At 39.0% G+C, this 57,671-nt stretch carries 61 protein-coding genes, 2 pseudogenes, 2 riboswitches and 1 other annotated feature (1 of these 66 running past the window's edge); of the genes and pseudogenes, 45 read left to right on the forward strand and 18 right to left on the reverse strand.

Annotation, left to right across the window (positions count from 1 at the left end):
* A partial coding sequence (locus tag M028_RS33785) for a hypothetical protein (protein WP_026574275.1) occupies positions 1-204 on the forward strand: 204 nt, incomplete at its 5' end.
* Positions 205-642: 438 nt separating this feature from the next.
* Here the strand turns inward: M028_RS33785 and M028_RS0128440 are convergent.
* Complete coding sequence (locus M028_RS0128440; RefSeq protein WP_026576857.1) at positions 643-1,173, reverse strand: YceI family protein; 531 nt, start codon at positions 1,171-1,173, stop codon at positions 643-645.
* A 379-nt stretch (positions 1,174-1,552) separates the two neighbouring features.
* Here M028_RS0128440 and helD point away from each other — a divergent pair, with 379 nt between their 5' ends.
* Positions 1,553-3,871 carry an RNA polymerase recycling motor HelD gene (helD, locus tag M028_RS0128445; protein ID WP_026576858.1) on the forward strand — a complete coding sequence of 773 codons (2,319 nt, stop codon included), beginning with the start codon at positions 1,553-1,555 and terminating at the stop codon, positions 3,869-3,871.
* 42 nt (positions 3,872-3,913) lie between these two features.
* Here helD and M028_RS0128450 read toward each other — a convergent pair whose 3' ends face one another.
* Positions 3,914-4,057, reverse strand: a complete 144-nt coding sequence (locus M028_RS0128450; protein WP_026576859.1) for a BA3454 family stress response protein — start codon at positions 4,055-4,057, stop codon at positions 3,914-3,916.
* Between the two features lie 142 nt (positions 4,058-4,199).
* Between M028_RS0128450 and M028_RS0128455 the strand changes: the two genes are divergently transcribed.
* Positions 4,200-4,673, forward strand: a complete 474-nt coding sequence (locus M028_RS0128455; protein WP_231510921.1) for a GNAT family N-acetyltransferase — start codon at positions 4,200-4,202, stop codon at positions 4,671-4,673.
* A 6-nt stretch (positions 4,674-4,679) separates the two neighbouring features.
* Here M028_RS0128455 and M028_RS0128460 read toward each other — a convergent pair whose 3' ends face one another.
* Entirely contained in the window at positions 4,680-4,910 is a 231-nt protein-coding gene (locus tag M028_RS0128460) for a hypothetical protein (RefSeq protein ID WP_026576861.1), read from the reverse strand.
* 238 nt (positions 4,911-5,148) lie between these two features.
* Here M028_RS0128460 and asnS point away from each other — a divergent pair, with 238 nt between their 5' ends.
* Entirely contained in the window at positions 5,149-6,540 is a 1,392-nt protein-coding gene (gene asnS, locus M028_RS0128465) for an asparagine--tRNA ligase (protein WP_026576862.1), read from the forward strand.
* A gap of 63 nt (positions 6,541-6,603) precedes the next feature.
* Here asnS and M028_RS33495 read toward each other — a convergent pair whose 3' ends face one another.
* Both M028_RS33495 and M028_RS0128475 read right to left on the reverse strand, forming a co-directional pair.
* Positions 6,604-6,777: a hypothetical protein gene (locus tag M028_RS33495; protein ID WP_165976338.1), complete on the reverse strand. Its 174-nt coding sequence runs from the start codon at positions 6,775-6,777 to the stop codon at positions 6,604-6,606.
* 173 nt (positions 6,778-6,950) lie between these two features.
* Positions 6,951-8,432, reverse strand: a complete 1,482-nt coding sequence (locus M028_RS0128475) for an amino acid permease (RefSeq protein ID WP_026576863.1) — start codon at positions 8,430-8,432, stop codon at positions 6,951-6,953.
* A 142-nt stretch (positions 8,433-8,574) separates the two neighbouring features.
* Positions 8,575-8,765: riboswitch (Lysine riboswitch) on the reverse strand.
* Between the two features lie 324 nt (positions 8,766-9,089).
* Between M028_RS0128475 and M028_RS0128480 the strand changes: the two genes are divergently transcribed.
* The gene (locus M028_RS0128480; protein WP_035425019.1) at positions 9,090-9,905 is read left to right on the forward strand and encodes a YitT family protein; all 816 of its coding nucleotides are present in this window, start codon (positions 9,090-9,092) and stop codon (positions 9,903-9,905) included.
* A 58-nt stretch (positions 9,906-9,963) separates the two neighbouring features.
* Here M028_RS0128480 and M028_RS0128485 read toward each other — a convergent pair whose 3' ends face one another.
* From M028_RS0128485 to M028_RS0128495, 3 genes are all read right to left on the reverse strand, one after another.
* Positions 9,964-10,824: a DUF421 domain-containing protein gene (locus M028_RS0128485; RefSeq protein WP_026576865.1), complete on the reverse strand. Its 861-nt coding sequence runs from the start codon at positions 10,822-10,824 to the stop codon at positions 9,964-9,966.
* 19 nt (positions 10,825-10,843) lie between these two features.
* A complete protein-coding gene (locus tag M028_RS0128490) occupies positions 10,844-11,047 on the reverse strand; it encodes a DUF1657 domain-containing protein (RefSeq protein WP_026576866.1) in 204 nt (67 codons plus the stop codon).
* 93 nt (positions 11,048-11,140) lie between these two features.
* Positions 11,141-11,344 carry a DUF1657 domain-containing protein gene (locus M028_RS0128495; protein ID WP_026576867.1) on the reverse strand — a complete coding sequence of 68 codons (204 nt, stop codon included), beginning with the start codon at positions 11,342-11,344 and terminating at the stop codon, positions 11,141-11,143.
* Between the two features lie 145 nt (positions 11,345-11,489).
* Here M028_RS0128495 and M028_RS0128500 point away from each other — a divergent pair, with 145 nt between their 5' ends.
* Entirely contained in the window at positions 11,490-11,831 is a 342-nt protein-coding gene (locus M028_RS0128500) for a YmaF family protein (protein ID WP_035425021.1), read from the forward strand.
* 238 nt (positions 11,832-12,069) lie between these two features.
* Here M028_RS0128500 and M028_RS0128510 read toward each other — a convergent pair whose 3' ends face one another.
* The gene (locus M028_RS0128510) at positions 12,070-13,326 is read right to left on the reverse strand and encodes an erythromycin esterase family protein (RefSeq protein ID WP_155925882.1); all 1,257 of its coding nucleotides are present in this window, start codon (positions 13,324-13,326) and stop codon (positions 12,070-12,072) included.
* 261 nt (positions 13,327-13,587) lie between these two features.
* On the opposite strand from M028_RS0128510, the gene M028_RS0128515 reads away from it, so the two are divergent.
* The 3 genes from M028_RS0128515 to M028_RS0128525 are packed head-to-tail and all read left to right on the forward strand — an operon-like array spanning position 13,588 to position 16,507.
* Positions 13,588-14,028, forward strand: coding sequence for a MarR family winged helix-turn-helix transcriptional regulator (locus M028_RS0128515; protein WP_026576870.1), 441 nt, complete (start codon positions 13,588-13,590; stop codon positions 14,026-14,028).
* A 5-nt stretch (positions 14,029-14,033) separates the two neighbouring features.
* Positions 14,034-14,699, forward strand: coding sequence for an HlyD family secretion protein (locus M028_RS0128520; protein ID WP_026576871.1), 666 nt, complete (start codon positions 14,034-14,036; stop codon positions 14,697-14,699).
* An 8-nt stretch (positions 14,700-14,707) separates the two neighbouring features.
* Positions 14,708-16,507: a DHA2 family efflux MFS transporter permease subunit gene (locus M028_RS0128525; RefSeq protein ID WP_026576872.1), complete on the forward strand. Its 1,800-nt coding sequence runs from the start codon at positions 14,708-14,710 to the stop codon at positions 16,505-16,507.
* 369 nt (positions 16,508-16,876) lie between these two features.
* Here the strand turns inward: M028_RS0128525 and M028_RS33960 are convergent, their stop codons facing one another.
* The gene (locus M028_RS33960) at positions 16,877-17,002 is read right to left on the reverse strand and encodes a hypothetical protein (protein WP_269320969.1); all 126 of its coding nucleotides are present in this window, start codon (positions 17,000-17,002) and stop codon (positions 16,877-16,879) included.
* Positions 17,003-17,745: 743 nt separating this feature from the next.
* Here M028_RS33960 and M028_RS33500 point away from each other — a divergent pair.
* Positions 17,746-17,901 (forward strand): hypothetical protein, encoded by a 156-nt coding sequence (locus M028_RS33500; RefSeq protein ID WP_197031494.1) that lies wholly within the window; start codon positions 17,746-17,748, stop codon positions 17,899-17,901.
* A 180-nt stretch (positions 17,902-18,081) separates the two neighbouring features.
* Positions 18,082-18,942 carry a YitT family protein gene (locus M028_RS0128540; protein WP_372512773.1) on the forward strand — a complete coding sequence of 287 codons (861 nt, stop codon included), beginning with the start codon at positions 18,082-18,084 and terminating at the stop codon, positions 18,940-18,942.
* A 222-nt stretch (positions 18,943-19,164) separates the two neighbouring features.
* Here the strand turns inward: M028_RS0128540 and M028_RS0128550 are convergent, their stop codons facing one another.
* The 3 genes from M028_RS0128550 to M028_RS0128560 all read right to left on the reverse strand — a co-directional run bounded on the left by M028_RS0128550 (position 19,165) and on the right by M028_RS0128560 (position 20,604).
* Positions 19,165-19,419 (reverse strand): sigma-G-dependent sporulation-specific acid-soluble spore protein CsgA, encoded by a 255-nt coding sequence (locus M028_RS0128550; protein ID WP_026576874.1) that lies wholly within the window; start codon positions 19,417-19,419, stop codon positions 19,165-19,167.
* A gap of 105 nt (positions 19,420-19,524) precedes the next feature.
* On the reverse strand, positions 19,525-19,758 hold the full coding sequence (locus M028_RS0128555) for a hypothetical protein (protein ID WP_026576875.1): 234 nt from the start codon (positions 19,756-19,758) through the stop codon (positions 19,525-19,527).
* Between the two features lie 135 nt (positions 19,759-19,893).
* On the reverse strand, positions 19,894-20,604 hold the full coding sequence (locus M028_RS0128560) for a class I SAM-dependent methyltransferase (protein ID WP_026576876.1): 711 nt from the start codon (positions 20,602-20,604) through the stop codon (positions 19,894-19,896).
* A gap of 154 nt (positions 20,605-20,758) precedes the next feature.
* On the opposite strand from M028_RS0128560, the pseudogene M028_RS31310 reads away from it, so the two are divergent.
* The 3 genes and pseudogenes from M028_RS31310 (at position 20,759) to M028_RS0128575 (ending at position 22,704) form a co-directional block, all read left to right on the forward strand.
* A pseudogene (locus tag M028_RS31310) lies at positions 20,759-21,601 on the forward strand (metallophosphoesterase).
* Positions 21,602-21,725: 124 nt separating this feature from the next.
* The gene (locus tag M028_RS0128570; RefSeq protein WP_051591309.1) at positions 21,726-22,307 is read left to right on the forward strand and encodes a YkoP family protein; all 582 of its coding nucleotides are present in this window, start codon (positions 21,726-21,728) and stop codon (positions 22,305-22,307) included.
* 94 nt (positions 22,308-22,401) lie between these two features.
* Complete coding sequence (locus tag M028_RS0128575) at positions 22,402-22,704, forward strand: hypothetical protein (RefSeq protein ID WP_026576878.1); 303 nt, start codon at positions 22,402-22,404, stop codon at positions 22,702-22,704.
* Positions 22,705-22,737: 33 nt separating this feature from the next.
* Here the strand turns inward: M028_RS0128575 and M028_RS0128580 are convergent, their stop codons facing one another.
* Positions 22,738-23,619 (reverse strand): VanW family protein, encoded by an 882-nt coding sequence (locus M028_RS0128580; protein ID WP_026576879.1) that lies wholly within the window; start codon positions 23,617-23,619, stop codon positions 22,738-22,740.
* Positions 23,620-23,775: 156 nt separating this feature from the next.
* On the opposite strand from M028_RS0128580, the gene M028_RS0128585 reads away from it, so the two are divergent.
* The 19 genes from M028_RS0128585 to M028_RS0128675 all read left to right on the forward strand — a co-directional run bounded on the left by M028_RS0128585 (position 23,776) and on the right by M028_RS0128675 (position 41,362).
* The gene (locus M028_RS0128585) at positions 23,776-24,315 is read left to right on the forward strand and encodes a helix-turn-helix domain-containing protein (RefSeq protein WP_026576880.1); all 540 of its coding nucleotides are present in this window, start codon (positions 23,776-23,778) and stop codon (positions 24,313-24,315) included.
* Positions 24,316-24,336: 21 nt separating this feature from the next.
* Positions 24,337-25,314 (forward strand): alpha/beta hydrolase, encoded by a 978-nt coding sequence (locus M028_RS31315; protein ID WP_051591310.1) that lies wholly within the window; start codon positions 24,337-24,339, stop codon positions 25,312-25,314.
* Between the two features lie 146 nt (positions 25,315-25,460).
* Positions 25,461-25,655, forward strand: coding sequence for a hypothetical protein (locus tag M028_RS0128595; protein WP_026576881.1), 195 nt, complete (start codon positions 25,461-25,463; stop codon positions 25,653-25,655).
* A 98-nt stretch (positions 25,656-25,753) separates the two neighbouring features.
* Positions 25,754-26,527 (forward strand): SDR family oxidoreductase, encoded by a 774-nt coding sequence (locus tag M028_RS0128600; RefSeq protein ID WP_026576882.1) that lies wholly within the window; start codon positions 25,754-25,756, stop codon positions 26,525-26,527.
* An 84-nt stretch (positions 26,528-26,611) separates the two neighbouring features.
* Positions 26,612-27,178, forward strand: coding sequence for a TetR/AcrR family transcriptional regulator (locus tag M028_RS0128605; RefSeq protein WP_026576883.1), 567 nt, complete (start codon positions 26,612-26,614; stop codon positions 27,176-27,178).
* A gap of 216 nt (positions 27,179-27,394) precedes the next feature.
* Positions 27,395-28,369: a quinone oxidoreductase family protein gene (locus tag M028_RS0128610; protein ID WP_026576884.1), complete on the forward strand. Its 975-nt coding sequence runs from the start codon at positions 27,395-27,397 to the stop codon at positions 28,367-28,369.
* Positions 28,370-28,877: 508 nt separating this feature from the next.
* Positions 28,878-29,579, forward strand: coding sequence for a response regulator transcription factor (locus M028_RS0128615; protein WP_026576885.1), 702 nt, complete (start codon positions 28,878-28,880; stop codon positions 29,577-29,579).
* On the forward strand, positions 29,569-30,993 hold the full coding sequence (locus tag M028_RS0128620) for a sensor histidine kinase (RefSeq protein ID WP_026576886.1): 1,425 nt from the start codon (positions 29,569-29,571) through the stop codon (positions 30,991-30,993). Before M028_RS0128615 ends, M028_RS0128620 begins: the two co-directional genes overlap by 11 nt.
* A gap of 161 nt (positions 30,994-31,154) precedes the next feature.
* Complete coding sequence (locus M028_RS0128625; RefSeq protein WP_026576887.1) at positions 31,155-32,558, forward strand: S1C family serine protease; 1,404 nt, start codon at positions 31,155-31,157, stop codon at positions 32,556-32,558.
* Between the two features lie 55 nt (positions 32,559-32,613).
* Entirely contained in the window at positions 32,614-33,027 is a 414-nt protein-coding gene (locus M028_RS0128630; RefSeq protein WP_026576888.1) for a hypothetical protein, read from the forward strand.
* A 142-nt stretch (positions 33,028-33,169) separates the two neighbouring features.
* Positions 33,170-33,278: riboswitch (SAM riboswitch) on the forward strand.
* Between the two features lie 126 nt (positions 33,279-33,404).
* Positions 33,405-34,418 (forward strand): BMP family protein, encoded by a 1,014-nt coding sequence (locus tag M028_RS0128635; protein ID WP_026576889.1) that lies wholly within the window; start codon positions 33,405-33,407, stop codon positions 34,416-34,418.
* A gap of 93 nt (positions 34,419-34,511) precedes the next feature.
* The gene (locus tag M028_RS0128640) at positions 34,512-36,038 is read left to right on the forward strand and encodes an ABC transporter ATP-binding protein (RefSeq protein WP_035425023.1); all 1,527 of its coding nucleotides are present in this window, start codon (positions 34,512-34,514) and stop codon (positions 36,036-36,038) included.
* Positions 36,013-37,083 (forward strand): ABC transporter permease, encoded by a 1,071-nt coding sequence (locus M028_RS0128645; RefSeq protein ID WP_026576891.1) that lies wholly within the window; start codon positions 36,013-36,015, stop codon positions 37,081-37,083. Before M028_RS0128640 ends, M028_RS0128645 begins: the two co-directional genes overlap by 26 nt.
* Positions 37,067-37,987 carry an ABC transporter permease gene (locus M028_RS0128650; RefSeq protein WP_026576892.1) on the forward strand — a complete coding sequence of 307 codons (921 nt, stop codon included), beginning with the start codon at positions 37,067-37,069 and terminating at the stop codon, positions 37,985-37,987. The genes M028_RS0128645 and M028_RS0128650 overlap by 17 nt, the downstream gene beginning before the upstream one ends.
* Before the next feature lie 15 nt (positions 37,988-38,002).
* Entirely contained in the window at positions 38,003-38,668 is a 666-nt protein-coding gene (locus tag M028_RS0128655) for a sulfite oxidase-like oxidoreductase (protein ID WP_026576893.1), read from the forward strand.
* Positions 38,661-39,383: a nucleoside phosphorylase gene (locus M028_RS0128660; protein WP_026576894.1), complete on the forward strand. Its 723-nt coding sequence runs from the start codon at positions 38,661-38,663 to the stop codon at positions 39,381-39,383. Before M028_RS0128655 ends, M028_RS0128660 begins: the two co-directional genes overlap by 8 nt.
* Positions 39,384-39,453: 70 nt before the next feature.
* On the forward strand, positions 39,454-39,882 hold the full coding sequence (locus tag M028_RS0128665; protein WP_026576895.1) for a cell wall hydrolase: 429 nt from the start codon (positions 39,454-39,456) through the stop codon (positions 39,880-39,882).
* A gap of 302 nt (positions 39,883-40,184) precedes the next feature.
* Complete coding sequence (locus M028_RS0128670) at positions 40,185-40,769, forward strand: YitT family protein (protein WP_026576896.1); 585 nt, start codon at positions 40,185-40,187, stop codon at positions 40,767-40,769.
* A gap of 86 nt (positions 40,770-40,855) precedes the next feature.
* The gene (locus M028_RS0128675) at positions 40,856-41,362 is read left to right on the forward strand and encodes a mismatch-specific DNA-glycosylase (RefSeq protein ID WP_026576897.1); all 507 of its coding nucleotides are present in this window, start codon (positions 40,856-40,858) and stop codon (positions 41,360-41,362) included.
* Between the two features lie 38 nt (positions 41,363-41,400).
* On the opposite strand, the gene shc is transcribed toward M028_RS0128675, so the two are convergent.
* The gene (gene shc, locus M028_RS0128680; protein ID WP_035425026.1) at positions 41,401-43,266 is read right to left on the reverse strand and encodes a squalene--hopene cyclase; all 1,866 of its coding nucleotides are present in this window, start codon (positions 43,264-43,266) and stop codon (positions 41,401-41,403) included.
* A gap of 161 nt (positions 43,267-43,427) precedes the next feature.
* On the opposite strand from shc, the gene M028_RS0128685 reads away from it, so the two are divergent.
* Both M028_RS0128685 and M028_RS0128690 read left to right on the forward strand, forming a co-directional pair.
* On the forward strand, positions 43,428-44,489 hold the full coding sequence (locus M028_RS0128685) for a DUF2515 domain-containing protein (RefSeq protein ID WP_081810931.1): 1,062 nt from the start codon (positions 43,428-43,430) through the stop codon (positions 44,487-44,489).
* The gene (locus tag M028_RS0128690; protein WP_026576900.1) at positions 44,416-44,877 is read left to right on the forward strand and encodes a CBO0543 family protein; all 462 of its coding nucleotides are present in this window, start codon (positions 44,416-44,418) and stop codon (positions 44,875-44,877) included. The genes M028_RS0128685 and M028_RS0128690 overlap by 74 nt, the downstream gene beginning before the upstream one ends.
* A gap of 170 nt (positions 44,878-45,047) precedes the next feature.
* Here the strand turns inward: M028_RS0128690 and M028_RS31320 are convergent.
* A pseudogene (locus M028_RS31320) lies at positions 45,048-45,455 on the reverse strand (cation diffusion facilitator family transporter); the annotation flags it as partial.
* A 271-nt stretch (positions 45,456-45,726) separates the two neighbouring features.
* Between M028_RS31320 and M028_RS31325 the strand changes: the two are divergent.
* Entirely contained in the window at positions 45,727-47,229 is a 1,503-nt protein-coding gene (locus M028_RS31325; protein ID WP_051591312.1) for an FTR1 family iron permease, read from the forward strand.
* Positions 47,226-47,600 (forward strand): hypothetical protein, encoded by a 375-nt coding sequence (locus M028_RS31330; RefSeq protein WP_051591313.1) that lies wholly within the window; start codon positions 47,226-47,228, stop codon positions 47,598-47,600. The genes M028_RS31325 and M028_RS31330 overlap by 4 nt, the downstream gene beginning before the upstream one ends.
* A gap of 235 nt (positions 47,601-47,835) precedes the next feature.
* Here M028_RS31330 and M028_RS0128710 read toward each other — a convergent pair whose 3' ends face one another.
* A complete protein-coding gene (locus M028_RS0128710; protein ID WP_026576901.1) occupies positions 47,836-48,435 on the reverse strand; it encodes an NADPH-dependent FMN reductase in 600 nt (199 codons plus the stop codon).
* 170 nt (positions 48,436-48,605) lie between these two features.
* Here M028_RS0128710 and M028_RS0128715 point away from each other — a divergent pair, with 170 nt between their 5' ends.
* From M028_RS0128715 to M028_RS0128735, 5 genes are all read left to right on the forward strand, one after another.
* Positions 48,606-49,046 (forward strand): peptidylprolyl isomerase, encoded by a 441-nt coding sequence (locus M028_RS0128715; protein ID WP_026576902.1) that lies wholly within the window; start codon positions 48,606-48,608, stop codon positions 49,044-49,046.
* Between the two features lie 221 nt (positions 49,047-49,267).
* Positions 49,268-50,056, forward strand: a complete 789-nt coding sequence (locus M028_RS0128720) for a divergent polysaccharide deacetylase family protein (protein WP_035425030.1) — start codon at positions 49,268-49,270, stop codon at positions 50,054-50,056.
* Between the two features lie 164 nt (positions 50,057-50,220).
* Positions 50,221-50,441 (forward strand) — a binding site (T-box leader).
* 63 nt (positions 50,442-50,504) lie between these two features.
* A complete protein-coding gene (locus M028_RS0128725) occupies positions 50,505-52,208 on the forward strand; it encodes a 2-isopropylmalate synthase (protein ID WP_026576904.1) in 1,704 nt (567 codons plus the stop codon).
* A 132-nt stretch (positions 52,209-52,340) separates the two neighbouring features.
* The gene (locus M028_RS0128730) at positions 52,341-53,093 is read left to right on the forward strand and encodes an exodeoxyribonuclease III (RefSeq protein WP_026576905.1); all 753 of its coding nucleotides are present in this window, start codon (positions 52,341-52,343) and stop codon (positions 53,091-53,093) included.
* 106 nt (positions 53,094-53,199) lie between these two features.
* Entirely contained in the window at positions 53,200-53,970 is a 771-nt protein-coding gene (locus tag M028_RS0128735) for a class I SAM-dependent methyltransferase (RefSeq protein WP_026576906.1), read from the forward strand.
* A gap of 71 nt (positions 53,971-54,041) precedes the next feature.
* On the opposite strand, the gene M028_RS33225 is transcribed toward M028_RS0128735, so the two are convergent.
* Entirely contained in the window at positions 54,042-54,203 is a 162-nt protein-coding gene (locus M028_RS33225; RefSeq protein WP_155925879.1) for a hypothetical protein, read from the reverse strand.
* Positions 54,204-54,436: 233 nt separating this feature from the next.
* Between M028_RS33225 and M028_RS0128745 the strand changes: the two genes are divergently transcribed.
* The 3 genes from M028_RS0128745 to M028_RS0128755 form a co-directional block, all read left to right on the forward strand.
* The gene (locus M028_RS0128745) at positions 54,437-55,612 is read left to right on the forward strand and encodes an LL-diaminopimelate aminotransferase (RefSeq protein ID WP_026576907.1); all 1,176 of its coding nucleotides are present in this window, start codon (positions 54,437-54,439) and stop codon (positions 55,610-55,612) included.
* 15 nt (positions 55,613-55,627) lie between these two features.
* Entirely contained in the window at positions 55,628-57,109 is a 1,482-nt protein-coding gene (locus M028_RS0128750) for an aldehyde dehydrogenase family protein (protein ID WP_026576908.1), read from the forward strand.
* An 86-nt stretch (positions 57,110-57,195) separates the two neighbouring features.
* On the forward strand, positions 57,196-57,671 hold the 5' portion of the coding sequence (locus tag M028_RS0128755; protein WP_026576909.1) for a 3-hydroxyacyl-CoA dehydrogenase. The gene runs 373 nt beyond the window's last position; 476 of the gene's 849 nt are visible here — the first part of the coding sequence; the start codon lies at positions 57,196-57,198; its stop codon lies beyond the right edge, outside the window.

Consider the following 57,671-nt stretch of genomic DNA (forward strand, 5'->3'; position numbering starts at 1 on the left):
AGAACGAATCATGAAGCTGCCAACCATCATGGACTCAGGAAACCAAGAACAAGAGGGAGGGAATCATTAAGGATCACGTCCAAATTGACGGCCATGGTTATCAATTTGAAAATTATGGTAAAGGAATTAACCGAACCTATCAAGCCCTTTTATCGTTTCAAAAAATGCGAAAATCGGGTAAAGGCCCCCGTCTGCCCAAATTAGGGAAATCAGGATAAATAGAGGGCCTTAGGAAGGGAAAATACAAAAAAACAATGAAAGTTTGTGAAAAAATCCAATAAAATTCACAAAGTATGTGAAATAAGGTTTAGAAGTGGAATAAACTACAACTTAATCGACAGTCTCGATTTTTCGGTTAAATGCAGAATGGTGCCCATTTCGGGGTAAATAAGGGAAGATTTTCCGATTATGCAAAGCAAAATCTGCCATTTTTGAGTTTTTCGAGTCAATAGGCAAATTTCTCCGTCTATTTTCGTCTTTTTTAATAATAAATACTAAATAAGCGAATTTTTTCCGTCTATTTATCGGCTCGGGTGCATATCCTGATTCCCCAACTGATAAGTGTGGACCTTCTGCGGAAATCAACAACCAAATTGAAAAAAGGGCAGATTCTCAAAGAATCTGCCCCAATTTGCTATATTATTAAGCTTTTGCAGCTTGGATTTGTAAGTTGATTTTTACTTTATCGCCTACAAGCACGCCGCCAGTTTCTAGTGCTGCGTTCCAAACTAAACCGTAGTCAGAACGGTTAATGGTACCTTGTGCACTGAAACCAACTTTTTCATTTCCCCATGGATCTTTTCCTTGACCTTCAAACGTAACAGCGAAAGTTTCTTGTTTAGTTACGCCACGTAATGTTAAATCACCAGTAAGGTTGTATTCACCTTCATCTGTTTTTTCAATTTTTGTAGCACGGAAAGTCATGTTTGGATGATTTTCTGCGTCAAAGAAATCTGCAGAAACCAAGTGACCGTCACGATCTTTATTGCGTGTATCTACACTTGCAGTTTCAATTGAGAATTCGATTGCTGCTGTTGTTAAATCAGTTGGATCAGCGTCGATCGTTGCACTGAAATTATTGAAAGTACCTTTCACGTTTGCAATCATCATATGGCGAACAGAAAAATCTACACTGCTATGTGCAGTATCAAGAGCCCATTTTGTTTTTGTCATGTTATTTCTCCTCCAGTTTTGTTTTGAAATCATTTATCTCGAAATAAAAATAACTTAATTCAAGGTAAATTATATGTTGAATCCATGTATATTGTCAATCAATTTTCGTAAAATTTTTTCGATTTATTTATTAAAAGGAATAACAAGGGGGAAGGAATGAATGAAGGCAGAAAACAAATACTAAAAATGGCATAAAAAAAACGCCAAATTGGCGTTTTGAGTTTGAAATATTGGTTGAATGTTAAAAATAGGCATGTTAAAATTAATATTGGTCTAATCGGTGATTTTGAAATCTATATATAAATATCCTATAATAACATTATCACATTTTTTGATGATTGTCAAAAAAAAGGCCAAATTTTTTCTGGAGAGTGGTTCGATGAGCGATTTACAAAACTTAGACTGGCGAAAAGAACAGGATCGTGTTGATTTCGTTGTAAGGGAAATTGACAAAAAGACAAAAAAATTCAAGCAAGGTGCCGGTAATGTCAGCTCTGATGTTCTCGAGTTACGAAAAACTTTCTGGGAAGATGTAACGGTCAATATGGATGAACCGGATGACGTTATTGAGACTGCCGCAAGTATTAAGCAGCAGGCTGAATTACTTTCAGAACGGGAGCGGACACATAAACAGATTGATAAGCAGCTAAACACTTTAGCAAGATTAAAATATTCGCCCTACTTTGGTCGAATTGATTTTTGGGAGAACGGGGAAAAGTCCGCTGATCAAGTATATCTTGGAATTGCCTCACTCATGGATGAGCAAGATGAGAACTTTTTAATTTATGATTGGCGCGCCCCTATATCAAGTCTTTATTATGATTATCCTCCGGGTCCGGCTGAATATGAAACGCTTGAAGGAACTATTAAAGGGGAAATGAAATTAAAGCGTCAATTTATTATTCGGGCATCCGAAATTAAAGGGATGTTTGATACCGGGGTTACCATTGGTGATGAAATGCTTCAAGAAGTGCTAGGGAATAATGCCAGCACACAAATGAAAAGTATCGTCGCAACCATTCAAAGGGAACAAAATCAGATTATCCGCGATGAGCGAAGCAATCTACTGATTGTTCAGGGAGTGGCTGGAAGTGGAAAAACATCCGCAGCCTTACAAAGAGTTGCTTATTTGCTTTATCGTTACCGTGGAACATTGAAGTCGGAAAATATTATGCTGTTTTCCCCGAATCCCTTATTTAATAGCTATGTAGCCACCGTCCTCCCTGAATTAGGGGAAGAAAATATGCAACAGGTTACTTTTCAGGAGTACCTGAACCACCGCCTTGGAAAAGAATTTGAGGTCGAAGACCCTTTTTCTCAAATGGAATATTTGTTAAATGGGCAAGAAGGGCAGGAATATCTAACACGGGTTGAAGGCATTCGCTACAAGGCTAGTTTAGCTTTTAAAGATGTTATGGATTTATATGCTTTGAACTTGTCTAAACAAGGTTTAATTTTTAGGGATCTAACCTTCAGAGGAGAGGTGCTTTTTTCAAAAGAAACGATTCATGATTACTTTTATTCTTTAGATGCATCTTACTCGATTCCGAACCGAATGCAGTTGGTAAAGGAATGGTTATTAAGAGAATTAAAGAGAAGGGTGAGAAAGGAGCGCACAAAGAGCTGGGTCGAGGAAGAAACGCAATTTCTAGAAAAAGAAGATTATCTGGATGTATATAAAAAATTGCAAGAAAAGAACCGGTTCACGCATAACAGCTTTGATGATTTTGACAGTGAGCAAAAGCTGCTTGCGGAAATGGTTGTAAAAGAAAAGTTTAAACCAATTTTTGCGAAAGTCAAAAGATTGAAGTTTGTGGATATGCCGGCAATATACGAGCAGCTTTTTGAAGAGAATAAGGAGGGGGCTTTTCCTGAAGATTGGCCTCAAATTTGTGCACAAACTCTTCAAAAATTAAAAAAGCTGGAGATTGCATACGAAGATGCCACCCCATTTGTTTATTTGCAGGATCTAATTGAGGGGCGTACTTCCAATACTTCGATTCGGCATATTTTTATAGATGAAGCACAGGACTATTCACCATTTCAATTTGCTTTCCTTCAGATGTTATTTCCATTTAGTAAAATGACCTTATTAGGTGATTTTAATCAAGCAATTTTCTCCGGTGTAACCGGTTCTGATACGGTTTTGACCGACCTTGAAATCAGCAGTGATAAGGTTGAAAGGATTGTTTTGACAAAAACCTATCGTTCGACTAAGGAAATTGTTGAGTTTACTCGTGCTTTGATTGAAGGTGGGGAACAAATTGAACCCTTTAACCGGACAGGGAAGAAACCAGCGGTCAAGAAAGTTGAAAAAGATCAGATTGATGAAGTGATCTTAAATAAAATTAAGGAAATGCAAGGTGAAGGGCATCGGACGATTGCGGTTATTTGCAGAACAGAAAAGGAAAGTAAGGCAGCCTATGAGGTATTGAAGGGCAGAATTCCTCTTCATTTAATTGAAAAAGGGACGATATCGTATGAGAAAGGGATTCTTGTTATCCCATCCTATTTGGCAAAAGGAATTGAATTTGACGCTGTCATTCTCTACGATAGCTCACAGTATAAGGATGAACAGGAACGAAAACTATTTTATACGGTTTGTACTAGGGCGATGCATGAACTGCATCTGCTAACATCGGATGGGATTAGTCCGTTAATGGAAAATGTACCGCAAACTGCCTATGTTTTTGACTAACAAAAAAGCTGTATGATCATTGATCATACAGCTTCTTCTTTATTATAAATTTTTTCTTTCGTATTGTTTTTGCACTTGTTGATATGCTAATCGAAAAATTTCTTCTTCTGACGTATTCCGGTTTGTAATCACATTCGTTAAATAGTTTTTTCCTTGGTAGGTTACCGTGATATTTACTTGCATCATTAAAATCACCTTTCTTTATACGATCAAATTCAAAACGATTCATTTTATGCCAATCATTCAATTTTATGACTTCAGATTTCGAATTGTTTTTGACAGATTTGTTATAATGATTGTTAAAGTATATAGGTTCGGAGGCAGGATTATGTCCATGTATTTTGAAGAAATTACCCAAGATACACTTTATATTGCTCTAGAGATTATCAACTCAAATCCAGAGTATAATCAACTTGAAAACGGCAAACTCACTAGAACGATTGACGATATGGAAAAAGAATTTCTAAATCCACAATCAACTAGTGTGTTTATTAAATTAGATGACACCTATATCGGGATCATTGATTACTTGCTGGAAAATCCAAAAGATCAGACTCCTTGGTTAGGACTATTAATCATTCACAAAGATTATCAAGGATATGGCTTTGGTGTTCAGGCGTATGAAATATACGAAAATGAAATGTTAGATCGAGGATTAATATGTATTCGAATTGGTGTGATAAAAGATAATCACAAGGCACACTCTTTTTGGGAATCATTGGGATTTAAATATTTTAAAAAAGCACTATGGAAAAAAGAAATTGAGATTTCATGTTATGAAAAGCAGTTAGAACAAAACTAGACGACGCTATACCTCGAGAACCATAAATTCCTCTGCAAAACGCTGTACGTGGATTTTGTCTATTTTATTCTTCTTTAATAAAGATTCTGCAATGACAAGATAATGTTGAACCTGAGCATCTTTTTTTAATTCCCGCAGTGATACATCGCCATTCAGTAATTGGATGGCTTTTTCTTTGATGTCTTGACTGTTTGAAGATTCATAAATAAGGAAAGCAATACATGTAACTTTATCCACAAGAACCACTCCTCATATCAAGAATCGAATAATTCTATACTAATTCGACTATCATTTAAAAAACTCCTGCAAATTTCCAGAAAAATCGCAAAAAATGGTCCAAGGTTGTTTTTTAGAGCGGTTTTTTTATATAATGTTAAAGGGATAAAAGAAAAACTTTTTGTCGTGGATTTACCTTTCATCCCGCTTGGGGTGAGAGGTTTTTTACATATTTAAATGCTTTAGGAGGTCTATTGTAATGAAAAATTCCTTAATTAAGGATTTGTACAGAAATACAGAAAATTATATTGATCAAAAAGTTCAATTATCGGGTTGGATTCGTACCATTCGTGATTCCAAAACTTTTGGTTTTATTGAAATAAATGATGGAAGCTTTTTTAAAGGGGTTCAAATTGTTTTTGACGAACAATTGGATAATTTTAAAGAAATCGCTAAGCTCCCAATCAGCTCATCGATTAAGGTTGTCGGTGATTTTATTCATACGCCTCAAGCGAAGCAGCCTTTTGAAATTAAAGCAACTGAAATTTCCATAGAAGGTACTTCGAATGCAGATTACCCATTACAAAAGAAAAAGCACTCATTTGAGTATTTAAGAACGATTGCTCATTTACGGCCAAGAACAAATACATTTTCAGCAGTTTTCCGTATACGCTCGCTAGCATCTTATGCGATCCATCAATTTTTCCAAGAAAAAGGCTTCGTGTATGTTCATTCGCCAATCATCACAGGCAGTGATACGGAAGGTGCTGGTGAAATGTTCAGAGTGACCAACTTGGATATGGACAACCTTCCGAAAAATGAAGAAGGAAAAGTTGATAACACGATGGATTTCTTTGGAAAAGAAACAAATCTTACGGTTAGCGGTCAGTTATCCGGTGAAGCCTTTGCGTTGGCATTCCGAAATGTATATACCTTTGGTCCGACATTTAGGGCAGAGAATTCCAATACGGCAAGGCATGCAGCTGAATTCTGGATGATTGAGCCAGAGGTTGCTTTTGCAGAGCTTCCAGACATTATGGATCTTGCTGAGGAAATGGTCAAATATGTGATTGGTTATGTTCTTGAACAGGCACCTGAAGAGATGAACTTCTTTAACAGCTTTATTGAAAAAGGCTTGTTAGATCGCCTGAATAACGCCCATAAGGCAGATTTTGGCCGTGTAACCTATACAGAGGCAATTGAACTTTTACAAAAATCCGGAGAGCAGTTTGCTTATCCTGTTGAGTGGGGACTAGATTTACAAACCGAGCATGAACGCTACCTATGTGAAAAAGTCTACCAGAAGCCAGTATTTGTTACGGATTATCCGAAAGAAATCAAAGCTTTCTATATGAGATTAAACGAAGACGACAAGACAGTCGCTGCGACCGATTTACTTGTACCTGGTATCGGCGAACTAATCGGAGGCAGTCAGCGTGAGGAGCGCGAAGAGATTCTTGCCTCAAAAATCAAAGAACTTGGAATGAGTGAGGAAGATTATTGGTGGTATTTGGAGCTAAGAAAGTACGGCGGTACAAAGCACTCCGGATATGGTCTAGGTTTCGAACGGTTAATCATGTACTTAACAGGCATGTCGAATATTAGAGACGTTATTCCATTCCCAAGAACAACAGGAAACGCAGATTTTTAATTAAAAACAAAAATAAAAAGAAGGCCGGAATGGTCTTCTTTTTTTGACTTGAGTAGCGAGGAATTATGGACGGTGTAACTCCTCTTCGAAGAAAAAAGTGGACGGATGCTCTTTAACAACATAAGAATATCTTTTCATGTTTTTTACATATTGCCATTTCAAAATCGTAACCATCTCTTCCGTTCCCTTAATATATACAATCTCTCCACTATTATAGCGGTTATTTGAACTACCCAAATTAACACCCCATTTAATATTCTATCTCCATTATACTATAGTATGAAAAAATACTCCTTGTTATAGGAGAGGAACTTTTTTATTTTTTGGAAAAGTATTCCTATCCTACCGAATCCCTTCCTATTATTCGCTGATAGAATAAAAAAATAGCACGCCGAGGCGTGCTATTCTAATTAGTTATTTAAATCACATTTATCTAAAGGAATTAATTTCGTCTTCTTTGTAAATTTATATCCTAACCATAAGATGATAAACAATGGCAATCCGATATAGGAGACGAATACACCATTCCAATCGATATGGTCTCCGGTAAATGCGGAGTAGTTTTGACCTAAAACGACGAATCCGCACACAACAAAGGCAAAGATTGGACCAAATGGGAAAAGCTTAGATTTATATGGAAGTTTGCTTAAGTCCTTGCCTTGTGCAACATAGGCTCTGCGGAATCGGTAATGGCAAATCGCAATTCCCAACCAAGCGATGAAACCTGACATACCTGAAGCATTCAATAACCAAATATATACAGTTCCGTCACCGAAGAGGGAAGCAAGAAATGCAACAGTACCGACTAAAGTAGTAACGATTAACGCATTAACAGGTACACCATTTTTATTTAATTTGCCAAGGAATTTTGGGGCTTTACCCTGACGAGCTAAATCCCAAAGCATACGAGTTGAGGCATACATCCCTGAATTTCCTGCTGACAATACCGCAGTTAAAATAACAGCATTCATGACAGATGCAGCAAAGGCAATCCCTGCTTTTTGGAATACAAGTGTAAACGGACTGACTGTTACATCACTGTTTGCTAAATTACCGTTCGTGTATGGAATCAATAAACCAATTACTAAAATAGCTAAAACATAGAATAATAGAATGCGCCAGAAAACTTGACGAACAGCACGAGGAATTGCTTTTTCTGGATTGTCTGTTTCACCGGCTGCCACACCAAGAAGCTCAGTTCCTTGGAAGGAGAATCCTGCTGCCATAAAGATTCCAAGCATGGTCATGAAACCACCATGGAACGGGGCATCCCCAACAGTGAAATTCTTGAAACCGATAACATGTCCGCCCATAATACCAGATATCATTAATATTCCAGTAATAATAAAGATGATAACAGTGACAACTTTAATTAAGGAGAACCAATATTCCGCTTCACCAAAGCCTTTAACTGAAATAAAGTTTAGTAGAAACATAATGGCTAAAAAGATGGCACTCCACAAAATAGATGGGGTGTGCGGAAACCAAAATTTCATGATCATTGTAACAGCGGCTAATTCTGCAGCAATGGTGATGGCCCAGTTATACCAATAATTCCACCCAAGAGCGAATCCCAAGGAAGGGTCAACAAATTTGCTTGCATACGTACTAAAGCTTCCAGCAACCGGCATATAGGAGCCCATTTCGGCTAAGCTTGTCATTAAAAAGTAAACCATAATCCCAATGATTAGATAGGAAAGAATCGCACCACCAGGTCCGGCAGTAGCGATTGCGCCGCCGCTTGCAAGGAATAAACCTGTCCCGATTGTCCCCCCGAGTGAGATCATTGTAAGGTGACGGGCTTTTAAGCTGCGCTTTAATCCTGTTTTTTCTTTGTTCGAAATTAGAACATCAGCACTTGAATTTTCTTTTGATACACGTGCAGTTTGCATATTATCTTTACTCCTTTTCTTTGCTGTCTAGTTACAGCACCTAAAAAAAGGTGCTACAGCTTTTCTAATAGGAAGGAGTTTGGAATAAAAAATGCCACCGAAGTAGATTCAGGTGGCATATCAATACCCCGCATCATACCTTCCGAAAGATAGCTCAACACGATTAGCTGGTAGGGCTAATCATGACAGTTCTGTTCCTATTTGGAGACAGCCCCAGCATACTTTTATAAGAGAAAAAATATGCTTCGGCAGCTTTTCCTTTCAAACGAAGTTAACGATGTCTCTTTCATCTCGTCCGCTTTACTAATAAAAACCGCGACCTCTACCTCATCGGTTTGATGAGGATTTAAATATTCAAGTTAATATATTAATAAAGTATAAATAATATTAAAAAATTGTCAATTGTTTTTCTTAAAGAATAATTTTCATCAAAATAAGGGAAAATATAACACTGAATAAATAGTATATATCCTACATAAAAATTCAATTTTATAAGGTTTTTTTCAATAATATTGGTAAAATATCCGAAAAGATTAATAAAAGAAAATTTAAATTTATCTGATAATTGTATATTATTGTAAAAAACTATTAAATTTACTTGGGGACCGAGAATCGGTATGATATTTGAAAAGAATAGATAGTAGGAGGGGCACTTTCTTGCAATATCTTGGAATAGTTTTCGGTTCTCTCATTGTTGCTTTTGGATTTAATCTTTTCTTAATTCCTCATCAAGTCTTAAGTGGAGGAATGAGCGGAATTTCCATGATTCTAGGGATGATTACCCCATTAAATACGGGATTTGCAAACTTTCTTTTGAATCTTCCGTTATTAATTATTGGATATAAAATGCTCGGACGAAGATTAATTATTAATTCAATCCTATCCGTAATCATTATTTCGATTGGTCTTTATATCATTCCTGTTCATGCCATCGCGCAAGATAAAATACTTTCTTCTATATTTGGAGGAGCGATTACGGGACTTGGGGTCGGGATGGTATTTCGCAGCTCTGGATCAACAGGCGGTTTTGATATCATTAGCATGATTCTAGCAAGAAAAATGGATTTTCCAATTGGTGCCCTTCTATCCGGGATGAACGGTGTAGTCATAATCATCAGTGGATTTTTATTTAATTGGGATTCTGCTCTCAATACATTGGTCTCCATTTTTGTTACCGGTAAAGTGGTCGATGCCATTTATACGGACCATGCCAAGCTTACTATTATGATAATTACTGAAAAAGGCGAAGAAATGCGGAAACATCTGCTGTCTAATTTATACAGAGGTTTAACCATAATGGATGGAGTAGGCGGTTACTCTAATAACAAAAGAAATATTTTAGTCACGGTTATTTCCAGGTATGAATTAAATGATGTTAAGAATCTCATCTCTGAGGTGGATACCTCAGCATTCGTTAATATTACCGAAACAATTGAAGTAATGGGACTGTTTCATCGACCCAGTCCAAATTAGTACACAAAAGGGGCTCCCAAAGGTCAGTTAACTGACTTTTTGAACAGCCCCTTTCTTTTTAACCATTCAAGTATGGTTCTAACTGATCGATTGAATTTTGGACAATGGCTGCATTTTTCATATACATGTCCTTTGATTCCTCACAGTTGGTGGAAAGTGAAAATAACTCCAAGTCTGCATGGGTTTTTTTCAGCATCGCCATTAAGAGCGGCCGCTGCTGCGGGGAAGGTACTTGTAATTTGTCATCATAAATATCGATGGTTAATTCCCCGTATGAATCCACCTGTCCGATAAAAACATTATCAAGCGTAACCCCGAGTTTTTCTAATTCTGTAGTAAGCCAGCCACGGCTTTTTCCTGATGAACGAAGTGCTTCATCTAAAATTTTTCCGTCCATAATTACGGTTTGGGGCTCTTTTTCATTTGCGGTTTTCATTTGCAAATCTTTTGGAGTGAGAGGTCGATTCTCTTTCTTCAACATGGCACTCAAATTCCCTTTAGGTTCTAGGACAGCAAACTCAACATCAGCGATTCTAAAAATGTCCTTCTGCCTAAGCAGGGCGGATAATTCATCAATCGTGTATTTTTCCTTCTTTAAATTTTCTTCCAAAACTTTTCCATCCTTAATTACTACAGCTCCTCTACCATCCATAACATCACGGAACTTTTTGCTTTTTAATGAAAGGAAGTCAGCCATGAAAGTAACCAGACCAAACACGATGATGGCCAACGCCCCATGATATGCATTACTTTCAAGTCCAGTCACTACTTCACCAGCAATACTGCCTATAGTAATGCCTGCAACATACTCAAAGAAGTTAAGTTCGGAGATTTGTTTTTTTCCAAGAAGTTTAGTGGTTAGAAATACTAATAATAAGAAGATTAGTGATCGAGCAATTATTAAAACCCATCCAGGCATCTTTTCTCACCTCAATCCATTATCCTTTGTATTGCGGTTCTTGACGTTCAAGTTCATATACTCTTGTCTGAATGTCCTTTTTTACCTGTTCAAATGTAAGGGCAGTCTCATGAAAAACTCTTTTCGCTTCCTCATCAAGTGAGTTGAGAGCCAGAGACGATAACTGTGCCTCAATATCTTTAATCGTTGCAAGTGTTGTCTTTACATTAGAAGCAACGGTCACAATGCATCTTCCTTTCTTGAAGGACTTACTATGTAATGAGATTCACGATAGAAATGAAAAAGGGGTTGGCAAAAACGCCAACCTATTTGCTTATTATTGATTATATTGTGGCTCTTCGGCCTGAATTTCTTGAAGGCGTGGTTCTAAGCTATCTAACACTGATTGAGTCTGCTGGGCAGCTTGTTGATAAAGCTGTTTTGCATTCTGGTTATCAGTGGCTAATGCGAAGGTTTCAAAACTTGCTTGGGCACTTTTTAAACTAGCTAAGGCTTGCTTTACTTGTGTTCCTACTGTCATTTAATAATCCCTCTTTTTCAATGAATTCAATTACAAAAGTAGTATGTGAACTTACACATGAGCCTATGTACATTTTTGTTTTCTTTTTTTAAAATTTCGCGCATATAGTTAAGCAGTATGAATTTTTAAACTTGGAGGGAAGAGTGTGAGAGATAAAATAGGAAAAGATGATTTTGTACCAGGTTTTGTTCCCCATCATAATCATGGTTCTGTTGATTATACAGGTGTAAGTTCAAACCATGTCCATCAGTGCCTAGATGTAACATCGCCCCCAATTCAAACCCAGGATGGAAGTCATATTCATTATACAGAAGGGTATGTACTATTTGAGGATGGACATACCCATTATTATAAGGCCTATTCAGGTCCAGCTATTTCTGTCGGTAACGGTATGCATGTTCATTATTATGATTTTCATACTACAGAGGATAGTGGTCATAGCCATCATGTAAAGGGCGTCGATCACCCCGCCCCAGGGTCAAAATAACGGAAACAAAAAGGTCTCTCTTCCATAGAAGGGGGACCTTTATGAATAGGCTGTGTTAAAGGACAATGGTGATTTTGAAAAACGTTGATTGGAGCGGAAGGTGCGAGACTCCTGCGGGAGTAGCGGGACAGGTGAGACCCCACAGGCGCTTAAGCGCTGAGGAGGCTCACCGCTCGCCCCGCGGAAAGCGAGCATCCTGGAGCGGAAATCAACAACAAAGTTTAACAGAGCTTAAGGTTTAAAAAATGATTTTTTCCAAAACAAGGGGATTTAGAGCAGTGGTTTGGTCTACAAATAGGAACGCATCATAGCGCTCACCCATTTGAGAAGGAACATAATTTCCAAAATGCTCATATTCCGGCTGATAGACAACACCAATTGCCCGATGACCAATGGTATTGTCGAATTCATAGCGATTTTCATCTGTAAACAAAAGAAACTGATTAAATTCTCCACTCAAATGCATAAGATACTCCCAACTTCCATATTGAGCAGGAGGCACCTCCGTAATTTGAAAATTCAAGCCCCAATCCCTAGAAGCAATGACAGTACCGCTATAGGTACCGAAGCCCACGATGTAAACATCCTTTTCTGGATGCCTCTCTCGGAGCAATTGTCCAACATTGACCATCCCATCTTCCTTCATGTCGGTTGCCCGGGCATCGCCAACATGTGTGTTATGCTCCCAGATAATGATCTTTGCATCGTCACCATAATAGTTGATAATCGCTTCAATCGCTTCAGCCATGTGACGATCTCTAATATTCCAGGACTCTGAATCACTTCGCACCATAATGCGATAATATTCTTCCGCATGGGCCGTAACAAGTGCGTTCACTTCCATGTTCAGGCTTCCCTCGAAGTCATCCTGGTATTGCCATTTATTTTTTTGAATGGATGATAATAATTGGAGTGCTTCATTGGTGCAGTTTTCTGATAAATAACCAGCTGACACAGCATAAGATTCATGATTACGATTATACGTTTCGAAACAGGAAAAAGCTTTTCTAGCTGTTTCAAGTTCTGGTGATTGAGTTTTTTCAAGGTAATGGATAATTTCATCCAAACTTTCCCATAAACTGTAGACATCGATGCCGTAAAAACCAACATTTTGATTACTTTGTTGATTATAATCTTTTAACCATTCGATGAGGCCGATCATTTCATGATTTGCCCACATCCAGGTTGGCCATCGTTCAAATGCCTCTAATACTTCCTTAACATTCTGTTTTGGTTGGCCGTATCCTTTTATATAGCGATTGATATTTTGACAAGCCGGCCAATCTCCTTCAACCGCGATTATCGAAAATCCTTTTTCCGTAATTAATTTTTTTGTTAATTCAGCACGAAGTGTATAAAATTCGGAAGTTCCATGTGATGACTCCCCTAAGAGCACATATTTTGCTTCCCCAATTTGCTGGATAAGTGGATCTAAATCATTAATGGAAGAAAACTGCTTGGCATGTTTTTTAATGGATTCCTGCATTCTATCCATTCCTTTCATTTTAGACTCAATGAAGGTCTTTAATAATGTTCCCTTGTCTATTTAAACCTAAAGAAAAAGACGCCTTCATTTCCATTGGGAAAAAGAGGAAGTTATTATGTTAAAATCAGTATTTACTGTACGTAAGAGTGAAATATTTTGTTGTTGACATACTAAAGGGTATCTATATATAATTCTATCTTGTGATAAATCAATTCGTATTCGAAATATTCGATTTAGAAACCTTAGATTATCGAGGCAAAGGAGGAAGTAATGTACGAATTAAACAATGTAATTGTTGAGTCATTTTCGGAAATAAACAAGGCCATTTATCGGCTTATTAAAACTGAAGCAGACCGGATGGGAATCACGGTCGTTCAACTGAAGGCCCTTTATAGAATTTCTTCAAACCCTAAGATTGGCTTGGGTGACCTAGCCGATAAATTAAGGTTAACGAACAGCACTGTCAGTGGGGTTATTGATCGATTAGTTCAAAGTGGTTTGGTTGAGCGGATTGTTCCGCCTGAAAATCGCAGAGCGGTTTCGATTCATTTAACCCAAGCTGGAAAAGAGCTGTTAGATCAAGTTTATTCTTCTGAATCTATCCTAAGAAAAAAATTAAATGATGTGATGGATTTACCAAAAGAGGAGATTGAACATTTATTAAGTTTACACAGGCTTATTCTAACGAAGCTTTCAATTGAGGAGGATTAATTTATATGAACACTAAACGGCTGATTTTAGTAAACATTTTGATATTACTTATTTTAGTCGGAGGGGGTTTTGCAGCCTATTCCTACTACAACAAAACAGTAAATTATTTATCTACTGACAATGCTCAAATTGCAGGGCAGCAGGTGACAGTTGCTGCACCGGCTAATGGGAAATTAACAGATTGGACCGGAAATGTAGGCGATCATTTTTCCAAGAATCAAAAAATTGGAACCATTCTAGCTGCTGGAACGGGGGCGGGGGCAGCTGCAGCACCAACTTCCATTAATATAACTCTTCCGACTAGTGGCACAATTGTACAAACCAATGCTGTGAAAAATTCCTTTGTAGCTGCTGGTACCCCGCTTGCTCAGGTATATGATCTTGATAAGTTATGGGTAACTGCTAATATTGAGGAAACTTCAATTGATGCAATAGCTGAAGGGCAAGATGTTGATATTTATGTAGATGCTTTTCCTAATTCAACATTAAAAGGAACAGTGGAGAAAATTGGCCTTGCAACATCAGGTACTTTTTCTCTTCTGCCAAGTTCCAACAGTACAGGTAACTATACAAAAGTAACACAAGTAATTCCTGTTAAAATTTCAATTGATGATAACAAAGGACTTCAGATTGTCCCTGGTATGAACGTGACCGTGAGAATTCATAAGTAGGTGATTCGATGTCAATATATATCACGGTTTATGTCATTTTAAGCATATTGGTGCTATTACTGTTTAATTTTATGTTTATGAAAAAAGGCAGAAAACCCAAGAATCGTTCTGTAAAGGATTCAACCCCTGATGTTCAGGAAAAGAATCACAAAAGGAACATGGAAGAAGAAGTAGAGGATTTATTGAAGGTATCTGCGATAACAGAGCCAGCATTGGAATATGTTGAAGCAAATGTAGAACCGATTGAGGAAGAGGAGTCACCAACATTATCAAGGGTGAAAGAAGCGAAAAAAGAAATAGGAAAAGGAAAAATTCTTACAGCTTTGATGTTGGGGGCATTCGTCGCGATTTTGAACCAGACCTTGCTTAATGTTGCTATCCCACATATCATGTCGGATTTAAATGTTTCCGCAACAACAGTTCAATGGTTATCCACTGGCTATATGCTTGTGAACGGTATTTGTATCCCAATCACTGCCTATTTAATAGAAAAGTTTGGTACAAGAAGATTATTTATTACCGCGATTATGCTTTTTACAATCGGGTCATTTATATGTTCGTTTTCAACAAATTTTAGCTTTCTTATGATCGGCAGGATTGTGCAAGCATCCGGTGCAGGTATCATTATGCCTCTGTTGATGACTGTTTTCTTTGCTATTTTTCCACCGGAAAAACGGGGAATGGCGATGGGGATGATGGGAATTGTTATGCTGTTTGCCCCAGCCATTGGTCCAACTTTATCAGGGTGGCTGATTGAACATTATTCTTGGAGATTATTGTTTGATATTGTTATTCCAATTGGTATTATTGATTTAATCTTAAGCTTTATTTGGATGAGGGATGTAACGAAAATCACCAATCCAAAGTTTGATCTCCCAGGTGTATTATTCTCCACATTGGGATTTGGTTTCCTCCTTTATGGTTTTAGTGAAGCCGGAAGTAAAGGGTGGTCGAGTGGAACAGTAGTGATCTCGCTTGTCATTGGAATCATTACATTAATCGCCTTTGTCATTCGTGAGCTAACAACTGATCATCCGATGTTAGAACTGCGCGTCTTTAAATATGATATTTTCGCATTAACGACAATTATCAGTATGATTATTAATATGGCGATGTTTGGCGCAATGATCTTGCTGCCAATCTATCTGCAAAATATTCGTGGATTTACTGCACTAGAATCGGGCCTTCTGTTACTGCCAGGAGCAATTGTGATGGGCATAATGTCACCCATATCCGGTGCATTATTTGATAAAATTGGAGCCAGATGGTTAGCCGTTGTCGGGTTAACGATAACAGTTATTACAACTTGGCAATTTTCTAGCCTAAGCATGACGACTAGTTATTCTCATATTTTATTCCTATATGTAATGAGGATGTTTGGAATGTCCTTTTTAATGATGACGGTTATGACAGAAGGATTAAACCAATTACCACGTCATCTTGGCGCCCATGGTACTGCTGCCTCTAATACAGCTCGACAGGTTGCCGGAAGTATTGGAACAGCGTTTCTTGTTACAGTTATGTCGACTAGACAAGAAGCCCATATGGGAGACTATTCAAACCTGATTACAAGTACCAACCCATTTATCGCAGGAAAAGTATCCCAAATTGGTCAAGGTATTGCGGCGCTTGCACATGTACCTGCAGGTGCTGGTAACCAACTGAGTTTGTATATGATTTATGGGCAAACCATGAAACAGGCAACCATTGATGGAATCAATGATTCATTCGTTGTTGCAACGGTTATTGCAGCAGTTGCATTGGTTCTCGCTTTCTTTATTAAACGCGCACGTATAAAGGAACAATAATAGAAAAGGGCTCAGCATCTGCTTAGCCCTTTATTTTTATAGAATTATTTCCAAATATTTCACATTTTCGTCACAGGTAAACGGTGAATTCTCATTTTTCGGTGCTATACTATAGGTGTAGAGGTTAATAAAACAAATTAACATCTTAGGAGACTCAACCATACGTGTTCGTTCCGTTTGTGAACGAGTAGTAGGTAATCTGTACCAATATTTGGATAGGAGGAGCGATGAAAAAAATAAATTGGAAAAGGATGCGAAATTAATTATCTTAACCTTCTTCCAATCAAGTTTTTCATTGCCATGAGACCATACCAAATGGGAGGAAAATGAGTCTAATAAATCGGTAACACACCAAAAAATTGTTTCTTTTTAGGAATTTGAATTCCATTTAACATGAGAATTAATTCCTTCAACGGAACAAACACACATCGGCTGATGGTTCAAACCTTCCGGTAAATAGGAAGGGGAATGAATGACCAAATTGGCGGATGTCATGGTTGGGTCCCCTAAGATGTTATAACCTTTAAGCTGCCGGATCAAACAAAAGAGTTCCTTTTTGAGGGGCTTTTATTAAAATACGTGCCGAAATGACAGTCGTATTGGTATATAAAATAGTAAAACTCGCCAATTGGCGAGTTTCTTTATTAGGAATACAAAAACCTTATTTTATATAAAACCTCACTTACTTCTGATACGGTTCAATGTATTGCATCTCTTGGATTTTTGAGAAAACTCACTCCCTTTTAAATAAGATTTCTTGCCTTTAATCGAGTAACCAGCAAAAGTAAAAAATAAGGGAAGATTTTTCGGTTAAATGTAGAATGGAGCTCATTTCGGGGTAAATAAGGGAAGATTTTCCGATTATGCAAAGCAAAATCCCCCATTATCACGTTTTTCGAATCAATAGGGGAAATATCTCCCTCTATTTAAAGCTTTTTTTATGGAAATTTCTAAATAAGCGAAATTGTTCCGTCTATTCATCAGCTGGTATGCTTAGTCTAGTCCCCAACCGATAAGTGCGGACCCTCTTAATCCCAGATGCAGGTATCAGCAGCTGTTTAGCGACCAGTTAATACTCAAAACGGTACTGCAAATGACAGAAGTTTTGACCCTCTTTTTTAATTGTACAATACTTATTGTCCATGATTAACCACACGGTAAAAATCTTTACCCTCCCAAAATTGGAATAATAGCTGATGTTGTAGGAAAAAATTAGTGAGGAAGGAGTGGATTTGTTTATGTATAACCGAATGGATAAGAAAAAAGATCCAACAGTTGCACCTGGAATGGATGACCAGGAAGAGTTGGAGCAAAGTGCAACGGAAGAAGAGGTTGAAAGTGGAGAGTATACAAGTGTCACGACCCTTTCATATGATGAAGTAGATCCAAGTTGATTTCCAACCGTTCTGCCTGATATACCAGGCAGTTTTTTTGTTCCAATTTGGAGCAAATGAATATCAATAACAGTCATAGTTCGATATACTTAAATTAGAACTTCAAATGAAAGGGGCAGGTTAATGGCAGAAATTCAAAATATCACTATTACCGAACAACAGGAAGCGCTTTTGGAGAGAATGCAGCACCGGAGACTAACAAAAAGAAAGATATTTCAAAGAATCTTATTAATCACGCTCGGGGCGACATTAATGGGAGTTGGGCTCGAAATTTTTCTTGTTCCCAACAATGTAATTGACGGAGGTATTACTGGTATTTCCATTATGCTTTCCTATCTTACCGGATGGAAAATAGGTATCTTCCTCTTTATTCTAAACATGCCGTTTTTCTACATCGGATATAAACAAATTGGAAAAACCTTCGCTTTATCCACTCTTTATGGAATTATCATTCTTTCCATTGCTACAACATTACTTCATCCAGTCCCTGCATTTACGCAAGATATTTTGCTTGCATCTGTGTTTGGAGGGATTATTCTCGGAATTGGAGTCGGTATTGTCATTCGTTATGGTGGTTCTTTAGACGGAACCGAAATCCTTGCGATTCTTTTTAACAATAAGCTCCCTTTTTCGGTTGGGGAAATCATCATGTTTTTTAATCTCTTTATTTTAGGCAGTGCCGGTTTCGTCTTTTCATGGGATCGGGCCATGTATTCGTTAATTGCCTATTTTGTTGCTTACAAAACGATTGATATCACAGTGACCGGTTTGGATGAATCTAAATCGGTTTGGATTATAAGTGACAATGCCAAACAAATAGGGGATGCCATCATGAGCCGACTTGGCCGTGGTGTGACCTATATGAAGGGTGAGGGTGCATACTCGGGGGATGATAAAAAAGTAATCTTTTGTGTCATCAATCGTCTTGAAGAAGCAAAATTAAAGGAAATTGTCTCTGAAAATGATGATCATGCCTTTTTAGCCGTTGCGGACATTGCTGAAGTCCGTGGAGGAAGATTTAAGAAAAAAGATATCCATTAGAAGCTTGAGAAAAGCTTCTATTTTTTTATTCGGAAATATTTTATTTCATGTCAGAAACAGAGGGTTTGCGCGGAGATTTTTGTCGTTTGCTGATGAATTTGAAGAGAAGAAAAAACGTATTTTGTCAAAAAATGCGCTTACCTAGGAAATATTATCAGAAAATACAGGAAATTTCCTCAATAAAAAAATGGCAGAATCACACCGCCATCTTTTTATGTAAGATTAAAACAATAACTCATATACTTCATTTAATTCATGTGCCCTTTTTGCATCAAGTTCTTCTTTCGCATACATAATTTCTTTTGGGAGGATGTCATTTAAAAATTCAATTTCTTTTTGACTTAAATGGCGAACAAAGTCCCCCTCAGAGGTAAATCTCCCCTCAGAAACCTTACGAAATAGGTGGCGGCCCTCTGAATGATGTTCGTCATTGTAATTTGATAATATTTCACGGAGATATCCTAATGTTTTATCCATTTTTATTTCACCAAACCTTTCCCGTTCTTATTTTTCGACGGAAAAATTTTTATATACGTTTAAAAGAAAAAAAGAGCAAGCACGAAGGCATTGCTCTAAATGGAATTAAAAGAAGAATGGGAAGAATCCAACTCCAAACGGGACAAAGAATGGTCTTCCGAAAAATGGCCCAGGAAAAAATCCAAACCCATAGCCTTCATTCGGTTGTTTTGAATTTAATTCAGCCACTTCAAAACCGTCTTCTTTAACTTTAACAACTTTCCCGATCACCCAGTCTCCTTTTTCGTTTTTAAACCGAATCATTTGACCTTCAAGTTGACGTGCTCTTTCATAATTCATTCAAGGATCCTCCTTCCGTTAGGGACTTGCTATAAATTATGTAAAGAGTTCACAAGTTGAAAGGGCGAGTAACCATCTTGTCCAATTAGTTACAAAAAAAGCCTTCCGGTTAACGGAAAAGCCCTTTTTGAATCATTATTTTGTACAGGTAATAATCCGATAGCTAAGGACATCCTGATATTTTAAAACCATATTCGCATGCATGTTGAAGATTGCAAATAATTCTGGTTCGAAATTAGCTGAAAAATTGAATTCGGGTGCGTGATTGCCTTCTGCTAAGGACTGTTTTTGTTTTTTAACTTCAATATTTTTATATCCTGTTTTTTCTAAAAGCTCTTTCCAATCTTCCTCTAACAATAAAGAATCTACAGCATAAAATTGTTTGATTTCTTGCTCCTCTTGCATCGAAAGCTTTTGGTTAATCGTCATTTCATTTGCGATAAAGCGACCGCCTTTTTTTAATACCCGATAGAATTCTTTTAATGTTTTTGGTTTATTTACAAAAGCCAGGACCGACTCAGATAAGACGAAATCAAAAGAATTGTCCGTAGAAGGAATTTCTTCAACGGATCCTTGAATAATTTGAACCGGCAATTTCATGGTTTCAAATCGATTTTTCGCTTTTTCAATCATAATCGGATTGATTTCGACTCCTGTAACGTTTGCTTGGTATTGCTGGGCTAAAAATGCTGCCGTTTGCCCTGTTCCACATCCAGCATCTAATATATGTGATTGATTCGTGATTTTTTCATTTGCAAGTAATTCCTTTGTTAATATGATACCACCGGGATGAGCACCGCCAACGCCAAACTTGGCTAAAAAATCAAAATAGGTTAAGGCTCTCACCAGACACACCACCCAAATCTTTTTTTTGCATACTATGTAAAAGGACTTGGATGGGTTCTTTTTCAAAGATTTAAATTTACTTAAAATAGATAATAATATTATTATGTAAACTAAAAAGTTAATCCCATTAACTCCCACTATAAGGAATCCCCCAATGATTCTATACTTGGAAGTGGGAGGGGATCATTTGATTTATTTACTTGGTATTATTTTTTGCGTTTTCAGCATTTATTTTTTTTATAAAGCACATAAAAATACAAAAGATGTTGTTTTAAATAATATTACGGTTTCACATTCAAAATTAATGGATAAGCCACTTAATATCCTTCATCTATCCGATTTACATCTTGAAAATATATCGATTTCCCCAGAAGAATTGTATCAAACCGTTTCAAATCAAAAAATTGATTTAATTGCGCTTACGGGTGATTTTTTAGATCGTAAAAGAAGTATACCAAAATTGGTTCCATATCTTTCAGCATTATCACGTTTGAATCCGAGATTTGGAATGTATGCTGTATATGGGAATCATGATTATTTCTAAAAAAAAGAAAATTTTGAGCTTCTTAAACAGACATTAGAAGAAAATGGATGTATAACACTTCAAAATCAGCATGTTTCTTTTAAAGTTGATGGGGAAGTGATCAACATCATTGGAATTGATGACCATCATTCACATCGAAGTAATGTCGAAGAATCCTACCGAAACCTGCAGAATGGCTACAATCTGGTTTTAACGCACGACCCTAATGTGGTGCTGAAAATGAAAAACTATCCGTATGATTATCTTTTATCTGGTCATTTTCATGGCGGACAAATCCATTGGCCCAAACCTTATCATTTGTTAAAAATGGGGAAGCTGATCCGGATGAACATTGTGAAAGGTTTACATTACCATGAGGGGAAGCCATTTTATATTAGTGAAGGTTTAGGCCAAACGGGAGTGAATATACGGATTGGCAGTCGTCCAGAAATAACTTTCCATCATATTTCGTAAAAGCTGGGGCATTTTCCCCCGCTTTTATCGTTTTATCTACCAAAACATATCCTGACATTACCATAACTAAAAAGGTAATTCTTAAACATCCTAAAAAGGAACACTGGCAGAAGGAGAGCTGGCCATGAGAATACGCCTAGCGATTTTATGGATATGGAAATTAATTGACCCATTATTTTATTTATGTTCACGCTTACATTATATCCAGGAAGAGAATAAGAAAAAATCAATTTTTAGAGTGAGGATTACTAAATATAAAGGGAAAAACATCATTTTATCTGATGGTACGTTAATTTGCCGTAACGATCTTTTGATTAAGATTCATTTACACAATGTCCGGCTCCTAAATGAATATATAAAAATGAAAAATGACCTAAACCGGGCAAGGCAGATCTATAAGACCGTTTTAAGGTCGATGCCCTCCCTTGCCCGTTATATAAGCACGCATCCAAGCGAAACGCAAATTAAGGGGATCATTGGAATCACGACAATTAATAAAGGGGTTGTACCTCTAGGATTTGAAACTTTTAGACCCAATAACCGCCTCTACCGGCGCGCTAAAAAAGTCGGCCAATTACCTATTTTTCTGCTTACAAAATCATCCTTCAGCAATTTCCAAAAAAATAAACTGAATTATTTATTGATGTCTAAAGATAAGCTTTATCAACGGTATGGATGTAGTCTCCCAGCAAATAACAATCAATGAGTACATTCCCAAACATAAGCTCAGATTATAGTGCACAAATTAAGCTAATGAAAGGGTTAAACCTTTTCATTATAATTCGAAGGAGTGCTATGATATGAGGAACGTTAACATCGAACCGATTTTCAATATGTTTAAACGAAAACGAAAAAGTCGAGGGGCTATGTGGGCTTCCCTTTTTGGTCTTGGTTTAAGTGCTGCTGTGTATGGAGTTACACGAGGAAAACGAAAAATCTCAGCACTTCCTTTGCAAAATATGCAAAACAATATGCAAACGAATATGCAAAATATGGTGAAAACCTTCACTCCGAAAACCAATATAGGTATGATGGATAACGCAGCATTAACAGAGTTTTCTGAGGAGTTATTAGAAAGCGCGTTAAGAAATAAAAGACAATAGTTGAAAAAAGTCCGCTCACAGGAGCGGACTTTTTCAATAGGGTGGCTTTGGTACTTCTTTTGGCTGATAATTTATGACTTCAGAGGAATAAAGCTTAATGACTAATAAATTCCCTAATGTTTTAGCACGAATTAAAACCGGCTGATTGTATTTATTTTTAAATTCGAAATCAGGTCCAAACCAGCTAACGGTTGCATCACGGCCTTTTGGAATATAAGGCACCTCTCTGGTGTGCGAAAACCGCTGGACAATCTGCATGCCTGCATTATCAACGGCATTAAAAAGGGTGGACGAGACCTGACAAATTCCACCACCAATATCTTCAGCGTATTCCCCCCTTACAATAACGGGAGCCCGTAAATAACCTTTTTCCGCTGTTCTCTTTCCAACGACTTGGTTAAAGGAAAACTTCTCACCTGGAAAAATAACATAATTATTAATAGCTTTTACCGCTAATTTAATATTATTGGTTCTCGTTTTATTCCCTGAATTAAAGGAGGTGACATATCGGCCAATTCGTTTACTTTTTATATCCGCTAACAATTCACTATCTATTCTGGGATATACAGGCAGCATGGGAATTTCGAGATTAACCGAGCGATTTCCAAAATAGAAAGCATAAAATTGTTCGGTAAAGGCTTTGCGGTAAACTTGGTATCCAACCTGCTCCGCTACAATATTCCCATTCTGATCAAGCCTGGCATCCTTTGATGGAACAGTGAGCTGTTGGTCCAACTGATCTAGAAAGGAATTGTATTTTTTTTCAGCAATAATCGGTAACCCGGGATATTGATAGGAGAATTCTGCCCGTTTAACGACAGATATGGTCCGGCCATCCTTTGTAATTGACAAAGTATCCTGCGGGAGCATTTGCCCAGTATAAACCATTAATCCTAATAACCAAGATAACATGATCAACCCTCCTCACTATAGGATGGTTCGAAAAAATGATTTCATGTAAGCAATTTGGAAAAAAATTAACTATTTTTCCATTTTTGTCTTTACAATTATCAAAAAATATAATATTATCATTATTGAGAATGATAATAAAAAATAGGAGCATGGTTCAGAATGAAGGAATCAACCGTTGATGTGATCTTGCATCCAGTTCGTATGAGAATTATACAGTGCTTAATAAACCAACAACACACTGCCCAGCAATTGAAGGAATTGCTTCGAGATATCCCGCAGGCATCTTTATATCGGAATATAAAAAAATTAGCTGAAGCCGAAATTATTCATGTGATTAGGGAGATTCCGAATCGGGGAACCATCGAAAAAGTTTATTCTATTCAAAATCCGAATAAATCTTTAATTGGCCCTGAAGAAATCAATACATTACCCAATGATGAGCAACTGGGCTTGTTTATTAAATTTATGGCTAATTTAATGGCGGAGTTTGAACAGTATTTACAGCAGGAAAAAAAAGATTTTGCTGCAGATGGAGTAACCTTTCGTCAGGCTTCCATTTATTTAAGTGATGAAGAATTTTCCGAGTTTGCCCAGGACCTAGTTAAGGTTTTTTCAAAAGTAATCAATAATAAGCCTTCAAAAGAAAGAAGACGGAGAACCGTTGGCACCATTATTATTCCGGAAAAAAAGAATAAATAAATTAATAGGGGGAATTCCATAATGGAATTTAGGGAGAAGGATGTAACGATTCAAAGTAAGGTAGCGCTTAAAGGAACACTAAGTTTACCAAATGTACGTAGTGAAAAGCGGCCGGCAATACTGATCATAGGCGGTACAGGGAAAATGGACCGCAATGGTAAAGTAAATGAAAAGCTTGATTTAAAACTTTATCGCCAGTTAGCTGAATTCTTAACGTCTTTAGGATTCATTACCTTGCGCTACGATAAGCGCGGAGTTGCAGAAAGCGAAGGGGACTATTATAAAACAGGACTTTGGGATTTAGTGGATGATGCCAGAGCCGGAGTTCAATTTTTGAAAAATCTGCCTGAGGTCAACCCTGATCAAATAATGGTGTTAGGTCACAGCGAAGGAAGTATGATTGGGACGTTAGTAGCTGCAAGAGAAGAATTAGCAGGGGCCATTTTGCTTTCCGGCGCAGTTGCAAACTTGAGCGAAGCAGTAAAATATCAAAGGGATATTGCGAGCCAAGACGTGATGACGTTAAAAGGCTTTCAAGGATTTTTACTTCGATTGCTTGGAGTTCAAAATAAAATTGAAAAACAGGCTCAAAAGTTTACAGATAAAGTTCTTAGTTCAAATAAAGAAGTAATGAAAATCGGCTTTTCGAAAATAAATGCAAAGTGGATGCGGGAACATTTTCAACATAATATAAGAGAGGACTTAGCGAAAGTAACCTGTCCGGTTCTTGCGATTACGGGGGCGAGGGATATCCAAGCCAACCCAAAGGATTTAGAAGATCTTTCCAAATACGTACAGGGTGAATCAGAATACTACATGGTTGAAAATATGGGGCATTCCTGTAAGTTTCAAGAGAAAACATCGAATATGCTTTCAGTAAAGAAGGATATCATCTCGGAAGGCAATTTGCCTATTCATCCTGAATTATTAGGATTACTGGAGAAATGGCTGGAAAAACAATGTACGGTCAATTACGCTGAAGAACCGGTTATTATATAATCTTAAAAAAAGTGGGGGACAATAGTCTCTCACTTTTTTTAAAAAATCAATGAAAAATTTGTAGAAAAATAGTATAGTAGCAGTAGTTATAACAGAAAGATAGCTTATGATAGCAGAAAGCTATCCTATATATAGGAGTGGAAAGCATGACGGAAAATGGACGTGTTCAATTAAATGTAAGAGTATCGAAGGAAATTTCTGTGAAGTTAGATGAAATTGTCGAATATTATCAGGAAAACTTGAAAGTAGGACGGGTGTATAAAGGCGATGTGTTAACAGATATTATCGAAAAGTACTATGAAGTGATGAAAAAACAGAAACAGATGAATAAAAGATTTTAGAATACTTGCAAAATTTTTTGAATATTAAAATTCAGAGAGTATAATTATACTTAAAGCATACCAACCGGTTGGTATGTATGGGGAGGTGGAAAAATAAAATGGAAGTATTAAAACTTTTTGATTTGACGGGTAAAACAGCGATTGTTACTGGAGGAGGCCGCGGCCTTGGTGCTCAAATTGCCCAAGGTTTTGCAGAAGCGGGGGCAAATGTTGTTTTATGCTCACGAAAGGTGAAGGCGTGCCAAGAAGTGGCTGGGCAGTTGGAAAAACTAGGGGTAAAAATGCTTGCACTTAAATGTGATATTGCCAATCCGGATGATGTGGCCCATGTCGTTGCAGAAACCAAAAAGGCGTTTGGTTCGATTGATATCCTTGTTAATAACAGTGGGGCAACATGGGGCGCACCTGCAGCAGAAATGCCGCTTGAAGCTTGGAAAAAGGTCATTGATGTCAATGTGACCGGAACCTTTTTGATGAGTCAAGCAGTGGGAAAAGAGATGATTGAACAGCGGTCAGGAAAAATTATCAATATTGCTTCCGTTGCCGGATTTGGCGGAACCGACCCAAGACTAATGGATGCGATTGGCTATAACACGAGCAAGGGTGCTGTTATTACCTTTACAAAGGATCTCGCAGTGAAATGGGGGAAATACAATATTCATGTGAATGCAATTGCCCCTGGGTTCTTTCCAACGAAAATGTCAAAGGGATTAATTGAACATGGAAAAGAAGCGATCTTGGCGGGAACCCCTTTACGTCGATTTGGTACAGATGACGATTTAAAAGGCGCTGCACTGTTTCTAGCCTCAAATGCCTCAAACTATGTTACGGGTAATATATTAGTAGTTGATGGCGGAACAGCAGCAATGTAAAAAACAAAAATGCGTAATAAGGGAGCGATCCTGAGATATGGTATAATTTTCTTTAGATTTATAACAGATTGCGGGGACATAGGTGTGAAAGAAAAAATTACAGAACAAAGCATCCGTTTATTTGAAAAAAAAGGCTTCAGCGAAACGTCCATACAGGATTTAGTTGAGTCAATAGGTGTCACCAAAGGAACGTTTTATTATTATTTTTCCAGTAAAGAAGAATTACTTTTAGATATCCATCTTGGCTATATCAATGACTTGCTGCAGCACCAAGAACGGATTTTAAACGACAACAGCAAAAGCTGTAAGGAAAAATTATTTGAGATTGTCCGTATGCTGATTACGAATATTAAAACCCAGGGACAGGCAGCAAAAATCTTCTTCAGAGAAATGAAGAATCTAAGTGAAGAACGCCTCGCCATTGTTGTTCCAAAAAGAGATCAATTCCGTTTAAATATCGAAGGCTTGATCATTGAAGGGATGAAGCTCGGCGAATTCCGTCCCGATTTAAATGCTTCTATCATAACGTTTGGGATTCTTGGGATGACGAATTGGAGCTATCAGTGGTTTAATCCAAGCGGTAAATCCTCTGACAGCGAGGTTGCTGAAATGTTTGTGGAAATGATTCTAAAAGGAATTCAAGTAAAATAAACCGATGTAGAGGGTATTTTACACCCTTCTACAATCGTTTGCATACTGACTAGTTAGTATGAAATGTGAATTTGTTGAACGAAAGTGGAGGGAAACGATGCCACATCAAATAAGTCATGATACCATACCGGTTCGAAATTGTAGGTAGTCCGTTTTTCAATTTGTGAAAAGTCTTATTCAGCACGCCGCAGGAATTCCAGGAAAGTAGGAGATAGTATGAAAGTAATTCAATTTAATGAATATGGCGGTCCGGAAGTTCTTCAAATGGTGGAAAAAGAAAAGCCTATACCCACAGGGAGTAATGTGTTAATTGAAATTAATGCGATTGGTGTTAATTATGCGGATACCGCACGAAGGGAAGGGCAGTATGTGGTTCCGACTCCGCTGCCATTTATTCCGGGGGCTGAAATTGCAGGTGTGGTTAGGGAGGTTGGTGATCAAGTTAAAAATGTGTCGCCTGGTGATCGGGTTGTGACCTTGATTGAATCGGGGGGGTATGCGGAGTTTGCAGTTGCGGATGAACGCTCCTTGATTTCTATTCCTGAGCAATTAGATTTTCGGAATGCAGCTGCTTTGCCACTTCAAGGACTGAGTGCTTATCATATATTAAAAACAATGGGGCGGTTGGAGAAGGGAGAAAGTGTTCTGGTTCATGCGGCTGCGGGCGGTGTTGGGACGATTGCCGTTCAGCTGGCGAAATTGTTTGGTGCTGGGAAGGTGATTGCGACGGCAAGCAGTACTGAAAAGTTGTCGCTAGCAGCGAAGATGGGGGCAGATGTTTTAGTTAATTATACGGAGGAAGATTGGGAGCTGCAGGTTCTTGAAGCGACCGGTGGCACGGGGGTTGATGTTGCGCTTGAAATGGCGGGTGGAGAGGTGTTTAATAAAACGCTTAATTGTCTTGCTACTTTTGGCAGATTAGTGATTTATGGGGTGGCAAGCGGTGAGCAGAGCCGTTTTTATCCGTCTAGCTTGATGGCACGAAACCAATCGGTGATTGGGTTTTTCTTGCCGCAAATTATGAGAAAACCAGAGTTATTGCAGCCGAGTTTGATGGAGTTACTTGCTTATCTTGGGGATGGAAAGCTTAAGCTTACAATTGGCGGGGTTTACCCTTTGGGGGAAGCAGCTTCTGTTCATCGTTTGCTGCAGTCTCGTAAGACGAGAGGGAAATTGATTTTGGAACCGTGAATAATGAGTGATTGAGTGTGGCCATGGTGCCCGTGCAGGTGTAAAAATGGGTTGGACGGGCACTATAAAAATGGAATTTTAGAAATTGAAATTTTACATATTTGTCGGCGACAAAATAGCAGCACCAAGCCGTCAAACTGTCGCCAATAGCCCTGATAGGCGACAAAATAGCAGCACTAAGTCGTCAAACTGTCGCCAATAGCCCTGATAGGCGACAAATAGCAGCACCAAGCCGTCAAATTGTCGTCAATAGCCCCGATAGGCGACAAAAATGCAGCACCAAGCCATCAAATTGTCGCCAATAACCCCCCGATAAGCGACAAAATCAAAACTCCCAAAATATCTCAATACCAAATTCCTCACACAAAACTACCTCACCAAGCTCAATTATTAATAAACTATGAACAAAGTTTTAAAGAGTATGTAAGAAATCCCCCATTCGGTTGATAAGCTCCGAAATTGGTATACACTTGAAATAGGTAGTTTTTCATGTAGGAGATGAATCATATTGAAAATACTTGTAATTGAAGATAATAAAAGTGTATGCACAATGATTGAAATGTTTTTTGCCAAAGAAGGAATACAAGGAGAATTTATCAATAACGGCCTAGAAGGCTATAACCGTTTTAAAAGCGAAACCTGGGACGCACTCATTGTCGATTGGATGCTGCCAGGAATGGACGGAGTCACCATATGCCGGAAAATTAGAGAAGAAAAACACTCGGTGCCCATTATTATGCTAACCGCAAAAGACAGCGAGTCAGACCAGGTACTTGGCCTGGAAATGGGTGCCGACGATTATGTGACAAAACCGTTCAGTCCCCTCACATTAATGGCCAGAATCAAAGCGGTAACACGGAGATTTCAAAACCAAGTAGCCGATCCCCAAGAGGAATTTCTCCAGACCGAGCATTTTAAAATCAGCAAAAATACCCGAGAGGTCATTGTTGATGGGGAGAACATCACCAATTTAACGCCAAAAGAATTTGATTTGTTATATTATATGATCGAGCACCCAAAACAAGTTTTTTCAAGAGAACAGCTGCTGGAAAGAGTCTGGGGCTACCAGTTCTACGGCGATGAACGGACCGTTGATGTTCACATCAAAAGGCTGCGAAAAAAAGTAGAAATGACCGGAATACCTTTCTTCCACACTATATGGGGAGTTGGATACAAGTTCGATGAGTCGATTAAAACGGATGAAATTTAGGTATGCATACCAACAATTTTTTAGCCATATTAGCATTATCATTGTTGCTTTTTTAGTTTTAAGTCTATTGTTTGCCCATTATATTGAAAGTTTGGTCTATGAAAATAAGGCCGATGAACTGGTTTCATATGGTAAGGCGATTATTTCAGATATTGACCACAATCCAGAGGATACTGGGCGAATTATCAATCAATACAGTACGGTCTTATCCAAAAGGAAAATGACCTTTAGTATGTTTGATCAAGGTTTTAATCTCTACTCGGTGGGGAAACGCGGGCCGACCATCACCAATTTAGAACCCGACCAATTAAGGGAGATTGCCAAAGGCCATACCCTTGTGGTCAATGCTGATTATAAAACCTTTGGTTCAGAAGGCGTAACCTTTGTCGTGAAACCATATATAAATAATGGTCGATTTTACGGTGGCATCCTCATAGCTTCACCTATTAGTGGAACAAGTGCGATGATTGAAAAAGTCAATCAATTTTTACTCTATACGATTCTCATTGCACTGGGAGTTTCGTTTTTGCTTAGCTGGCTATTATCAAGATTACATGTTAATCGAATTAAACGGCTCCAAGAAGCAACATCGCAAGTATCGGCGGGGAATTACCACGTCAGTGTGCCTGCTTCCAACTTTGATGAAATCGGTGAATTAGCCAGCGACTTTAACCGTATGGTCAATAAAATCAACCGTTCTATGGAAGAAATTGAAAGCTTGGAAAATCGGAGAAGGCAGTTTATGTCCGATGTTTCTCATGAATTACGAACCCCCTTAACGACCATCAGCGGGGTGATTGAAGGATTGAAAAACAATATGATTCCTGAGGGAGATAAGGAAAAAGGAATCAATCTTGTTAGTCAGGAAGCGAAACGATTGATCCGCCTCGTCAATGAAAACTTGGATTATGATAAAATCCGCTCGAATCAAATCCAGCTGTTCCGTGAAGAAATACAGCTGCAGGAAGTGCTTGAAATTATTCAAGAGCAATTATATCTGCAAGCAGAAGAGAAAAATAATCAAATTATTGTGGAAGCGGACCCTGATGTACATGTAAATGCGGATTATGACCGCCTCATTCAAATTTTGATTAACATCACTAAAAATAGTATCCAATTTACAACAAATGGAACGATTTGGCTGAGAGGCATGTCGGAACAAAACGATACGATTATTGAAATTGAAGATACTGGTGTGGGCATTGACCCGAAGGAAGTCGAGAATATTTGGCATCGCTTTTATAAAGCGGATATCTCAAGAACTAGTAACCCATACGGAGAATTTGGCTTAGGGCTTTCGATTGTAAAACAATTAATTGTTCTCCATAACGGGGAAATTGATGTTTTTAGTGAAAAAGACAAAGGAACAAAATTCATCATTCGATTTAAAAATGAAAAGAATGCTGCGGTGTAAAAGCTGCAGCTTTTTCATATGGAGACAATAGTTGAGTTTTCATATTTTTTCTTGTTTTATTACAAAACCATTTAAAGTTTGTTAATAATTTCGTCATATTTGTTGGATAAAGTAAGAATAAATAAATGATTCAATAATAAGCAAAAGGAGATCGAAAGCTTATGAATTATAAAGATGAATTTAACCCAGAAAATGAACAAAACGAAACCAATTCCATTGACCTTACCATGCCGGCAAGTTCTCAAAACGGATCGGATGCTGAAAGACCAAATCTTGACAAAGAAACTCATGATTATAACCGAGCATCCTATGAGACTCATCACACACAAGAAACAAACGACAGAGAATACACCACCGCCTCTCATGGTGGAGAAGCAACCCGTTCTAAAGAAGAACCGAAAACCAGCAATAAAAGAAATTTAAAAGGCTTCGCCTCAACCTTAGCTGCAGGTGTAATCGGTTCGGTATTGACCTTAACGATTCTACCACATACAGACTATATGAAAAATTATTTTGAGAAAGCGGATAACCAATCAGCTGCTACGGAAGTAAAAGCAGTGACGGCACAGCCAACGGTGGCAAAAACTTCGGGTTCGTCCATAGCTGATACAGTTGAAAAGGTATCAAAAGCTATAGTGGGAATTGAAAACTATCAAAAACAGCAAAATAGTGATTTCTTTGGTAATTCCAGCCCCTCCTCTCAAAGTGTTGAAACAGGCTCTGGATCTGGGGTGATTTTTCAAAAAAATAATAATGATGCCTATATCGTAACGAATAACCACGTTGTCGAAGGCGCTTCAAAACTTGAAATCTCTTTATATAATGGTGAAAAAACAAAGGCAGAGGTCGTTGGGACGGATGCTTTAACCGATTTGGCTGTCTTAAAAATTGATGCAAAATATGTGAATGCAACCGCAAGCTTTGGGGATTCATCCACACTACGACCTGGTGATCAAGTGTATGCAATCGGTAACCCGCTGGGACTTGACCTTTCTAGAACGGTAACACAGGGAATTATCAGTGCAACCAACCGCAGCATTGCGGTTGATACCTCGGCAGGAAGCTGGGATACAAATGTTATTCAAACAGATGCTGCCATTAATCCGGGGAATAGCGGCGGTGCGTTGATCAATTCACAAGGGCAGGTAATTGGCATTAACAGCCTAAAGATTTCAGAGAATGGTGTCGAAGGATTAGGCTTTGCCATCCCGAGTAATGACGCAATCCCAATTGTCAATCAATTAATAAAAAATGGAAAAATTGAGCGTCCATATATCGGCATTGGTCTTGAAGATTTAGATCAAATTCCGCAAATATATTGGCAAAACCTGCCTAGCAGTGTCCAAAAGGGCGTGATGATTACGCAAGTGGATCCGCATTCAGCTGCTTTAAGTTCTGGGCTCGAAGTGAAGGATGTCATTGTTTCCATGAATGGCACGAAAATTGGTTCCTCTTCCGAATTACGTAAATATTTATATACGAAAGTAAATGTAGGAGATACCGTAAAGTTTGGGGTATACCGCAATGGTAAGCTTAAAACGATTGATGTAAAGCTATCTAAATAAGCTTTCATGTTTTGATGCAAAATAAGACCTAAACAATCACGTCAGAGGTGATGAGATGAATCGGGTCGGAAAATATGCGAGTGGAAAGATTGTAGAGGATACCGTGCTGTTAAAAATGGTTCTGGATCTTCCAGAGAAAGATAAAATGCTGATGTGGTCTGAGGGATATATCGACATGGTCATTGAAAAATTACCGGAATATGGGCGGGATATTTTGGTGAATCGCAAGAAGAAATGGGAAGACACCAAGGCTTATTATCAGGATCAGCTCGAAGACATTCTTTCAAAGGAAGAGGTAAAGTTGAAAATGAAGAGCGAACGCAAAAAGTTCGCTCTTTTTGTCATGCAGCATTTTAAGGAATTTCAATCGTTATTGTTTTTATGCTATGACGGAAATTTAAAAGAGGTTGATTTAAGGAAATTTGTTTTTCGCAGGCGATATGGTTCAAGAAAATCATATTTAAAATAGTTTATCAGCGATAATTTAAAAGGTTTAAAATTTTTTAAAAAGTATATTTACTTTTTCGGTTTAAAGTTGTAAACTTTAAAATAATTCAGGCATAAACACTATTGATATAGTAAAAATATGTTATTTTTTAAAAATAAATAATTCCTTATCGCGAGTGGTGGAGGGACAGGCCCTATGAAACCCGGCAACCGCTGTTTGATTCAAACAGAAGGTGCTAAATCCTGCAGAGTACATACTCTGAAAGATAAGGGAGAGTCGAGGTGAAAATGCGCTCTTCCTAATGGGAAGGGCGCTTTTTTTGCTCTACATAATCATGGTTATACTTTTTCCTAAAAAAGGAAGAAATTATATTATAAAAATAAATGAGGGGGATCAACATGAAGAAACTAGCATTAATCGTTACGATTTTTGCCTTTTTGTTAGCAGGCTGCGGAGGGGCAAATTCTTCTTCTTCAAAAAGCAAGGAGAAAGGTTCAGAAAAGAAGCGTGTTGCGTTAATTTTACCGGAAAAAATTGGGGTGAACCCTTTCTTCCAACAAATGGATGAAGGCGCTAAAAAGGCTGGAAAAGAATTTAACGTTGATGTAAAAACCATTGAGTCAACTGACCAAGCAGCGATTGAACAAAACCTTCGTACAGCTGTAGCGGAAAATTACGATTTGATCATTACTTCTTCCTTTGAGTCAGAAGACGCTTTAAAGAAAGTAGCAACGGAAAATCCAACTAAACAATTTGCCATCATTGATACAACCGTTGATTTACCAAACGTTCGCAGTGTAACCTTCCGTGAACAAGAAGCAGCTTACCTTTTAGGAGCAGCTGCAGGTCTTTCGACCAAAACGAATAAAGTCGGGATGGTTGTAGCCATCGATGCACCGTTGATGAAGAAATGGACAGGCGGCTTCCAAGAAGGATTAAAAGCAACGAATCCAAAAGCACAATTTCTTGTAAACTATGTTGGCAGCTTTACAGACCCGGCAAAGGCAAAAGAACTTGCCCTGCTTCAAGCCTCTAAGGGTGCAGATTTTGTTGCAGGTGCTTCAGCCGTTGGTGATTTAGGAGTATTTGAAGCAGCAAAAGAAAAAGGATTCTATACTTCGGGACAAGATGTTGACCGAACCGAAGTGGATCCAAAGCATGTTGTTCTTTCTCAATTAAAGGGAACGGATGCGGCTGCCTACGAAACCATTAAAGATTACGCAAAAGGCACATACAAAGCAGGAGTGGTTTCCTATGGTTTGAAGGAAGATGGAGTCGGGCTAACGTATGTAACAAAAGAAAGCAAGAGTCCGCTTAATCCATTTGTTGGACAAGCGAATATCGATAAGGTAAAAGCCATTAAAGATGACATCATTTCCGGTAAGGTAACGGTAACAGACCCGTTAAAATAATCGCTTAATGCATAGTAGGGAAGCTATCTAAAGAGTTTTAGAAGATAGCTTCCCTTTCACCATGAAAAACAGGTTTGAAGGGAGATAAAAAGGATGCCTCGATTGGAAATGAAAAACATGACAAAGCGTTACGGAAATTTTGAGGCAAACTCTGATGTATCGTTTTCCTTAAATCCCGGGGAAGTCCATGCCATTGTTGGGGAAAACGGGGCTGGAAAAACTACTCTAATGCGCATGTTATATGGATTAGAACAGCCGAGTGCCGGCTCTATTTTGCTTGATGGCAAGCAGGTTGACTTTAAAAGTCCATTAGACGCACTAAGTCATGGCATCGGCATGGTTCATCAGCATTTTATGTTAATTCCAAATTTAACGGTGACAGAAAATATTGTCATTGGACGCGAGCCTAAGAAGGCAGGATTTTTTAATCGTAAGAAAGCGGCTGAATTGGTTTCAGAGGTTTCAAACAATTTTGGAATTCCTGTTAGACCAACCGTTAAGGTGTCGGAGTGTTCTGTCGGGGAACAGCAGCGCATCGAAATTGTCAAAGTCCTTTACCAAGGGGCCGACATCATCATTTTGGACGAACCGACAGCGGTGTTAACCCCTTTAGAGGTAAAAGAATTGCTTAAGACGATTCGGTTTTTAGCAGAAAAGGGGAAGAGCATCATCCTTATTACCCACAAGCTGCATGAAGTAATGGAAGTGGCAGATCGGGTAACGGTATTAAGAGGAGGTAAGGTAACTGGAACTTTTCAAATCGTGGATACGAATGCAGATGAATTAGCGAAAAGGATGGTTGGCCGGGACCTCGTTCAATTAAAGGATCGTAAACAAACAGTTGGAAATGAGTTCCTTAAGGTTCAGGGAATAACGGTCCAAGGGAAATCCGAAAAACCTTTACTCGATGGTATTACCTTTTCTGTCTCTGAGGGTGAGATTGTCGGGATTGCCGGTGTTTCCGGCAATGGCCAATCCGAATTGCTTCAGGCGATATCGGGACTGATCGAGGTGGAGCAAGGCAGGATTGAACTAGGGGGAACAGAGATTACTCGTTCGTCCGTTAAGTATAGAAGAGAAGCGGGTTTAGCCCATATCCCGGAAGACCGCTATTTATGGGGGGCGGCAAAAGAGGCAAGTGTCGAAGAAAATGCCTTTATGGGATACCATCGTAACTCTGTTTTTTCGAAAAAGAATTGGTTATTAAAAAGAGATTTTCAACAAATCGTCAAAAAATGGATTGGCAAATATTCAATAAAGGCTGGTGCCTTAAACAACAACGCCGGGAATTTATCTGGCGGAAATTTACAAAAACTGATCGTTGCCAGAGAGCTCGGACACGAGACCCCATTTCTCATCGCTGCTGAACCGACAAGAGGGGTTGATATCGGTGCAATGGAGGTCATTCATGATGCCCTTATGGAAAAACGAAACGAGGGTGGAGCGATTCTTCTCGTCTCTTCCGAGTTAACGGAAATTATGACTTTATCGGACCGAATCCTTGTGATGTATGAAGGCAGAGTGGTTGGGGAGTTATCCGGGAAAGAGGCAACCGAAGAAAAATTAAGTATTTTGATGGCAGGAGGAACTTTAAATGAATCGATTGAGACAACAGCTTAATGCCCTAATACAGCCGATTCTAGCCATCGTTCTTGGTTTGATTGTCGGTATGGCGGCCATTCAAATCGTCCATGGTTCGATTATCCAAACCTATACCGAAATGTGGAATGGCGCCTTTGGGAACTTCTATTTCTTTACTTCCACTTTAGCGAGAGCGACTCCAATTTTACTTATCGCCCTAGGTGTCGGCTTTGCGTTTCGGGCCGGGGTCTTTAATCTTGGTGCAGAAGGTCAGTTGGTTTTTGGCGGCATTGCTGCAGCCTTAACGGCGTTGTATTTACCCGGACCATTCGTTGTGAAAATGATCGGTGCCCTTTTGGCAGGAATTATGGCGGGAGGAGTATGGTCACTATTAGCGGGTTGGATGGAGTTAAAGTTTAAGGTTCAATTGGTTATTTCTACCTTGCTCTTAAACTATATTGCTACTTATTTTGCTAGTTATCTAGTTTCAAAACCGTTTCAAGACCGGACCGGATCGGCGGCATTGGCCCAGACAAAAATGCTCGATGCACATCTCTGGCTGCCAAAATTATTCGCGGGTATGCCCGTACACCTTGGCTTTGTCTTCGCCATCCTATTTGCCCTCGTGTTATATATTTGTTTCCGATTTACTTCGACAGGGTATCAAATTTCCATGCTGGGAAAAAATCCTTTTTTCGCGTCCTATGGGGGGATTCATAAGCAAAAAATTACGCTACTCTCGATGTTTATCAGCGGGGCCTTATCAGGACTCGCCGGTACGTTTGAAATTATGGGAACACACTACCGTTTTATTGATGGTGCTTTAACGGCTCCAAGCTATGCCTGGACAGGCTTAATGGCTGCCTTATTGGCCAATTCGAATCCGATTGGGACCATCTTTACCTCAATTTTACTTGCTGCACTGCAGACGGGGGCGATGGGAGTAGAACGAAATACCGATGTACCGCTTGAGATTTCTAGCGTGATTCAGGCCGTTATTATTCTATTTATATCAGCTAAGTTTGCTTTTAAAGGCTTTAAAGTCATCAAGAAAAGGAGGAAGGCAGATGGAGCAGCTGTTTGATGTTTCGTTGTTAAGTTCAACCATCCGCATGGTGGCTCCGATTCTGTTAGCTGCCCTTGGCGGAATGCTTTGCACCCGGGTCGGAATTTTTAATGTGGGCTTAGAAGGGCTGATCATAACAGGTGCCTTCACAGCGGTTGTCGGAAATTATTATACCCATAGCCTTATTTTAGCTGTCCTTATGGCGGCAGCGAGCAGTGTGCTGCTTTCCCTTTTATTTGGCTTCATGACGATTAAAATGAAGGCCAATGAAATTGTGGTTGGGGTCGCGATTAACTTTTTAGGATTAGGCCTGACGACTTTCTTTTTACGAACGATCTTTCATGTGAAAGGTGCGTATTACAACAAAGATATGGAGGGCTTACCACACTGGAAGATCCCAGTGATCGATAAAATTCCTTTTTTAGGTGATGTGTTTTCAGGGCACTCCCCACTAGTTTATTTGGCCATTATATTAGCCATTTTATTCTATATCTTTTTTTACAAAACCGTTGCAGGTTTTCGTATGCTTGCTGTTGGATTCAATGCAGCAGCTTCGAAAACAGTCGGTATAAAAGTACAGGCCTGGCAATACTTAGCCATTGCCTTATGCGGTGCGCTTTGCGGGCTTGCAGGTGCACAGCTTTCCTTAGGACAGGTAACGATGTTCTCAGAAGGTATGAGTTCCGGCAGGGGATTTATTGCATTGGTGGCAATGATGCTGGGACAATCACATCCAATTGGAGTATTGGCTTCAAGTCTATTATTTGGATTAATGGATGCACTAAGTACTAGATTACAAGGGTTATCGGTTCCGACCCAATTTACGATGATGATTCCATTTGTTTTAACTCTTCTCGCCATGTTCTTCTTAAAGGATAAGGGCGTCGATCAAAATCAATCAGGCCAGCAAAGTTCTAGGTAAGGAGGAGAAAATAGAATGAATAAAGCAGAAAAAATTAAAAAAATGAAAGTACCGGTTAATGATAATCCCGAATTAGCATCCCGGCTTCCTCAAGGGCAAGTTCTCACGGAACGGTTCCCGATTCTTCATGAGGGTGAAATCCCAACCTATGATTTGGAAAATTGGACGCTCAAATTATTTGGTGAAGTTGGAGAGGAAAAAGTTTTTAAGTACGCAGATATTCTAGCCATGCCACAATCATCTGTAACGTGCGATATTCATTGTGTAACAAGATGGTCAAGGTTTGATAATACGTTTCAAGGTGTTTTATTTAAAGATTTTATAGAAGCTGCCGGAGTAAATCCGACCGGAAAATATGTGATGGTCCATGGCGATCAGGATTATACTGCCAATGTACCACTTGAAGATTTATTACGGGATGACTGTATTTTAGCGCATACCTTTGAGGGAAAGCCGCTGTCTGCTAAGCATGGCTGGCCGCTTCGCCTTGTGCTGCCGCATTTATATTTTTGGAAAAGTGTCAAATGGGTGCGGGGATTCCAATTTATGGAGGAAAACCAACCCGGCTTTTGGGAACAAAACGGTTTTCATTTAAATGGCGATCCCTTTAAAGAAGAAAGATTTTCAGGAGAAGATCTGCCAATTCCAGAGGATGAATGGGAGCACAAAGATTATGACTAATAGGCTGCCAAATTTAAAAATCAATCCGGAGGAACTCCCAAAACGTGTTCTAGTCTGTGGTGACCCTTTTCGAGCAAAGAAAATTGCCTCTTTACTAGAAGATGCCACACTTTTAGCTGAAAGCCGAGAGTATCATAGTTTCAAAGGAAAATGGAACGGTGTAGAGGTAGGCGTAGTTAGTCATGGGGTAGGTTCTCCTGGTGCAGCCGTTTGTTTTGAAGAATTGGCCCTTGGGGGAGTACAGCAAATCATCCGGGTCGGAACAGCTGGCTCCTATCAAGCGGATGTTACACCGGGCAGTCTTGTTATTAGTAAGGCCGCTGTCCGTTGTGACGGGCTGACGAGTCAGTTAGTCCCGCAAGGTTTCCCGGCTGTTGCGGACGCTAAAATTGCTGAAGCGTTGGAAAAAGCATCGATCATGAACAAAGCGGATGTTTATTCCGGAATCACCTTGACCCTAGATGTATTTTACCAAGGAGTTTTGGAATTCCCGCATGCAATTTATCAGAAAGCCGGTGTTCTCGCGGTGGAGATGGAAATTTCCGCTTTATATATCATTTCATCGTTAAGAGGAATGAAGGCTGGAGCGATTGTGGCCATTGATGGATATGCCGATGCCGATTTACGAAATACATACAATCCGCATACGGACAAAGTTAAAGAGGCAGTGGATGATGGAATAAAAATAGCCTTAGATGCCTTGGTTACACTTTAAAAAACTAATTACGATGTCATCACTTCCCTCCTAAGAATATGCTATAGGTGAACAACATGGAGGTGGCGTGATGGCTGTAGTGAGGGCAAGAAAATCCGATATCGACCTGTTAGCCAGGTTGCTTCGGGCTGAAGGTGAGGGAGAAGGGGATCTTGGGATGCTTCTCATCGGGAATGTGGGAATTAACCGGATACGTGCAAACTGTTCTGATTTTAAAGGACTTCGCACCATTCCGCAAATGGTGTTTCAACCACATGCATTTGAAGCAGTTACACATGGATATTTTTATCAATCACCCAGATCATCTGAAAGACGTTTAGCGCAAAAGGTAATCGACGGGCAAAGATTTTGGCCGGCAAAATTCAGCCTATGGTATTTTAGACCGGATGGTGATTGCCCAAGTACATGGTATGATCAGCCGTTTGTTTCAAGATATAAGCTGCATTGCTTTTATGAACCAACATCTGATACCTGCGCGAATGTATATAATACATTTTAAGATTCCTAGAGCCGTTATGCTAACGGCTCTATTTTATTTAAAGACTATGTTATAGAACAAGGTTGATTTTTAAAACAAAGTTGATTGGAGCGGAAGGCACGGAGACTCCTGTGGGAGTACGGGGTAGGGGAGACCCCGCAGGAGCGAAGCGACGCTCCCGGACCGCCCACGGAAAGCGAAGTGCCTGGAGCGGAAAACACACCTAAGTATGAATTAGAATTTCATTAAATTCCATCTGGTCGAATAAGTTTTTCTCTTGGACATATATGTAGTAAAAAGAGTATTGGACAAGGATGGATTGCATGGTAAAAAAAATGGTGGTTATTGGCTTTGGGAGTACCTTAATTGGCATCGGCCTAAATGGATTTATTATTCCATTTCATTTAATCAATGGCGGGTTTATAGGAATAAGCCTGATTATAAATTATCTATCGGGATTTAAAGCCGGATTAATTTTTATTCTCCTTAATTTTCCCGTCTATATGTTTGCCTTTAAATCTGATCCGCTTTATTTTGTTAACGGTATAATTGGGGCAATCATTTCCGGAATAATGATTGAATTACTGATTCCATTAAATGGTGTCTTCCATTTACCGATTATGAGCAGTGTGATTATCGGTGCAGTCATCATTGGGATTGGGGTCGGGGTCATGTTAAGAAATCATATTAGCCCTGGAGGAATGGATTTACTAGCATTGCTTATGGCAAAATGGTCAAAAATCAATGTCGGTGTGATTATTTTTGCAATGGACACCGTGATCATATTTGCTGCCTTGTTTCTGCTCCAGGATGCTAAACTATTTTATTCGTTGTTGATTGTCTCAATTGTTGGATTACTTGCGAGCATGATTACCTCTTTTCGCGGTGTCAAATTTTTTATTTCTTAATTTTTGGATCTTATTTTTGGAAGTTCGTTTATTTTGATAAACTATTAGAGGGAACTAAAATAAATTTTTAAAGTGCAGGCAGGATAATGAAACCAATACCAGATCATTTAAAGGAAAATTTAACGATTTTATTTGTGGGATTTAATCCAAGTATACGTTCAGGTGAAGTAGGACATCATTATGCAAATCCAAACAACCGCTTTTGGAAAATTCTTTTTGAAGCGGGGCTGACACCAAGAAAATATGAAGCCACAGAAGATGGGGATTTAGTAGAAAGGGGTTATGGGTTCACCAATATTGTGGCCAGGCCTACTAAGGCGGCAGATGAAATTACGAGGGAAGAATATCGCGAGGGTAGAGAAATTTTAAAAGAAAAGATTCTACAATTTAAACCGAGGGTGGTTTGTTTTGTCGGGAAAGGCGTATACCAGGAATATAGTGGCCGAAAAACGGCGCCTTGGGGGGTACAAACGGAATCGGTTGTTCCGGGGACAATTGATTTTGTCGCACCATCTTCAAGTGGACTTGTCCGAATGAGGATGGAGGAGATTGTGGAGATATACAAGCAACTAACTAAATTAATTGAAGAATAAAAAACATCGAGGGGTGTGCCTTCGATGTTTTTTCTAAGTTAATTTCCATATTTTTTTTGATAATGCGAAAGGGCGATTAACGGGAAAACATAGCGGTAGCTGTGATAGTGGATGTAAAAGGCGCCCGCCATACCTTGGCCCTTTGGATAGTCTGTTGTCCAATCCTCTTTTTCGATCGAAGCGAGCAAATACGAAATTCCTCTATCAATCTCTTTTGTTGGCTGATCCGAAGCTGCGATTAAGGCATCAAGTGCCCAGGCGGTATGTGTCAACGTACTGGCGCGGAGCGGGACATAGGTTTCTTGATTATCACTTTGACAAGATTCCCCCCAGCCACCGTCATCATTTTGCGTGCTCTTCAGCCAGGTTACCGCCTTTACGACAGGCGGTTCAGTAGCGGGGACTCCGACTGATAAAAGCCCTGTGATTGCTGCCCATGTCCCGTAAAGATAGCAAATTCCCCATCTTCCATACCAGGACCCGTTCTTTTCCTGGTTTTTCATAAGCCATTTGACAGCTCTTTTTACATCCTCATGATTGCGTGATAGATTCGTATAATTCCCGAAAAATTCAAGGGTTCGTCCTGTAAGATCTGCACAGGTAGGGTCCAATAACATATACTTACCTTTTTCAACGGGTAAAAACTCAACAAGCTTTGAATTGACGTTTTTTTCAAAGGCTGCCCAGCCGCCATCATCATTTTGCATCGAAAAAATCCAGTTAATCCCGCGGTCCCAAGCGTTAAGGTGAGAGGAAGCGATTCTTGAAATCGAGCGAAGCGAGGCGGTCGTATCATCAACATCCGGGAGTATATGGTTCACATGGGAAAAACCCCAGCCCCCCGGCAGACTGTTCGGATTATGAATCACCCAATCACCGAATTTATGATGCTGCCTTTCTAATAAATATTGATTTGCCCGTACAATCATTGGGTCTTCCGGTATAATACCTGCCCCCTGCAGCGCATAACCAATTAATGAGGTATTCCAAACAGTTGCCGTCGTGTACTGCAAATGGGGAAAGCCCTTAATCTCACATTTCATAGACTTAATTCCATTTACCGCATTGATAATAATCGGGTCGGTCTTTTTGTACCCTAGTGAGAGGAGTGCGAAAATCATTAAAAATGTGCAGCTGTAATAGCAGTAAAACGTACCATCCGGCTCTATTCGGTCGAGCATATATTTTTTAGCCCGTTCGATGGCTAATCTGTGCAGGTCACCAGGTAATCCGAGTAAATTTTTTACACCATCTTCAAGGAAGGAAAACAGCGACCGCATTTCGCTTGAACGAACCCATGGGTCAGGTGTGTTACGGTCTATCTGCAATTCCGATAAATTTGGACTTTTCGCTGTGGTGAGGGTGAATTTTTTATCCGCCAAAATCATGATGGGAGTGAGATTTGCTCTGCCAAAAACAGAAAATGAATAGAAATTGATCGGGAAGCTTAGTGGTAAGAGAATGACCTCAACCGGCAGCGGGGAAAATGTTGGCCATTTATATTGTCCAGTAATGGCTAACATGACCTTTGTATACATACTAGCTTCTTCCAAGCCGCCATTCGCCAATATAAATCTTTTTGCCGCTCTCAAGCGACGATCACTTTTTTGAAAATACCCTGAATAAAGTAGAGCGTAATAGGCCTCAATGGTTGCTGTCAGATTTCCTTCGCCCTCATCGTAAAATATTTTCCACGCCCCATTCTTTTCCTGCCTGGATAATATTCGCTTAGCTAACCCTTGGATTAATTCTTCATCATGTAATTCCAATGTCCTTAATAAAATAATCATATATGCATCTGTTGAAATTCCTGTTTCAAAGGGATAGTTCCATGAGCCGTCGGGAGATTGATCGTTCTTTAGCTTTCCTACAATCCAGTCGATGCCCTTACTTGCAGTGATCATCCTATTTTTTCATTCCTCTCCCATTAATGGATTCTTATCTATACATATTCCCTTTAGGTAAGGAGAATTCGTAGGGGAGGTGCTGTGTTATATTTTTTCTGCGAAGCCGTGAAAAATCACCACTTGACAGTATTACCGAAGAACTGAAGAAGAAAAGCAAAATGGTTGGTAAGGCTTCTGTTCATGAAGAGCTGTTACCGAAACGGGACCGCTTGCTGTTAAAACAAATTAGGCTGAAAACCCAAGAATATAATCTAAACAATGTCACAAGGACCCGAGCGTATTTTGAATTTTATCAGTACCATCCCGAAATTCATTGGGCATTTTTAGGTCATATGGTTTCAAGGAATGGCGGCTTTAATATGAGCGATTTAAAAGGAGAATTTTTGACGAGATTGTTATCGAAAAAAGAAAGAAATTCATTTTTTTCCTTTCTGGAGCGGGGAAATTGGCTGATTTTCCAAGATGCCTATCCGCAATTTTTACTTTATCGCGAAAGTCTTTATATCAGCAAACCGTTATTTTACTTATTTCCATACCTAAATATTTCGACCTTCATGGAAACCATTTGGAATCATTTTTGGCAAAATCATGACACCTACATCCTTACGATGGCCCTTATAGTGAATGAGCAAAGCTATTTAGAAAAGAGAGTCGTGCAAAACCCTCAATTTAAAAAGGAGGTGTTCAATAAACTGGAGTTTAAACTGCAGGATTTGCTTTCCTTTAACCAAATTCTTTTTCCGTATGGAAAAAAAAATATGGTGGGCCAGACCCTTCATCAATTTGGCTCGGTCAATGAGCGAATTTTATTAGGAAAACGATTATATGCTGTTTTATATCAGGACCGGGATATTTTTGAGGGTGTGGTGGAATGGGCAAAAAGTCATCCGCATACAGGTTCAAGAAAGGATTACTGGCCGGATGTTTTCAATCATATCAATGAAGGAGTTCCGGGCGCGGCTTACCAGCTTCGTTTAAAATCCTGCCGTCTGCGTCCTGGTGCAAGAAAAATATTTAGTCCCAATTTGGAATCCGCTTGGAAAAATCGAACGCATCCGGAAGCGGAAAAAGGTGATTGGTTTCTCGACTGGCGGGTTGTGGATTATTTAAAAGAGGACAATGAATCTTATGATGGGGAGATTAAGAATGAATACTGTAAAACACTTGAACGGCTCGAGCTTGCCGCCCTTGCGAAAAAAGCGATATCTATTTTGGATTAAAACGTATATTCCCGCAATGCTGCTTGGTTCACTTCTTGGAACGTATTTAAATCTCTATTTTGTTGAAAAACAAATGTATCGTTTTCCAATTAGGCCTTATCCGGAATTTTTTTCGATTAATATTGTGTTCACCCTTGTAGTGCTTCCGGTCTTTATTTTTGTTTTTCTTTATATGATGAAAAAGGTAAATGGATGGGGGAAGGCGGGAATTGTCCTATTTTTAAGTCTCTTCATGCCAATCATGGAAAAGTTATCAGAGATGGTAGGGATGTTCGCGCATTCGAGTGAATGGAAACACCTTTATGCGGCAGGAGGTTATTTAATTTTTTTAACGGTTATTTATAGCTTTTTTCATTGGATGGAGAATAAAAACAAAAGCCAAGACTAATGTCTTGGCTTTTCAGGTACCGCGTAAGCTGCACCTGCCCCTTCCGTCCGTACAGTGGTTAAGTGTCCCGCAACAAGCGAATGTTCGGAAGGGGTACCTCTAGTTTACCACAAATTTGGAAAAAATAAAGATGGTTACAAACTTTCTTTTCTTGTTTGAAAAGTGTAAATTTAATTAGGTTCTACGTGGACATGGACATCTAAGACATGATGTTCCTTTATTAATTCATTTTCAACTTTGGTTGCAATATCATGAGCTCCACGAATATCTAAGTCAGAATTTACTAGGATTACTATGTCCACTACCACGTTATTTCCGTAATTCCTAGCCTTAATGTCTTGAACACCTTTTACACCATAACACTTAATAATCGAATCTTTATATGATTCTATTTGTTTTACATCAAAGCCATCAGTTAAATGGTGCGATGTATCTCTAAAAATCTCCCAACCAGTCTTACAAATGATGAGTCCAACAATTATAGCAGTAATAGGGTCTAACCAAGGAAGGCCAAACTGAGCCCCAATAATTCCGATGAATGTTCCTACGCTAACCCATGCATCTGAGAGATTATCCTCCCGCACAGGCTAAAATTCTAAGTGTATGGGAACGATGAAGCCCGGAAAGTGCCCGTGCCAGCTAAAAATCTCTGAATATGGGAACGATAGAGCCCTGATAGTGCCGCACCATCTATAAATCTCTGAATATAGGAACTATGAAGCCAGGAAAGTCTTATTTTACTGGTAGAAATAAATCTTTAATTGACAATCAATATCAATAAAAATACAATAGTTTTAGATGATATTGAAAATCGTTATCAATTGTTGGACTTCACAAGGAGGATCCTTTATGGGCAAAAATCTATTACTTAAATTATCTATCCTACTATTAATATTAGTATTTGGGGTACATACTACTGTGTCAGCGGCTGGAAATTCCAGTGAGGATATAAAGAAAGCTGAAGTTTCAGTTGATAAAGCCATCGACTATGCTTCTAAAGGGAATCTTTCCGAAGCACAAAAGGCGTATGATCAATTTAATAAAACCTGGAGAGAAATTGAAGAAGGAATTAAAGCTGATTCAGCGACTGCATATCGAGACATTGAATCGAATATGGGGCAGGTTGTTTATGCCCTTACCCTTAAGAAGCAGGATCAGGTTTTACAAGCTTTAAAAGGTTTAAAAGCAGTTAATGAAAAATTTGCAAGTGGGGGCTATCCAAAAGAAGCAGGCATTAAGAAAGAAGATATCTCTTTAGATGATTTTATCGTGCTTCTCCAAGAAACAAAGAAGGAAATTAAGGAGCAAAAGCAATCAGAAGCTCTTGCAGATATTAAAAAGGCAAGTAGCAGCTGGTTGAGCGTAGAAGGAGTAGTTGTTGCACAATCTGCCACAGTTTATAGCGATTCCGAAAGAGATTTGGTAACCATTCAAGCTATGCTTGCTGCAAATCCACCAAATTTTAAAGATGCAAATAAAACTGTCGATAACATGATAAAATACTTGACCCCTTTAGCTGATAAAACGGAATATACTTATTGGGATGCAGCAATGATTCTTATTCGTGAAGGTTTAGAAGCATTGCTTGTTGTTATAGCCCTTATGTCATTTGTAAAAAAATCAGGTGAGGGAAAGGGAAAAGGCTGGATTTGGACTGGTGTTTTATCGGGTCTTGGCGTTAGTGTGATTCTTGCAGTCATTGTTAAATTTGTCATTTCTTCTGGCGCGTTTGGTAACAATAATGCTCTAATCGCTGGTTGGACTGGGGTTTTTGCAGCAGTCATGTTACTGTATATGAGCTATTGGCTTCACAGTCAATCCAATATAGCTGATTGGAATCGGTATATTCGTGAAAAAAGCCAAACAGCATTAACCACAGGTAAACTAGTTTCTTTAGGGGTTCTTGCCTTTCTTGCGGTATTTCGGGAAGGAACAGAAACAGTGTTGTTTTATATCGGAATGGCAAGCCAGATAAAACTTCAGGCATTACTGATAGGTTTTCTCATAGGAGCAGCAATACTGGGAATCTTAGCTTATCTAATGGTATTTGTCGGATTAAAATTGCCACTTCGTCCATTCTTTATGGTATCTAGTTTAATCGTATTTTACCTGTGTATTAAGTTTACAGGTATGGGGATTCATAGCCTACAATTATCTGGCTTAATCCCAACAACGAATTCTCAAAGCATCCCAAGTATAGAATTTTTTGCACTATACCCATCTTGGGAAAGTACAATTCCACAGGTAATTCTGGTTCTTGGTGCAGTGATTATACTTTTATCAAAAAAATTTAAAAATCAAAAACAAAATGCTGTGAACAATAATCACAATGAAAGTAGGAAACTATCATGAAAAAATTAACATCAATGGTTTTAGCAGTTGGTCTAGGGAGTGCATTAGTATTAGCTGGTTGTACTTCAACTGATAACAAAGTTTCTGATGGTGTAAATAAAATGTTGGATACAACAGGACAGTTATCAAAAGCAATCGATAGTGGTGACCAAGCAAAAGTAAAAGAAGTTGGACCGAAATTAGAAGATCAATGGTCTTCGTTTGAAGACGATGTGAAAAAGGATAACAAAGACCTTTACGGAAAAGTTGAAAAATATCTAGATCCGACGATTGCTGGTTCAGAAGCAAAAACTCTTGATAAGGAGGCATTGGGTTCTTTAAATGATCAATTAACGGATGCCTTGAAAGAATTACAGAAAAAAACCAAATAATTAAATTTAAAACACCGACTACATTTTAGAAGTCGGTGTTTTATTAAATTTACTTAGACTGTTCCATATGGAATTACTTAATTTTGTTAGCTTCGGAAGTCCCAATAATTTAATAGGGAGGATTTAAAAAGCAGAAGGAAAATTCTGAGGCAACCGTAGATTGATAATAAAGATAAATTAAGTAGATTATCAATGGTTAAGGGGGGAATTTTCCCCCTCCTATTTTTTCATCGCCTTATCTTAAAGTTTTTAATGCACCGCTCCATGCGATTAGTTGATCAAGCATAGCATTTACATTATTAAGATGTAAATCTTGAGGTTTGAAATTGGATCCGTTCTCGAAATCCGTAAATAAGGATAATGTTGGATGTACTCGAACATCAGCGATTAGTAATTCACCACAAATTCCACGTAAATGTTCAGCTGCACGAGCACCGCCGGTAGAGCCGTAGCTGACAATACCTGCTGCTTTATTATTCCATTCATCACGAGCAGAATCTAATGCATTTTTTAATGCACCTGTAATACTGTGATTATATTCTGCAACAATAAATACAAAACCGTCTAAAGAAGCTAGTTTTTCCGACCAAGCTTTTAATCCAGGTTCATCTCCTGCAGTTGTAAAAACAAATGGCAGATTGAATTGGGCAATATCTACAATCTCATAATCTGCATCCCCACGTTTATCAGCAATACCTTTAACCCATTCTCCAACTTGCGGACTCACTCTACCTTGGCGTGTGCTACCTAAAATAATTCCTATTTTTTGTTTTTCATTTGCCATTACTTCTTCCTCCTTTGTGGAACTTCCGAATAATTTGTTTAAAAGACCCATAAGATCAACTGCCTTTTGTTTATTATGGCCCTAACAAATTTATTATGAGTAATGAAGTCATACTCTATTCCTAAACTCCTTAGTTACAGTTGTTTGAAATGAAGGAAAATAGTTGATATAATAACTTCTTGGGTCAGATATGAAAAAATCAGTATTAGGAGATGAATGGAATGACAAAAAAGGGATACATATCAATGCAAAATGGAAACAAAATCGAATTTGAACTTTATCCAAACGAAGCACCTGGTACAGTTGCTAACTTTGAAAAATTAGCAAAAGAAGGTTTCTACAATGGATTAACATTCCACCGTGTCATCCCTGGTTTTGTAAGCCAAGGCGGATGCCCGAGCGGAACAGGAACTGGGGGTCCTGGTTACACAATCAAATGTGAAACTGAAGGAAATCCTCATAAACATGTTCCTGGTGCGTTCTCAATGGCTCACGCGGGCAGAGATACTGGCGGCAGCCAATTCTTTATTGTTCACGAATCACAGCCTCACCTAAATGGTGTACACACTGTTTTCGGACAAGTGACTTCAGGACTTGAGCATGCAAAAGCAATGAGAAATGGCGATGTAATGGAGAAAGTCGAAGTATTTGACGAAGAATAGGATTTGAAAAAGGTTGTCCGGAAAGATTTCTTTTTGGACAGCCTTTTTTTGTGTTTATTTGGGGGAAATTCAGCTTCGCAGATTAAAGCGGGCTTTATGCAGATAAAATCGCTTTTACCGCAGATAAAAGGGTCCGGTACGCAGATAAAAATACTTTTACCGCAGATAAATATTTCAATACCCGGGCAAATTATCTTCAAATCCTAATTTTGGGGGTCCATATGAAGAAATTTGCTTTTATTTTCATTCCCTTACTTGTATTTTTTATCGGTACTCCTGTTTTTGCAGAAAGTAATGTCCCTTATCAATTAAAAGCTGCCATTATTATTGATGATTTCGGCGGTGGAACCGGGGGTGTGCGTGACTTTTTAGAAGGAGATATTCCGATTACAGCTGCCGTTATGCCTTTTACAGAAAAATCAAAGGAACATGCCGAATGGGCTCATAAAAATGGTTTTGAGGTCATCGTTCATTTACCGATGGAACCGAAAAGAGGAAAAAGATCATGGCTCGGTCCAAAACCGATTACCGTAGATCTTTCTCCAAAAGAAGTAAAAGCTCGTGTTGAGGAGGCGATTAGTACCGTCCCATATGCTGTAGGACTGAACAATCATATGGGGTCACTTGCGGTGGAGAACGAGCCAATTGTCCGTGCGATAGTAGAAGTTGCCAAGGAAAAAGGTCTCTATATTATTGACAGTGGGACAAGTTCACAGAGTAAATTTCCAAAGGTAGCTGAAGAGTTAGGTGTTCCACTTTTAAAAAGAGATGTGTTTCTCGATGATATTTCATCCTCATCATATGTGAGAAAACAAATGATTCGACTGGCAAAGGTGACAGAAATCAAGGGAAAAGGAATTGCCATCGGGCATGTCGGGATTAACGGAAAGGTTTGTTCCATTGGAATATTTGAATCACAAGATGAATTTAATAAACGACACATTAAAATTGTTCCGGTGTCGGAGCTATTTGCTAAAAAAATGAAGAAAAAGACATTTCCCCTCTATTAAAATAAGATTTTTAACGCCGAGCATTTAGGAGTCGGCGTTTTTGATTGCATCATTAAATTCCATTTTCATTAAACATTATTTAAATGTTTAAAAAATTAAAAATTATAGCTTGATTGTTTTTTAATTCTGTTATAGAATAAGAAAAATTAAAAAGCTAAAATAAATAAAACACATTGAATGGGAATATTAAGGAATATTTATTGCATAGAGAGCTGTCGGCTGGTGAGAGACAGTCAATAAATTCCCCAACTCGCCCAGGAGTGGTAAAGCTGATATGTAGGTTTTACCGGTTGACAGCCGTAATCAAGTCGTTAAGTGGGTTCGTTTGTTTTTTATGCGAATCAAAAAGAGTGGTACCACGTAGGCAAAGCCTGTCGTCTCTTATGAGATGATAGGCTTTTTTATTTTAACTAAACGAACGATAAAAAATAAAAAGGTGGTTGTCAGAATGAAAAATGTTCAAAAGTATTCCCGAGGATATTTTATGCCCCCAGTGAAAAGCTTGAAATGGACAGAAAAGGAGTACATAGAGGAAGCTCCTACATGGTGCAGTGTGGACTTAAGAGATGGAAATCAGGCTTTAATCGTACCAATGAGTTTGGAGGAAAAGCTGGAATATTTTCAATTGCTTTTGGAAGTAGGTTTCAAGGAAATAGAAGTCGGTTTTCCAGCTGCATCGGATACAGAATATGCTTTTTTACGTACCTTGATTGAAAAGGATTTGATTCCGGACGATGTAACGATTCAAGTGTTAACACAGTCCAGAGAACACATTATAAGAAAAACGTTTGAATCGCTTCAAGGAGCAAAAAAAGCCGTCGTGCACCTTTACAATTCGACATCTTTGGCACAGCGCGAACAAGTTTTTCAAAAAACGGAAGAAGAAATTATCGACATTGCTGTAACCGGAGCAAAACTCCTTAAGAAATATGCTGCTGAAACCGAGGGGAATTTCCAGTTTCAATATTCACCGGAAAGCTTCACGGGTACGGAAATGGAGTTTGCACTTGATATATGCAACCAAGTACTTGATATTTGGCAGCCTACTGCCGAGAACAAGGTGATTATCAACCTTCCAGCTACCGTGTCAATGTCAATGCCTCACGTTTACGCAAGTCAAATTGAGTATATGAGTGACCATCTGAACTACCGCGACAATGTGATCCTGTCACTCCATCCACACAATGACAGGGGAACAGGGGTTGCAGATGCAGAGCTGGGAATGCTTGCCGGAGCGCAGAGAGTAGAAGGAACACTGTTTGGAAATGGTGAGAGAACAGGAAACGTCGACATCGTAACGCTTGCCTTAAATATGTTCTCGCACGGAGTAAATCCAAAGCTTAATTTTGAAAATATCCCTGCCATCCTTGCCAGGTATGAAGAATTGACAAGAATGAGGGTTCCTGAAAGACATCCATATGGCGGTGAACTTGTCTTTACTGCATTTTCTGGATCCCATCAGGATGCGATTGCGAAAGGGATGAACTGGCGTGAGGAAGAGGAACGTCAGTATTGGTCAGTACCATATCTATTGATTGATCCAAAGGATATTGGCAGACAGTATGAAGGAGATATCATCCGTATTAATAGCCAATCCGGTAAAGGGGGCATTGGTTATGTGCTTAAGCAAAATTATGGGCTTGATCTGCCGGCGAAAATGCGTGAAAGTTTCGGATATCAGGTTAAAAATGTATCGGATCGTTTGCATAAGGAGCTTTTGCCGGATGAAATTTATGACATTTTCATCAATGAATATGTAAATATTAATAGCCCTGTTGAGTTTATCAATTACCGATTTACTCAAAATGATCATTATGAAACCAATGTATCGATCAAGGTCGATAACGTGGTTCATGAAGCTTTGGGTGTGGGGAATGGAAGACTGGATGCAATCAGTAATGTTCTTCAAACGACACTAGGTATTCATTATAAAGATTTAATCTATAAGCAGCATGCTTTAGAAATCGGTTCGGGATCAAATGCTGTATCTTATGTAGGATTTACCGCATTGGATGGTGCTGTTTATTGGGGCTGTGGGATTGACGCAGATATTATGACCTCCTCTGTAAAAGCTTTGTTTAGTGCAGTTAACAACATGGTATCCAGTGTCAACACAAAAATTGAAACAGGATATTCTCTTTCAAATAAATAAGCGGAAGGACTCTTTAGACGACCTTTTATTAGAAAGATAAATTTCCAGCATTTTAATTTTTTCCATTGTCACAATCCAAAGTTTCCGCCAAAATAAATAGAAAAAGGCAACAAGGGAGAAGGAAACAGAAAAATGAAATTAGTTTCATGGAATGTAAACGGCCTAAGGGCTTGTGTAAAAAAAGGATTTTTAGATTATTTTAATGAAGTGGACGCAGATATTTTTTGTATTCAGGAAACGAAGCTGCAAGAGGGGCAAATTGAGCTAGATTTAGTGGGCTATAAGCAATATTGGAATTATGCCGAAAAGAAAGGCTATTCCGGCACAGCTGTTTTTACAAAAATGGATCCGATTTCGGTAAAATATGGACTGTTAGATGAGGATTCTGAATCTGAGGGCCGTATTCTTACACTGGAATTCGATGATTTCTTCTTGGTGAATGTGTATACACCGAACTCACAGCGGGATTTAGCTAGACTTCCGTTTCGTTTGGAGTGGGAGGAACGAATTTTAGAACATCTTCAAAAATTAGATGCCATCAAGCCGGTTGTGTTATGTGGGGATTTAAACGTTGCCCACAAGGAAATTGATTTGCGCAATCCAAAGTCAAATCTCGGGAATTCCGGTTTTACGGAGGAAGAGCGCGGGAAAATGACCGGGCTGCTGGAGTCCGGCTTCATTGACAGTTTCCGGCATTTTTACCCTGACCAGGAAGGGGCCTACACTTGGTGGTCTTACATGATGAAGGTCCGCGAGCGGAATATTGGATGGCGGATTGATTACTTTATTGTTTCCGAGCAGCTGCGCGATCGTTTAGTTGACGCGAACATTCATGCAACCGTTTTGGGCAGTGATCATTGTCCAATTTTACTAGAAATAAAGTAGAATTTGATAACTTTTTCTTATCAAAATTCATAAAAAAACCGTCATTTTCTTTATCGTATATGTGGTTTATAGTTAAATTACTCCATTACGGTTAGGGGAAATGAAAATGGATATTAAAAAAGATGTTCAACAGCAATTTGGGAAAAGCGCAGACTCCTATGTTTCAAGCGAGATCCATAAACAAGGGAAAGACTTGCAAATATTGTTGAGGATGGCGGAAGTGAGCGGGAATGAAGCTATTCTTGATGTGGCAACAGGCGGTGGGCATACGGCCAATGCGTTTGCGCCATTGGTCAAACAAGTGACCGCAGCTGATCTTACCGCTGAAATGTTACAGGCAGCTGAAAAATTTATCAAGGGAAATGGTCACCAAAACGTTAATTTTGTTCAAGGTGATGCGGAAAACCTTCCGTTTCCTGATGAATCCTTTGATTTGCTCACATGCCGGATTGCCCCACACCACTTTCCAAACGTCGATCAATTTGTAAAAGAAGTGTATCGTGTCTTAAAGCATCAAGGGCAGTTTTTATTGGATGACAATGTGGTCCCGGAAGAGGATGAGTATGATCAGTTTTATAACTTCATCGAAAAAAAGCGGGACTACAGCCATTTTCGCGCTTGGAAAAAGACAGAGTGGTTAAAGATGCTTGAACTGAATGGACTGGATATTGTTGAATGGCATCGGTTTGAAAAAACGTTCCGTTTTGATCCATGGTGTGGTCGAATGAAATTAGCCCAAGAGGATAAAGAAGAATTAACTCAATTTATTCTGCAGTCCACTGCCAAAATCAAGGATAAATTTGAGATTATAATCGAGAATAATCAGGTTGTTTCATTTAAAGGCGAAGCAATCGTTTTAAAGGCTAGGAAAAAATAATGAAAAAACCCTTTGCACGAAAAAGATCACTCTCTTTTTTGCAAAGGGTTTTTTGTGGTATTTAACCGATCTTAAATATCATTTAATGCCGTACCAAATTCATCAAATTCAGGTAATCTTTCGTCAGCAGCTGAATTTTCCAGATTCTGCTCTTCATTATTAACATTTCCATTTTGTTCATCCTTCTTTTGCTGGACCAATGAAACCATCTCCTTTTCTGAAGTTTTACCCATGTATTTTTCCCCAAAAAAATCCATCTTAACCTATGTTTATAAAAAGTGGTGTGGTTATATGCATCCTACCAGAGGAGGCGGATTGTAAAAATCATACGGAATCCAAGCTAAAAAATCAGTTATTTTTGTATAAAACAACCATAGTTATATGAGGAGAAAACCGATAAATTAAGAATATAGAAATTGAATGTTCTGAAAATATGGAAGGTTCACACGAAATGAGAGGTGAGGTTGTGAGTTTCATATCGAAAAGAATAGGTCAGATTCCACCCTATTTATTCGCGGAAATCAATAAGAAAAAAGCTGCGATGATAGAGTCAGGAGTGGATATCATTGATTTAGGGATTGGCGATCCTGACCTCCCCACTCCAAAGCATATCGTTGATAAATTGGTGGAGGAGCTTCAAGATCCCTATCAATTAAAATATCCGAGCTTTACAGGGTGCGCTGAATTTAGAAATGCAGTTGCAGATTTCTATTTACGGCAATTCGGGGTAAAGCTTGATCCGGAAACGGAAGTGCTGGCGTTGATTGGGTCAAAAGAAGGGATTGCCCACTTAATTCCGACATTAATCGATCCGGGAGATTACGTATTAATTCCAGATCCAAGCTACCCTGTTTATCGGATGGCAACCATGCTTGCAAATGGACAGTATTTTAATATGCCGCTTAAGATTGAGAACAACTTTGAGCCTGACTTTACAGCTATTCCAAGAAAAATAGTGGAACAAGCCCGGCTGATGCTGTTGAATTATCCCGGGAATCCGACGGCAGCTACAGTGGATCTTTCATTTTTCAATCAAGCGATTGCATTTGCGCAAAAACATCAAATCCCGATTGCCCATGACTCAGCCTACAATATGGTCACCTTTGATGAATATAAGGCACCAAGTATTCTTCAGGCTGAGGGAGCAAAAGAGGTTGCGGTCGAATTTGGATCCCTTTCTAAAACTTATAATATGACAGGATTCCGAATTGGTTATGTGGTTGGAAATAAGGAAATTATTAAAGCGCTTTCCATCCTTAAAAGCAATACAGACACAGGTCAGTTTACGCCGATTCAAAAGGCAGCAGCCTTTGCTTTAAACAGTGATCATAGTTGTGTGTCCAAACATAATCAAATCTATCAAGAACGGATGCTGTCAATGGTGGAGGGGCTCAAATCCATTGGGGTCAAGGCGGAGCCGCCAAAGGGAAGTTTCTTCATCTGGGCTCCCGTCCCAAAGGGATATACTTCTTCTGATTTTGTAACAAGTGTTCTGGAACAAACGGGTGTAATTCTAACCCCCGGAAATGCATTTGGTCCTTCAGGAGAAGGCTATTTCCGCGTCTCCTTATCCGTTCCAAGTGAAAGATTACAAGAAGCGATTGAAAGAATTAAACAAAATTTAAAAATAACGATTAGCTAAACTGGAGGGTATATGATGAAAAAAATCTTAAACTATATTAATGGTGAATGGTGTCCATCCTCAACTGGGAAATTTACTCCCGTTCTAAATCCGGCAAATGGTCAAGTATTGGCTGAGGTAACACAATCAACGCAGGAAGATGTGGATCGTGCAGTCCAAGCAGCAAAAAATGCGCAGAAGGAATGGCGCTTAGTACCTGCTCCGGAACGAGCAGATATTTTATATAAAGTTGGTTATCTATTAAAAGAAAGAAAAGAAAAATTGGCGCAAATTCTCACAAGTGAAATGGGAAAAGTGATCGAGGAAGGACGAGGGGAAGTTCAGGAAGCGATTGATATGGCCTTTTATGTTGCCGGAGAGGGCCGGAGACTATTTGGCGATACGGTTCCATCTGAGCTTCGCAATAAGTTTGCGATGAGCGTACGTGTTCCAATCGGAATTGCCGGGCTGATTACGCCATGGAATTTCCCTATTGCGATTGCCTCTTGGAAATCCCTTCCGGCCCTTGTAACTGGGAATGCAGTGGTCTGGAAGCCTGCAACCGAAACGCCGATGGTTGCGGAAGAATTTGTCAAGATTTATGAAGATGCCGGCCTGCCTAAGGGATTGTTAAATCTAGTCAATGGTTCGGGAAGTGTCGTCGGGAATGCGATGGTCGAGCATCCTGATATCGATTTAATTTCCTTTACAGGTTCAAATGAAGTAGGCAAGGAAATTAACGGCCGCGCCGGTGCGTTGTTAAAAAGAACTTCTTTAGAAATGGGCGGTAAAAATGCGATCACGGTTTTAGAAGATGCCGATCTTGATTTGGCGGTTGAAGGCATTTTATGGGGAGCATTTGGAACAGCTGGTCAAAGATGTACGGCAACAAGCCGGGTCATTGTACACAAGGATGTGAAAGCGGAGCTTGAAAGAAAGCTGCTTGCTAGTATCGATGGATTGAAAATGGGCGATGGGCTTGATGAAAGTGTTAAGGTTGGCCCGGTGATCAATCGTTCTTCCTTAGAACGGATTGATGAGTATGTGAAAATCGGGCAGGAAGAAGGAGCGAAGCTTCTAACTGGTGGAAGAATTGTCTCGGAGAACGGGTTAGATCAAGGGAACTTCTATGCGCCAACGATCTTCACGGATGTAACTCCAGAGATGAGAATCGCGAAGGAAGAGATTTTTGGACCGGTTGTTTCGATTATTGCCGTTACTAGTTTAGAAGAAGCGATTGAAGTCAATAACAGCGTTGAGTTTGGGCTTTCGAGTGCGATTTATTCCGCTGATGTGAATCGGATATTCCAAGCCATGCGTGATTTGGATACGGGGCTTGTCTACGTGAATGCCGGTACGTCCGGTGCGGAAATCCATCTGCCATTTGGGGGGACAAAAGGAACGGGGAATGGCCACAGAGATTCCGGCGTAGCTTCGTTGGATGTATACACTGAATGGAAATCAATCTATGTGGATTACAGTGGAAAATTACAGCGGGCCCAGATTGATAACAATTAAGAATCGCTAGAAACGAGAGGAAATTAACCTGTCATTCCACAACTGGAATACAGGTTAATTTTTCATTAAGGATAGGAGTGTACAGGATGGAAAAATTAACAGTTGTTGGTTCGGGGGTTATGGGCAGGGGGATTGCATATGTTGCGGCTCTCGGCGGCTTTCAAGTAACTCTAAACGACGTTAGCCAGGAAAATCTAGATAAAGCAAAGCTCTACTTAGAAACCGAAATGACCAAGAGTGCGGATAAAGGTTTTTTAACAAGAGAACAGGCCTCAGTTGCCTTACAACGAATTGAATATACTACTAGTTTAGAAGAGGCTGCCGGTGACACAGATGTTGTTATTGAAGCTGTATTTGAATTAATGGAACTGAAAGTGGAGATTTTCAAAAAATTAGACAAAATTTGTCCGAAGCATACAATCCTCGCGACGAATACTTCAACGATGAGCCCTACAGAGATAGCTGCCCAGACCTCAAGACCGGAAAAATGTATCGCGATGCACTTCTTTAATCCCGTCCACAAAATGAAATTAATTGAAATCGTCCGAGGGCTTGAAACCTC

Source organism: Bacillus sp. UNC438CL73TsuS30, from assembly GCF_000482325.1.
In the GTDB taxonomy this organism is placed as follows: domain Bacteria; phylum Bacillota; class Bacilli; order Bacillales; family Cytobacillaceae; genus Neobacillus.

Coding starts and splice junctions, on each gene's coding strand:
- M028_RS0128440 (WP_026576857.1), bottom strand. CDS start 1,173: ATGACAAAAACAAAATGGGCTCTTGATACTGCACATAGCAGTGTAGAT.
- helD (WP_026576858.1), top strand. CDS start 1,553: ATGAGCGATTTACAAAACTTAGACTGGCGAAAAGAACAGGATCGTGTT.
- M028_RS0128450 (WP_026576859.1), bottom strand. CDS start 4,057: ATGATGCAAGTAAATATCACGGTAACCTACCAAGGAAAAAACTATTTA.
- M028_RS0128455 (WP_231510921.1), top strand. CDS start 4,200: ATGTCCATGTATTTTGAAGAAATTACCCAAGATACACTTTATATTGCT.
- asnS (WP_026576862.1), top strand. CDS start 5,149: ATGAAAAATTCCTTAATTAAGGATTTGTACAGAAATACAGAAAATTAT.
- M028_RS0128475 (WP_026576863.1), bottom strand. CDS start 8,432: ATGCAAACTGCACGTGTATCAAAAGAAAATTCAAGTGCTGATGTTCTA.
- M028_RS0128485 (WP_026576865.1), bottom strand. CDS start 10,824: ATGCCTGGATGGGTTTTAATAATTGCTCGATCACTAATCTTCTTATTA.
- M028_RS0128495 (WP_026576867.1), bottom strand. CDS start 11,344: ATGACAGTAGGAACACAAGTAAAGCAAGCCTTAGCTAGTTTAAAAAGT.
- M028_RS0128510 (WP_155925882.1), bottom strand. CDS start 13,326: ATGGATAGAATGCAGGAATCCATTAAAAAACATGCCAAGCAGTTTTCT.
- M028_RS0128515 (WP_026576870.1), top strand. CDS start 13,588: ATGTACGAATTAAACAATGTAATTGTTGAGTCATTTTCGGAAATAAAC.
- M028_RS0128520 (WP_026576871.1), top strand. CDS start 14,034: ATGAACACTAAACGGCTGATTTTAGTAAACATTTTGATATTACTTATT.
- M028_RS0128525 (WP_026576872.1), top strand. CDS start 14,708: ATGTCAATATATATCACGGTTTATGTCATTTTAAGCATATTGGTGCTA.
- M028_RS33960 (WP_269320969.1), bottom strand. CDS start 17,002: ATGACATCCGCCAATTTGGTCATTCATTCCCCTTCCTATTTACCGGAA.
- M028_RS33500 (WP_197031494.1), top strand. CDS start 17,746: ATGTATAACCGAATGGATAAGAAAAAAGATCCAACAGTTGCACCTGGA.
- M028_RS0128540 (WP_372512773.1), top strand. CDS start 18,082: ATGCAGCACCGGAGACTAACAAAAAGAAAGATATTTCAAAGAATCTTA.
- M028_RS0128550 (WP_026576874.1), bottom strand. CDS start 19,419: ATGGATAAAACATTAGGATATCTCCGTGAAATATTATCAAATTACAAT.
- M028_RS0128555 (WP_026576875.1), bottom strand. CDS start 19,758: ATGAATTATGAAAGAGCACGTCAACTTGAAGGTCAAATGATTCGGTTT.
- M028_RS0128570 (WP_051591309.1), top strand. CDS start 21,726: ATGAGAATACGCCTAGCGATTTTATGGATATGGAAATTAATTGACCCA.
- M028_RS0128575 (WP_026576878.1), top strand. CDS start 22,402: ATGAGGAACGTTAACATCGAACCGATTTTCAATATGTTTAAACGAAAA.
- M028_RS0128585 (WP_026576880.1), top strand. CDS start 23,776: ATGAAGGAATCAACCGTTGATGTGATCTTGCATCCAGTTCGTATGAGA.
- M028_RS31315 (WP_051591310.1), top strand. CDS start 24,337: ATGGAATTTAGGGAGAAGGATGTAACGATTCAAAGTAAGGTAGCGCTT.
- M028_RS0128595 (WP_026576881.1), top strand. CDS start 25,461: ATGACGGAAAATGGACGTGTTCAATTAAATGTAAGAGTATCGAAGGAA.
- M028_RS0128600 (WP_026576882.1), top strand. CDS start 25,754: ATGGAAGTATTAAAACTTTTTGATTTGACGGGTAAAACAGCGATTGTT.
- M028_RS0128610 (WP_026576884.1), top strand. CDS start 27,395: ATGAAAGTAATTCAATTTAATGAATATGGCGGTCCGGAAGTTCTTCAA.
- M028_RS0128620 (WP_026576886.1), top strand. CDS start 29,569: ATGAAATTTAGGTATGCATACCAACAATTTTTTAGCCATATTAGCATT.
- M028_RS0128625 (WP_026576887.1), top strand. CDS start 31,155: ATGAATTATAAAGATGAATTTAACCCAGAAAATGAACAAAACGAAACC.
- M028_RS0128630 (WP_026576888.1), top strand. CDS start 32,614: ATGAATCGGGTCGGAAAATATGCGAGTGGAAAGATTGTAGAGGATACC.
- M028_RS0128635 (WP_026576889.1), top strand. CDS start 33,405: ATGAAGAAACTAGCATTAATCGTTACGATTTTTGCCTTTTTGTTAGCA.
- M028_RS0128640 (WP_035425023.1), top strand. CDS start 34,512: ATGCCTCGATTGGAAATGAAAAACATGACAAAGCGTTACGGAAATTTT.
- M028_RS0128645 (WP_026576891.1), top strand. CDS start 36,013: ATGAATCGATTGAGACAACAGCTTAATGCCCTAATACAGCCGATTCTA.
- M028_RS0128650 (WP_026576892.1), top strand. CDS start 37,067: ATGGAGCAGCTGTTTGATGTTTCGTTGTTAAGTTCAACCATCCGCATG.
- M028_RS0128655 (WP_026576893.1), top strand. CDS start 38,003: ATGAATAAAGCAGAAAAAATTAAAAAAATGAAAGTACCGGTTAATGAT.
- M028_RS0128660 (WP_026576894.1), top strand. CDS start 38,661: ATGACTAATAGGCTGCCAAATTTAAAAATCAATCCGGAGGAACTCCCA.
- M028_RS0128665 (WP_026576895.1), top strand. CDS start 39,454: ATGGCTGTAGTGAGGGCAAGAAAATCCGATATCGACCTGTTAGCCAGG.
- M028_RS0128670 (WP_026576896.1), top strand. CDS start 40,185: ATGGTAAAAAAAATGGTGGTTATTGGCTTTGGGAGTACCTTAATTGGC.
- M028_RS0128675 (WP_026576897.1), top strand. CDS start 40,856: ATGAAACCAATACCAGATCATTTAAAGGAAAATTTAACGATTTTATTT.
- shc (WP_035425026.1), bottom strand. CDS start 43,266: ATGATCACTGCAAGTAAGGGCATCGACTGGATTGTAGGAAAGCTAAAG.
- M028_RS0128685 (WP_081810931.1), top strand. CDS start 43,428: ATGGTTGGTAAGGCTTCTGTTCATGAAGAGCTGTTACCGAAACGGGAC.
- M028_RS0128690 (WP_026576900.1), top strand. CDS start 44,416: ATGAATACTGTAAAACACTTGAACGGCTCGAGCTTGCCGCCCTTGCGA.
- M028_RS31325 (WP_051591312.1), top strand. CDS start 45,727: ATGGGCAAAAATCTATTACTTAAATTATCTATCCTACTATTAATATTA.
- M028_RS31330 (WP_051591313.1), top strand. CDS start 47,226: ATGAAAAAATTAACATCAATGGTTTTAGCAGTTGGTCTAGGGAGTGCA.
- M028_RS0128710 (WP_026576901.1), bottom strand. CDS start 48,435: ATGGGTCTTTTAAACAAATTATTCGGAAGTTCCACAAAGGAGGAAGAA.
- M028_RS0128715 (WP_026576902.1), top strand. CDS start 48,606: ATGACAAAAAAGGGATACATATCAATGCAAAATGGAAACAAAATCGAA.
- M028_RS0128720 (WP_035425030.1), top strand. CDS start 49,268: ATGAAGAAATTTGCTTTTATTTTCATTCCCTTACTTGTATTTTTTATC.
- M028_RS0128725 (WP_026576904.1), top strand. CDS start 50,505: ATGAAAAATGTTCAAAAGTATTCCCGAGGATATTTTATGCCCCCAGTG.
- M028_RS0128730 (WP_026576905.1), top strand. CDS start 52,341: ATGAAATTAGTTTCATGGAATGTAAACGGCCTAAGGGCTTGTGTAAAA.
- M028_RS0128735 (WP_026576906.1), top strand. CDS start 53,200: ATGGATATTAAAAAAGATGTTCAACAGCAATTTGGGAAAAGCGCAGAC.
- M028_RS33225 (WP_155925879.1), bottom strand. CDS start 54,203: ATGGGTAAAACTTCAGAAAAGGAGATGGTTTCATTGGTCCAGCAAAAG.
- M028_RS0128750 (WP_026576908.1), top strand. CDS start 55,628: ATGAAAAAAATCTTAAACTATATTAATGGTGAATGGTGTCCATCCTCA.